This window comes from Micromonospora sp. LOL_021, from assembly GCF_048060215.1.
GTDB lineage: Bacteria > Actinomycetota > Actinomycetes > Mycobacteriales > Micromonosporaceae > Micromonospora_E.
In genome coordinates, this window is record NZ_JBHMIN010000045.1 from 1 (window position 1) to 54,075 (window position 54,075).

The 54,075-nt window shown below is 71.6% G+C and carries 50 protein-coding genes and 2 CRISPR repeat arrays; of the genes, 18 read left to right on the forward strand and 32 right to left on the reverse strand.

Going from position 1 to position 54,075, the window contains the following annotated elements; translation table 11 throughout:
• Window positions 1–130: 130 nt before the first annotated feature.
• Window positions 131–718 (reverse strand): HIT family protein, encoded by a 588-nt coding sequence (locus ACFHWT_RS23940; RefSeq protein ID WP_416596938.1) that lies wholly within the window; start codon window positions 716–718, stop codon window positions 131–133.
• A gap of 240 nt (window positions 719–958) precedes the next feature.
• Here ACFHWT_RS23940 and ACFHWT_RS23945 point away from each other — a divergent pair, with 240 nt between their 5' ends.
• The 3 genes from ACFHWT_RS23945 to ACFHWT_RS23955 all read left to right on the forward strand — a co-directional run bounded on the left by ACFHWT_RS23945 (window position 959) and on the right by ACFHWT_RS23955 (window position 3,276).
• A complete protein-coding gene (locus ACFHWT_RS23945; protein ID WP_416596939.1) occupies window positions 959–1,780 on the forward strand; it encodes a DUF5753 domain-containing protein in 822 nt (273 codons plus the stop codon).
• Window positions 1,777–1,971: a DUF397 domain-containing protein gene (locus ACFHWT_RS23950; protein WP_416596940.1), complete on the forward strand. Its 195-nt coding sequence runs from the start codon at window positions 1,777–1,779 to the stop codon at window positions 1,969–1,971. Before ACFHWT_RS23945 ends, ACFHWT_RS23950 begins: the two co-directional genes overlap by 4 nt.
• 225 nt (window positions 1,972–2,196) lie before the next feature.
• Complete coding sequence (locus ACFHWT_RS23955; RefSeq protein WP_416596941.1) at window positions 2,197–3,276, forward strand: IS110 family transposase; 1,080 nt, start codon at window positions 2,197–2,199, stop codon at window positions 3,274–3,276.
• Between the two features lie 154 nt (window positions 3,277–3,430).
• Window positions 3,431–4,557: a CRISPR direct-repeat array (repeat unit 36 nt; unit sequence GCCTCAATGAAGGGCAGCTCCCGAGAGAGCTGCGAC).
• A gap of 208 nt (window positions 4,558–4,765) precedes the next feature.
• Here ACFHWT_RS23955 and cas2 read toward each other — a convergent pair.
• The 11 genes from cas2 to ACFHWT_RS24010 all read right to left on the reverse strand — a co-directional run bounded on the left by cas2 (window position 4,766) and on the right by ACFHWT_RS24010 (window position 18,702).
• Entirely contained in the window at window positions 4,766–5,068 is a 303-nt protein-coding gene (gene cas2 / locus ACFHWT_RS23960) for a CRISPR-associated endonuclease Cas2 (protein WP_416596942.1), read from the reverse strand.
• The gene (gene cas1, locus ACFHWT_RS23965; RefSeq protein WP_416596943.1) at window positions 5,065–6,663 is read right to left on the reverse strand and encodes a CRISPR-associated endonuclease Cas1; all 1,599 of its coding nucleotides are present in this window, start codon (window positions 6,661–6,663) and stop codon (window positions 5,065–5,067) included. The genes cas2 and cas1 overlap by 4 nt, the downstream gene beginning before the upstream one ends.
• Before the next feature lie 2 nt (window positions 6,664–6,665).
• Window positions 6,666–7,727, reverse strand: coding sequence for a hypothetical protein (locus ACFHWT_RS23970; protein WP_416596944.1), 1,062 nt, complete (start codon window positions 7,725–7,727; stop codon window positions 6,666–6,668).
• Window positions 7,724–10,549, reverse strand: a complete 2,826-nt coding sequence (gene cas3u / locus ACFHWT_RS23975; RefSeq protein ID WP_416596945.1) for a type I-U CRISPR-associated helicase/endonuclease Cas3 — start codon at window positions 10,547–10,549, stop codon at window positions 7,724–7,726. The genes ACFHWT_RS23970 and cas3u overlap by 4 nt, the downstream gene beginning before the upstream one ends.
• Window positions 10,546–12,075 (reverse strand): type I-U CRISPR-associated protein Csb2, encoded by a 1,530-nt coding sequence (gene csb2, locus ACFHWT_RS23980; RefSeq protein WP_416596946.1) that lies wholly within the window; start codon window positions 12,073–12,075, stop codon window positions 10,546–10,548. The genes cas3u and csb2 overlap by 4 nt, the downstream gene beginning before the upstream one ends.
• Window positions 12,072–13,307, reverse strand: a complete 1,236-nt coding sequence (gene cas7u, locus ACFHWT_RS23985; RefSeq protein ID WP_416596947.1) for a type I-U CRISPR-associated RAMP protein Csb1/Cas7u — start codon at window positions 13,305–13,307, stop codon at window positions 12,072–12,074. The genes csb2 and cas7u overlap by 4 nt, the downstream gene beginning before the upstream one ends.
• A 96-nt stretch (window positions 13,308–13,403) precedes the next feature.
• The gene (locus tag ACFHWT_RS23990) at window positions 13,404–14,603 is read right to left on the reverse strand and encodes an ATP-binding protein (protein ID WP_416596978.1); all 1,200 of its coding nucleotides are present in this window, start codon (window positions 14,601–14,603) and stop codon (window positions 13,404–13,406) included.
• Window positions 14,534–16,588, reverse strand: coding sequence for a hypothetical protein (locus ACFHWT_RS23995; protein WP_416596948.1), 2,055 nt, complete (start codon window positions 16,586–16,588; stop codon window positions 14,534–14,536). Before ACFHWT_RS23995 ends, ACFHWT_RS23990 begins: the two co-directional genes overlap by 70 nt.
• Window positions 16,585–17,271: a hypothetical protein gene (locus ACFHWT_RS24000; RefSeq protein ID WP_416596949.1), complete on the reverse strand. Its 687-nt coding sequence runs from the start codon at window positions 17,269–17,271 to the stop codon at window positions 16,585–16,587. The genes ACFHWT_RS23995 and ACFHWT_RS24000 overlap by 4 nt, the downstream gene beginning before the upstream one ends.
• Window position 17,272: 1 nt before the next feature.
• Window positions 17,273–18,280, reverse strand: coding sequence for an endonuclease domain-containing protein (locus ACFHWT_RS24005; protein WP_416596950.1), 1,008 nt, complete (start codon window positions 18,278–18,280; stop codon window positions 17,273–17,275).
• 146 nt (window positions 18,281–18,426) lie between these two features.
• On the reverse strand, window positions 18,427–18,702 hold the full coding sequence (locus tag ACFHWT_RS24010; protein WP_416596951.1) for a hypothetical protein: 276 nt from the start codon (window positions 18,700–18,702) through the stop codon (window positions 18,427–18,429).
• Here ACFHWT_RS24010 and ACFHWT_RS24015 point away from each other — a divergent pair.
• Window positions 18,692–19,519: a DUF5753 domain-containing protein gene (locus ACFHWT_RS24015; protein ID WP_416596952.1), complete on the forward strand. Its 828-nt coding sequence runs from the start codon at window positions 18,692–18,694 to the stop codon at window positions 19,517–19,519. The two genes, ACFHWT_RS24010 and ACFHWT_RS24015, sit on opposite strands and share 11 nt — an antisense overlap.
• Complete coding sequence (locus ACFHWT_RS24020; RefSeq protein WP_416596953.1) at window positions 19,516–19,710, forward strand: DUF397 domain-containing protein; 195 nt, start codon at window positions 19,516–19,518, stop codon at window positions 19,708–19,710. Before ACFHWT_RS24015 ends, ACFHWT_RS24020 begins: the two co-directional genes overlap by 4 nt.
• A gap of 133 nt (window positions 19,711–19,843) precedes the next feature.
• Window positions 19,844–20,525: direct repeats of the CRISPR family, unit length 36 nt; unit sequence GCCTCAATGAAGGGCAGCTCCCGAGAGAGCTGCGAC.
• Between the two features lie 542 nt (window positions 20,526–21,067).
• Here ACFHWT_RS24020 and ACFHWT_RS24025 read toward each other — a convergent pair.
• From ACFHWT_RS24025 to ACFHWT_RS24040, 4 genes are all read right to left on the reverse strand, one after another.
• Window positions 21,068–22,573, reverse strand: coding sequence for a CoA-acylating methylmalonate-semialdehyde dehydrogenase (locus ACFHWT_RS24025; RefSeq protein WP_416596954.1), 1,506 nt, complete (start codon window positions 22,571–22,573; stop codon window positions 21,068–21,070).
• The gene (locus tag ACFHWT_RS24030; protein ID WP_416596955.1) at window positions 22,570–23,883 is read right to left on the reverse strand and encodes an aspartate aminotransferase family protein; all 1,314 of its coding nucleotides are present in this window, start codon (window positions 23,881–23,883) and stop codon (window positions 22,570–22,572) included. Before ACFHWT_RS24030 ends, ACFHWT_RS24025 begins: the two co-directional genes overlap by 4 nt.
• 143 nt (window positions 23,884–24,026) lie before the next feature.
• Entirely contained in the window at window positions 24,027–24,383 is a 357-nt protein-coding gene (locus ACFHWT_RS24035; protein WP_416596956.1) for a VOC family protein, read from the reverse strand.
• 63 nt (window positions 24,384–24,446) lie between these two features.
• Window positions 24,447–24,671 carry a hypothetical protein gene (locus ACFHWT_RS24040; protein ID WP_416596957.1) on the reverse strand — a complete coding sequence of 75 codons (225 nt, stop codon included), beginning with the start codon at window positions 24,669–24,671 and terminating at the stop codon, window positions 24,447–24,449.
• A gap of 401 nt (window positions 24,672–25,072) precedes the next feature.
• Here ACFHWT_RS24040 and ACFHWT_RS24045 point away from each other — a divergent pair, with 401 nt between their 5' ends.
• Both ACFHWT_RS24045 and ACFHWT_RS24050 read left to right on the forward strand, forming a co-directional pair.
• On the forward strand, window positions 25,073–26,431 hold the full coding sequence (locus ACFHWT_RS24045) for a hypothetical protein (protein ID WP_416596958.1): 1,359 nt from the start codon (window positions 25,073–25,075) through the stop codon (window positions 26,429–26,431).
• 146 nt (window positions 26,432–26,577) lie between these two features.
• A complete protein-coding gene (locus ACFHWT_RS24050) occupies window positions 26,578–26,835 on the forward strand; it encodes a DUF6289 family protein (protein WP_416596959.1) in 258 nt (85 codons plus the stop codon).
• A gap of 284 nt (window positions 26,836–27,119) precedes the next feature.
• On the opposite strand, the gene ACFHWT_RS24055 is transcribed toward ACFHWT_RS24050, so the two are convergent.
• From ACFHWT_RS24055 to ACFHWT_RS24065, 3 genes are read right to left on the reverse strand one after another with little or no spacing between them, the layout of a single operon-like run.
• Complete coding sequence (locus ACFHWT_RS24055) at window positions 27,120–28,895, reverse strand: SulP family inorganic anion transporter (RefSeq protein WP_416596960.1); 1,776 nt, start codon at window positions 28,893–28,895, stop codon at window positions 27,120–27,122.
• Complete coding sequence (locus tag ACFHWT_RS24060; RefSeq protein WP_416596961.1) at window positions 28,892–29,479, reverse strand: rhodanese-like domain-containing protein; 588 nt, start codon at window positions 29,477–29,479, stop codon at window positions 28,892–28,894. The genes ACFHWT_RS24055 and ACFHWT_RS24060 overlap by 4 nt, the downstream gene beginning before the upstream one ends.
• A 44-nt stretch (window positions 29,480–29,523) precedes the next feature.
• Window positions 29,524–30,852, reverse strand: a complete 1,329-nt coding sequence (locus tag ACFHWT_RS24065) for an MBL fold metallo-hydrolase (RefSeq protein ID WP_416596962.1) — start codon at window positions 30,850–30,852, stop codon at window positions 29,524–29,526.
• A gap of 161 nt (window positions 30,853–31,013) precedes the next feature.
• Between ACFHWT_RS24065 and ACFHWT_RS24070 the strand changes: the two genes are divergently transcribed.
• Window positions 31,014–31,283 carry a metal-sensitive transcriptional regulator gene (locus ACFHWT_RS24070; protein ID WP_416596963.1) on the forward strand — a complete coding sequence of 90 codons (270 nt, stop codon included), beginning with the start codon at window positions 31,014–31,016 and terminating at the stop codon, window positions 31,281–31,283.
• Window positions 31,284–31,323: 40 nt separating this feature from the next.
• On the opposite strand, the gene ACFHWT_RS24075 is transcribed toward ACFHWT_RS24070, so the two are convergent.
• Window positions 31,324–33,027, reverse strand: a complete 1,704-nt coding sequence (locus tag ACFHWT_RS24075; RefSeq protein ID WP_416596964.1) for a PucR family transcriptional regulator — start codon at window positions 33,025–33,027, stop codon at window positions 31,324–31,326.
• Window positions 33,028–33,066: 39 nt separating this feature from the next.
• Between ACFHWT_RS24075 and ACFHWT_RS24080 the strand changes: the two genes are divergently transcribed.
• Window positions 33,067–33,873: a TrmH family RNA methyltransferase gene (locus ACFHWT_RS24080; protein WP_416596965.1), complete on the forward strand. Its 807-nt coding sequence runs from the start codon at window positions 33,067–33,069 to the stop codon at window positions 33,871–33,873.
• Here the strand turns inward: ACFHWT_RS24080 and ACFHWT_RS24085 are convergent.
• The 3 genes from ACFHWT_RS24085 to ACFHWT_RS24095 form a co-directional block, all read right to left on the reverse strand.
• Window positions 33,870–34,616 carry a hypothetical protein gene (locus ACFHWT_RS24085; RefSeq protein ID WP_416596966.1) on the reverse strand — a complete coding sequence of 249 codons (747 nt, stop codon included), beginning with the start codon at window positions 34,614–34,616 and terminating at the stop codon, window positions 33,870–33,872. The genes ACFHWT_RS24080 and ACFHWT_RS24085 overlap by 4 nt on opposite strands.
• Before the next feature lie 164 nt (window positions 34,617–34,780).
• Window positions 34,781–35,920, reverse strand: a complete 1,140-nt coding sequence (locus tag ACFHWT_RS24090) for an SPFH domain-containing protein (protein WP_416596967.1) — start codon at window positions 35,918–35,920, stop codon at window positions 34,781–34,783.
• 47 nt (window positions 35,921–35,967) lie between these two features.
• Window positions 35,968–36,426, reverse strand: a complete 459-nt coding sequence (locus tag ACFHWT_RS24095) for an NfeD family protein (protein ID WP_416596968.1) — start codon at window positions 36,424–36,426, stop codon at window positions 35,968–35,970.
• Window positions 36,427–36,598: 172 nt separating this feature from the next.
• On the opposite strand from ACFHWT_RS24095, the gene ACFHWT_RS24100 reads away from it, so the two are divergent.
• Window positions 36,599–37,897: a serine hydrolase domain-containing protein gene (locus tag ACFHWT_RS24100; RefSeq protein ID WP_416596979.1), complete on the forward strand. Its 1,299-nt coding sequence runs from the start codon at window positions 36,599–36,601 to the stop codon at window positions 37,895–37,897.
• Window positions 37,898–37,927: 30 nt separating this feature from the next.
• On the opposite strand, the gene ACFHWT_RS24105 is transcribed toward ACFHWT_RS24100, so the two are convergent.
• Window positions 37,928–38,749 (reverse strand): DUF3097 domain-containing protein, encoded by an 822-nt coding sequence (locus tag ACFHWT_RS24105; protein ID WP_416596980.1) that lies wholly within the window; start codon window positions 38,747–38,749, stop codon window positions 37,928–37,930.
• 122 nt (window positions 38,750–38,871) lie between these two features.
• Here ACFHWT_RS24105 and ACFHWT_RS24110 point away from each other — a divergent pair, with 122 nt between their 5' ends.
• Complete coding sequence (locus ACFHWT_RS24110) at window positions 38,872–39,663, forward strand: hypothetical protein (protein WP_123602363.1); 792 nt, start codon at window positions 38,872–38,874, stop codon at window positions 39,661–39,663.
• 33 nt (window positions 39,664–39,696) lie between these two features.
• Here the strand turns inward: ACFHWT_RS24110 and ACFHWT_RS24115 are convergent, their stop codons facing one another.
• From ACFHWT_RS24115 to fabG, 4 genes are all read right to left on the reverse strand, one after another.
• The gene (locus ACFHWT_RS24115) at window positions 39,697–40,533 is read right to left on the reverse strand and encodes an HAD-IIA family hydrolase (RefSeq protein WP_416596981.1); all 837 of its coding nucleotides are present in this window, start codon (window positions 40,531–40,533) and stop codon (window positions 39,697–39,699) included.
• Entirely contained in the window at window positions 40,473–41,513 is a 1,041-nt protein-coding gene (locus ACFHWT_RS24120) for a ferrochelatase (RefSeq protein ID WP_416596969.1), read from the reverse strand. Before ACFHWT_RS24120 ends, ACFHWT_RS24115 begins: the two co-directional genes overlap by 61 nt.
• Window positions 41,514–41,565: 52 nt before the next feature.
• Window positions 41,566–42,333 carry an enoyl-ACP reductase FabI gene (fabI, locus tag ACFHWT_RS24125; protein WP_278169843.1) on the reverse strand — a complete coding sequence of 256 codons (768 nt, stop codon included), beginning with the start codon at window positions 42,331–42,333 and terminating at the stop codon, window positions 41,566–41,568.
• Window positions 42,334–42,402: 69 nt separating this feature from the next.
• A complete protein-coding gene (fabG, locus tag ACFHWT_RS24130; RefSeq protein ID WP_282231208.1) occupies window positions 42,403–43,110 on the reverse strand; it encodes a 3-oxoacyl-ACP reductase FabG in 708 nt (235 codons plus the stop codon).
• Window positions 43,111–43,236: 126 nt separating this feature from the next.
• Between fabG and ACFHWT_RS24135 the strand changes: the two genes are divergently transcribed.
• From ACFHWT_RS24135 to ACFHWT_RS24150, 4 genes are all read left to right on the forward strand, one after another.
• Window positions 43,237–44,550, forward strand: a complete 1,314-nt coding sequence (locus ACFHWT_RS24135; protein ID WP_416596970.1) for a sensor histidine kinase — start codon at window positions 43,237–43,239, stop codon at window positions 44,548–44,550.
• Window positions 44,547–45,212, forward strand: a complete 666-nt coding sequence (locus ACFHWT_RS24140) for a response regulator (protein WP_416596971.1) — start codon at window positions 44,547–44,549, stop codon at window positions 45,210–45,212. The genes ACFHWT_RS24135 and ACFHWT_RS24140 overlap by 4 nt, the downstream gene beginning before the upstream one ends.
• Window positions 45,213–45,286: 74 nt before the next feature.
• Entirely contained in the window at window positions 45,287–46,120 is an 834-nt protein-coding gene (locus ACFHWT_RS24145; protein WP_416596972.1) for an alpha/beta hydrolase, read from the forward strand.
• Entirely contained in the window at window positions 46,117–47,367 is a 1,251-nt protein-coding gene (locus tag ACFHWT_RS24150; RefSeq protein WP_416596973.1) for an acyltransferase family protein, read from the forward strand. Before ACFHWT_RS24145 ends, ACFHWT_RS24150 begins: the two co-directional genes overlap by 4 nt.
• 273 nt (window positions 47,368–47,640) lie before the next feature.
• Here the strand turns inward: ACFHWT_RS24150 and ACFHWT_RS24155 are convergent, their stop codons facing one another.
• From ACFHWT_RS24155 to ACFHWT_RS24165, 3 genes are read right to left on the reverse strand one after another with little or no spacing between them, the layout of a single operon-like run.
• Complete coding sequence (locus ACFHWT_RS24155) at window positions 47,641–48,591, reverse strand: VWA domain-containing protein (protein WP_278169849.1); 951 nt, start codon at window positions 48,589–48,591, stop codon at window positions 47,641–47,643.
• Window positions 48,588–49,571: a DUF58 domain-containing protein gene (locus tag ACFHWT_RS24160; RefSeq protein ID WP_416596982.1), complete on the reverse strand. Its 984-nt coding sequence runs from the start codon at window positions 49,569–49,571 to the stop codon at window positions 48,588–48,590. The genes ACFHWT_RS24155 and ACFHWT_RS24160 overlap by 4 nt, the downstream gene beginning before the upstream one ends.
• On the reverse strand, window positions 49,550–50,689 hold the full coding sequence (locus ACFHWT_RS24165) for an AAA family ATPase (protein WP_416596974.1): 1,140 nt from the start codon (window positions 50,687–50,689) through the stop codon (window positions 49,550–49,552). The genes ACFHWT_RS24160 and ACFHWT_RS24165 overlap by 22 nt, the downstream gene beginning before the upstream one ends.
• Before the next feature lie 254 nt (window positions 50,690–50,943).
• Here ACFHWT_RS24165 and ACFHWT_RS24170 point away from each other — a divergent pair, with 254 nt between their 5' ends.
• From ACFHWT_RS24170 to ACFHWT_RS24180, 3 genes are read left to right on the forward strand one after another with little or no spacing between them, the layout of a single operon-like run.
• On the forward strand, window positions 50,944–51,168 hold the full coding sequence (locus tag ACFHWT_RS24170) for a hypothetical protein (RefSeq protein ID WP_416596975.1): 225 nt from the start codon (window positions 50,944–50,946) through the stop codon (window positions 51,166–51,168).
• Between the two features lie 18 nt (window positions 51,169–51,186).
• Entirely contained in the window at window positions 51,187–51,708 is a 522-nt protein-coding gene (locus ACFHWT_RS24175) for a PH domain-containing protein (RefSeq protein ID WP_416596976.1), read from the forward strand.
• A gap of 35 nt (window positions 51,709–51,743) precedes the next feature.
• Entirely contained in the window at window positions 51,744–53,171 is a 1,428-nt protein-coding gene (locus ACFHWT_RS24180; protein ID WP_416596983.1) for a PH domain-containing protein, read from the forward strand.
• 33 nt (window positions 53,172–53,204) lie between these two features.
• On the opposite strand, the gene ACFHWT_RS24185 is transcribed toward ACFHWT_RS24180, so the two are convergent.
• Window positions 53,205–53,978, reverse strand: a complete 774-nt coding sequence (locus ACFHWT_RS24185) for an SIR2 family NAD-dependent protein deacylase (protein WP_416596977.1) — start codon at window positions 53,976–53,978, stop codon at window positions 53,205–53,207.
• Window positions 53,979–54,075: the final 97 nt, after the last annotated feature.

The following is a 54,075-nucleotide window of genomic DNA, read 5'->3' on the forward strand; positions in this document are numbered from 1 at the left end:
GCTTCACCGGATTCGCCCGTGTCGCACCAATCAAACCTTTTGCGTTGCTGAGATCAGCTCACTCTGCATCCTGCTCGGCGACGACGGATTGGCCCATGTCTGATCCAGACAAGGCATGCACGCGCGCCGCTCAGCGCAGCAACGGACCGGGCCGGCCGAGCGCTTCCGCCGTCGCGGCCGCCCACGTCTGCGGATCGCAGTTCGGCAATATCTGTCGGATGCCGCCGGCCGGGTCCTCGACGTCGCCGAACCTGCGCGGAATCACATGGATGTGCAGGTGGTCGATGCTGCGCCCGGCCGCGCGACCTTCGTTGACCCCGATCGTGTACCCATCCGGCCGCAGCCGCGCGGCCAGATCGTCGCGCACTACCAAGATCAGTTCGTACGCGTCCCGCACCTCCTGCGGGGTCAGGTCGAAGAACGACTCCACATGGCGCTTCGGCACGATCTCGGTGTGCCCCTTCACCGCCGGGAAGTTGTCCAGCCGGGCGAAGCAGGTCGAGTTCTCGTGCGAGATGCGGTTGACCTGCTCATCATCACGCCGGCAGAACAGGCAGTCCGCCGACAAGTCTTCATGAAGATCCATCTTGCAGCCTTCCGTTGGCCCTACACGCCAACGCCGGCCTGCTGCCGACGCCTCAATGAAGGGCAGCTCCAGGAGGAGCTGCGACTGCTGAACGCAGCCTACGTGTGCCCTCCTGGCCACGGCCTGCGACACCCGACCTGCCGCAGCACACGGCAGCCGTCTGACTCGTCCATCCCATCACGACCTCCGCCAAATTCACCATTGTCGCGGCCCACGTTTCCCTCCCGGATAAGGCAAAATCGATCGCGTACGCCGGGGTCGATCTCCACTGTGATGTGACGATCCGGCGGTCCGGCCCAGCCAGGTGTTTCATTTTGAAACATTGGCGCGGATGGTGAGTGTGTCGGATGAGAGGAAGGTGAAGCGATGCCGGTGACCGGACCGACTGTGGTGCGCCGCCAGCTGGGGCGGCGGCTGCGCCGACTACGCGAGGAGGCTTCCCGCACCGAGCAGGAGGTGGAGCGGGCGAAAGTCTGTTCGCGTACGACGTTGTGGCGCATCGAGAACGGCAAGTTCCCGGTCAAGATGAACACCGTACGCGGCCTCTGCTGGTTCTACGGAGCAGACCCGGAGACGACGGACGCGCTGACCCGGCTCGCCGCCGCGTGCGACGAGCAGGGCTGGTGGGAGTCGCACGGCGACGCCGTACCGGACTGGTTCCGCTTGTACATCGGCCTCGAAGCCGCCGCCACCGAGATCCAGCTTTATGATCCAGAGTTGATCCACGGTCTGTTGCAGACGCCGGACTACATGCGGGCGGTGTTCCGGGCCGCCGACCCGAGGGTGCCCGAGCAGCAGATCGAGCGGCTGGTGTCGCTGCGGCTGGATCGGCAAATCTCCTATTACGACCGGGCCGAGCCGGCCCGGATCGTCGCGATCCTCGGAGAGGGTGCAATGACTCGCGAGGTCGGCGGCCCGGCGGTGATGGCCGAGCAACGCGCCCACCTGGCCAGCGTGGGTCGACGGGTACGGGTGGAAGTGCGCGTCCTGCCCGGGGCCGCTGGTGCCCACGCCGCGTTCGCAGGCGCTTTCACTGTGCTGGACTTCGCCGACCCCGACGACCCGGACGTGGTCTACGTCGAGTCCCATATGGGCGCTCGCTACATGGAGCGTCCGGAGGAGTTGGCGGAGTACCGTCGAGTTTTCCGGCTGATCCGCGACCAGTCGATCCCGATCGAGGAGTACCTACGATGAAGCCCGACACCCTCTGGTTCACCTCCAGCCGCAGCGCCGGCAACGGCGGTCAGTGCGTCGAGGCCCGCCGGCACGCCGGCCGCGCTGAAGTACGCGACAGCAAGGACCGCACCGGCCCCACCCTGACCTTCAGCACCGCCCAGTGGGGCACCTTCACCACCGCCCTGCAAACCGGCGCTCTCCCCCACTGACAGAGATGATGGAGAAGAGTACCTCCCGCCGAGGTCTGACCCAACCACTGACTGACCTCGGGTCCTCATCGGGATCTGTCGACCTCGGTCGGGAGGTGCTCGCGCACGCACCGGACGTGGCGTTGTGACCTCATAGGAGCCTGGCCAGAGGCCCCATCTCTGTCTTGTCCGCGTCGCCCAGCTGGTGCGCGCCGCCCTGCCCCAGTCACGAACGACAGGACGACGATGCCCTCCATTACACCTGACCACGCCGCGATCTTCGACGTCGCCGGCGGGGTGGACACCCATCAGGACACCCACACCGCGGCCGTGATCGACCTGGTCGGACGGGTGCTGGGTACCCAGCAGTTCCCCGCCACGGCCACCGGCTACGCCGCCCTGCTGGCCTGGATGCGCGGGTTCGGACAGCTGCTGCGAGTCGGAATCGAGGGCACCGGCGCCTACGGCGCGGGCCTGACCCACCTGTTGCGCGAGGAAGGCGTCGACGTCATCGAGGTCGACCGCCCCAACCGCAAGACCCGCCGGTTTCAGGGCAAGTCCGACCCGATCGACGCCATCCAGGCCGCCAAGACGGCCCTGGCCGGTGAACGGACCGGCACCCCCAAGCACCGCGACGGCCGCGTCGAGGCACTGCGTAACCTACGCGTGGCCCGTCGCAGCGCCGTCGACCAGCGCGCCGACGTCCAGCGCCAGATCAAGGCCCTGATCGTCACCGCCCCCGACCAGCTGCGGGCCAGCCTGCGCGGCCTGGCCGTCAAGGAGCTGATCGCCGCCTGCGCCAACCTGCGACCCGACCGGGCCGACGTCGCCAGCCCAGCTACCGCCACCAGCCTCGCCCTGCAATCCCTCGCGCGCCGCCACCAGCAACTGTCGGTCGAGATCGCCGATCTCGACGAACTGCTGGAGCCGCTGGTCGCCGCGATCAACCCCGCCCTGGTCGCCGCCAACGGTGTGGGCACCGAGGTCGCCGGGCAACTGCTGGTCACCACGGGCGAGAACCACGACCGGCTGGCCTCCGAAGCGGCGATCGCCATGCTCTGCGGCGTCGCCCCGATCCCCGCCTCATCAGGCAAGACCACCCGCCACCGTCTCAACCGCGGCGGCGACCGGCACGCCAACGCCGCCCTCTGGCGGGTCGTGCTCTGCCGGCTGCGCTGGGACCCCCGCACCCGCACCCGCGCCTACGCCGACCGGCGTACCAAGGACGGCCTGTCCAAGAAAGAGATCATCCGGTGTCTCAAGCGCTACGTCGCCCGTGAGCTCTACCAGATCATCACATCAAATGATCTTGAACTGGCCGCTTGACATCGATAGGAGCATCCCAACCCCGACACCCGCGACGGTGGGGGTCACCTCGGGTACCCCGAGGTGACCCCCCGCCTGTCTGCACTTCAACGACGGACAGCTACCGCAAGCTGCGACCGCGAAGACGGCCGAGCCCGCCACGTCGGACACCAAATTCTCAATGAAGGTCAGCTCCCGAAAGAGCTGCAACACGGCTATCCCGATATGACCCGTGCGCCACGTCTCGCCTGAATGAAGGGCAGCTCCCGAAAGAGCTACGACCGAGTACGACGCGGTGGTAATGGCCAACTGGCTAGCGCCTCAATGAAGGGCAGCTCCCGAGAGAGCTGCGACACGCCGCCCGCCTCCGCGAACAGCTGTGGCAGCCAGCGTCGCCTCAATGAAGGGCAGCTCCCGAGAGAGCTGCGACCGCGAGCAACGTCTTTGGCCAGCTTGTCTCTGGTCGCATATTCGCCTCAATGAAGGGCAGCTCCCGAGAGAGCTGCGACCAGCGGAGGGTGAGCGGCGGCAGGTGCTGACGCCGGCGCCTCAATGAAGGGCAGCTCCCGAGAGAGCTGCGACTTGCTTTTGAGCAAGGTGAGTTGTCGGAAGAGCAAGCCTCAATGAAGGGCAGCTCCCGAGAGAGCTGCGACCTGAAAGCCCGCAACCGGTCCCCGCAGACCATCGCGTCGCCTCAATGAAGGGCAGCTCCCGAGAGAGCTGCGACCAGCAGGTCACCCCGCCCCCAGACATGCAGCCCAGCCTCAATGAAGGGCAGCTCCCGAGAGAGCTGCGACTACCGGCGCGGCAACCGGATCATATTCGGAGACGAGCTGCCTCAATGAAGGGCAGCTCCCGAGAGAGCTGCGACGGGGCACTGGCGGTGGATGCACGAGGCCGCGCTGAACGGGCCTCAATGAAGGGCAGCTCCCGAGAGAGCTGCGACTCTTCCATTTCACTCATGCGCCACTTCCCGCGCTCCCGCCTCAATGAAGGGCAGCTCCCGAGAGAGCTGCGACCCGGACACCGACTACCGCCGGATGTACTTGAGCGCGCCTCAATGAAGGGCAGCTCCCGAGAGAGCTGCGACCACCGCGCTGATACCGCGCCCTCCGGCTGCGGCGTGCCTCAATGAAGGGCAGCTCCCGAGAGAGCTGCGACGTGCCGTCGGTTTCCGCTGACCAGTAGCCGACCGCGCCTCAATGAAGGGCAGCTCCCGAGAGAGCTGCGACCCGAACCACCATGACCCGCACGCGGCGGCCTACCGCCTCAATGAAGGGCAGCTCCCGAGAGAGCTGCGACAGGGTCCAAATCTTACCCCTCCTGACCTGCGGCGGAACCACCGGCCCGCGAGAGGTCCGCCGACAGAGGGCTCCAGGACCACCCGAGAGGCACGATAGTCCACTATCGAACGGTCTATGAGCAGGGAAAACAGCTCCGCGAGAGGTCCGCGCTCACGGCCGTCACGACGGACCCCTCGCGGAGGGCAGCGGTAGGGCGGACGACGGGACTACAAGATCGCCGGACCATGGCCGGTGATCGGGCGGCCCTGGCCGATCACGTCGAGGGATCGGCTGGCGCGCTCTCGCAGCGTACCCAGGTCGCAGAACAGGATGGAATCCGTACCCTGGTTGATCATGTCGGTGAGCGCGGCCCGCAGCCGCAGGATCTTCGCCGGACGGGCATCCACGACGAACACGCTGTACTGGACGCGATCGCCGTACGATTCGAGCTTCTTCGCCACCCGCGTGCGGCGGACGTCGTCGGAGACGTCGTACGCGATCAAGTAGCGCCGTACGTCGTCCAGGCTCATCGGATCTTGATCCCCTCGTAGCGGGGCTGCGTCCCGTCGATCACGCCGAGCACCAGACGCGCCTGGATCTCCATCGCGCGCCGCCAGCTCACCTCGTAGCCGAAGATCGGATGCCGGAAGGTACTGGTGACTCGGCGTTCGTAGCCGGCGATGAGCGCCTTGCGGCCACGGTCGCTGATCCGGGTGGTGCCGAGCACGGTGGTGAAGTCGCGGGCGCGGATCTCGCCGTTGTTGAACGCGGTGATGACGACCGAGTCGGCGACCACCGCCCGGAACTCCTCGACCAGATCGAGGGCGAGCGCTGGCTTGTTGCGGCCGGAGCTGTGCAGGAACCCGGCGTGCGGGTCGAGCCCGCAGGCGACGACGGCCCGTAGCGCGTCGGCGGTCAACAGCCCGTAGCAGAGGTTCAACGCGGCGTTGATCGGGTCGCGGGCCGGGCGTCGGGTCCGTACGGAGAAGGTCAGCCCTTCGATGTCGACGACCTTCGGTCGGAACATGGTCAGGAACTGGGCGAAGTAACCGGCGGCGGCCTCGCCTTCGATGCCGAACAGGTCCGTCAACGACGGTGCGTCGAGGGCTTGCCGTTGCAGCTCACGCAGCCGGGTCACCGTGTCCGGGGTGTCGCCGAGCCGGCGCAGCAGGGTCGCCTGGTTGGCGATCTTCGCGGTGACGAACTGTCGGGCCAGGTCGATGCGCCCGTTGTGGGATGCGACGTGCTGCAACAGTCGCGGACCGCCGTTGGGTCCCTGTGCCGGCCTGGCCCAGCCGGTGACCCGGCCGGTGCTGGTGCACCACACCACCGACAGGCTGCGCCACAGCACCTCCCGGATCAGGCCACTGGACAGGTCGACGTTGCCGTGCACCACCAGGCCCTGCACGCGTTCGATCGGAAACGACCCAAGCTTTTCACCGCTCTTGCTGACCTCGATCCGGCCACGCTCGACGTAGGCCCGCGACCCCGGCGTGGTCAGGTGCAGCACCTGGGTGTCCGGGTCGGCGACGACGATCCGGCGGGTCACCGGCGCGAGCGGTCGTTCGTCGGGCAGGCAGACGCTGATGTGTGAGCAGCGGGAGCAGCGCCGGTCGTTCTCCAGCGGTGGCGGGGCCTGCTCGGCGTCGAGCGTACGCACGGTTGCCGCCACCATCTCCCGGGCGGCCGCGACATCCGCTGGCGACAGGGTGATGTCGACCCGTACCCGGTGGTTGGTGAAGTAGACCGCCTGCCCGGCGACCGGGTAGCCCATGTCGGCCAGCGCCCGAGCCTGGAGGGCGACCTGGATCCGCATCGGTTCGGTGACTTCCGGCCGGCGGCGCACCGGGGTGGCCTTGTGTTCGACGACGGTCATCGCCGCGTCGTCGTCGAGTTCGACGGTGTCGCAGCGCCCGTACACGCCGAGGTCGTGGCTGACCACGTCGACGGCCCGGTAGCGCCGGGACCGCGACTCGGTCGGGTCGTCGGCCGGGGTGTGGGCCTGGACGCCGACCTGCACCTGCTGGGTGTCGGTCGACTCGCCGGCTGCTTCCAGCCAGGCCCGGCGTGGGCAGAAGGCCTGGTGCGCCACCAGGCTGATCGGAAGCAGTTCCGGCGTCGTCATCGTCATCGTCTCGCGACGAGTGGCTTGTCGGTCTTGAGCAGCTCGCCGCGCATGGCACGGCGTTCGGGGGCGCTGTCGCTGCCGAACCGCTGCACCGGGAAGCGGATGACGGCGGTGACGCCCCGGGCTACCAACCATTGTCGGGCGGGCTCACCGTCGACCGGTTCGCTGTCCGACGGCTTCCCGAGTGCTTTGGGCACCAGTCCGGCGGCCGCGAACCGGGCCAGCTGCCCGCTGGCGAGGATCGTCCGGTGCCGGGCCGTGCGCCACCGCCCGGTCCACACGGGTACGCAGTACCAGCCGCCGGTGGCCCGGCCGAGGTGGCCGGTGGTGGTGGCGGTGGCGTTGACCCGCTGGGCGATCGGGAACTGCGAGATGCCCCAGAGCGCGCACCAGGCGAGTGCGTTGTCAGTCGGGCCGGGGGCGGCGAAGCCGGTCGGCGTACGGCTGTCGGGTTTGTCCTTGGCGATCTCGTCGCGGGCCCGGCGGCCGACCAGTCCGTCGGCGACCTCTTCGGCGGTACGGGCGGCGACGGCCGCCGCGAGGGGCCGCAGCCGGTTGCCGACGAACTCGGACCCCTGGTTGCGGGGCTGCATCTCCAGCCGACTCGCGCCGTCGTCCTGGAGTCGGTCGCCTTTGCCGTTGCGGCTCCAGTAGGCCGGTTCGCCGAGTGCGGCGATCAGCCGCAGGTCGAGCAGCGCCCGCGCCTGCGTGAGCTGGTCGAGCACAGCGTGCCGCCGGTCCTGCAGTGATCGCCAGCCGTCGCCGGTGGTGATGACGCTGATCCGAGGGCTCATCAGCGCCCGATGCTCGCCGTCGCGCAGCTGCCGGCTGGGCCAGGCGTCCGGGTCGTCGTGGCGGGCGGCGTGCCGGCGGACGATCTCGCCGATCGTCTCCGGGGTGGCCTGTGGGGCGCTGAGCACCGGGCGGCGGTTCATGCCGGGTGTCCAGGAGAGTCGGACATCGTCGAGCCCGGCTTCTTCGACGATGGCGGCGAGCCCGTAGAGCGTCATGTGCGACAGCATCGTGTACGGGTCGGCGTGCGGTAGCACGAAGTCGGTCATGAGCCCTCCGCGGAAACCTGCCCGTCGGCGGCGCGGAGCAGCGCTTCCAGGTAGGCGCAGCCCCACACCCCCCACCGGCGATGGGTGCGTTCGATCAGTTCGTCCCACCGGCCTTCGTCGAACAGGTCGACGGCGGTGTCGTCGACAGCGCCGACGAGCTGCCCAGCGGTGTGCGGGAAGCCGTGCCGGCCGTGCCCGTGGCTGGTGCCGACCAGCCGGACGATCAGCTCCCGATGGTCATCGTCCTGGACGGTGGAGTCCTGGGTGGACAGCGTCGACCAGGCCAGGCGTGCCGACAGCTGCTCGTGGCGCCACCCGGTCGGCAGCCCGGACTTCTGCCGCAGCCGCCGGATCGTCCGCGCGTCCCGTACTCCACTCTTGGCCAGTGGATCGGGCGGTGGATCCCCGTCGCACAGCGACTGCTGGAACCGTTTGTCGGTCTTGCCGTCATCATGGTGCAGGCCGGCGAGGCGCAGCACCTGCACCAGCTCGACGGGAAGGCCGAGCCGGACGGCGACCGTTTCGGCGCGGCCGGCCACCGCGTCGGCGTGCTGGCGAAGCGGCACCCGGCGGCGGCGCGGAGTCCAGGTCTGGCGCAACTCGTCGTCGACGGTCGCCTTCCGCAGGTCGACGACGATCAGCCGGGCGAGTTGCGGCTTGCCGTCGTCGGATTCCTGCCAGTGCGGGATCACCTCGGCTCCGGCCCGATCCTCGGTCGGCCGGTCGAGCAGGGCGGCCGCCGCGACCACCATCGGACGCGGCGTCAGCTCGTCGCGGTGCACCCGGAGCAGCTGGGCGACCTCCGCCGGATCCGGTCCGGCGACACCCGGGGCCTCCTGGTCGTGCTGGTCGACGATGGTGGCGGCGACGGCGTCGAGGAACCGGCAGTGCGCGGCGGTGTCTCGTTCGATCCGGAGCACCACCTCGCCGGGTTTCGGGTCGGCGATGCCGTCGAGCACGTCGTCGACCTGTTCGGTGCCGTCGGGGTCGACGACTTTGGAGGTGAACAGCGGGGTGGTGTCGTCGAGGACGAGCATGTCACCGGGGCGGATCCGGTCGTCGGTGGTCAGCGGGCGCGGCGGTGACTCACCCGGCCGGACCAGTATCGGCGTGGGCGGCGGGTCCAGGCGTGCCTTGACAGCTGCCGTCGCAAGGTCGTCGAGCCGCTTACGGATCTCCGTCGACTTCCGGATCGACACCGGGAAGACCTCGTGCGGGCGGGGCGGCAGGGCTTCGATCAGCCGTACGGCGTCGGCGGTGTCGGCTGGCAGCGCCCGCCGCACGACGATGCCGAACTCGTGGTCGGCTGCGTCAAGGTCGTCGGAGAGCCACAGGTCGAGGTCGTCCTGCGCGGCGGCGAGGTCGTCGCTGGTCCGGGCCAGCTGCCAGGCCTGGGCCAGCTCCAGCCGTTGCAGCAGGTCGCGCCGCAGCGCCGGGGCCGGCGGCCGGGGGTCGCGCAGCGCCCACGGGGCCAGGCCGGCTGGATCGACGGCCCGACCGGCCAGCCAGGTGAGGGCCGCCGCAAGGTCGTCCCGGCGGTACGGCCCGGACTGGGCCGCGTCGGGCAGCTCGTCGGCCGGCACCAGCACGCTGACCTGCGTAGCTGAACGGAGGCCGAGCCGGTTGACCCGGCCCGCCCGCTGGGCGAGCGCCCCACCGGGTGCCAGCTCCGTCACCACCGCAGATAGATCTAAATCGACCCCGACTTCGAGGCTCTGCGTACTGACCAGGACATCGACCGTCGGATCGCCGCCGAGGCTCAGCAGCGTCGACGCCGGCGGCCGCAACCGGTCCACGTCGTACGGCCGCAGCCGCCCACAGATCAACTCGACGTTGAGGTCACGCGCGCGCAGCTCCCCGGCGACGGCGGCGGCCACCGCGACACTGTTGACGAAACAGCCGACCGTCGCGCGGTGCGCCTCATGCAGCCGTACGGCCTCGTCGGCGAGCGCCGCGACGCCCGCCTTGAAGGCCGGGCCGCTGCGCGGGATCGGCCAGGTCGGGACCGGCAGCAGGGCGACCGGTTTCGGTGCGGTCAGCCGCTGCCGCAGCGGCGCGTCCACGGCCAGGTCGTCGGGTTCGACGCCGACGGCCACCCCGGCGTCGGCGTGCGGTGTGGCGGTGGTCTCGACGACCTGCAGCACCGGTACGCCGAGCGGCTCGTCGGCGACGACGGCCAGCTCGGCGACCCGCCGGGCCGTCGTCACCAGCTGCCGGGACAGGTGCGCCTCGTCGACGACGGCAACGGTGTCGTAGGCGAGCAGCCCGGCTTCGCGCGGCCGGGCCTGTACCCGCGACCCGTAGCCGGCGAGCAGCAGCCGCGACCCCCACATGTCCGGGGTGGCGCAGAGCACCGCCGCGCCGGTCGGCTCGTCCAGCCAGGACCGCGACGGTGGCGCACCGCCGCGCAGCAACGCCACCGACAGCGGACTCGCGGTCGGATCGACCTGCCCGGTCCGCAGCGAGTCAAGCGCGGCGGCGACCCGGGCCAGCACGGTCCGGCTGTCGCCACGGGCGGCCGCCAGCAGCCCGGCGATCGCCGTCGCGTGTGCGTGCTGGTCGTCGACGAGTGCCCGGCGGTCGACGACGAGGGCGAGCCGGCGCGGTACCCGTACGGGGTGGCCGGCGGCCATCAGCGCCACCGCGAACACGTGCACGTCGATGACGCTGGTCTTGCCCGCCCCGGTCGGTGCTACCAACTGGTCCGGCCAGCGGCCGGTACGTAGGAGGTGGTCGAGGAGCCGCTCCTGCCAGCGGAACGGCTGCTGCCCGCCTCGGACGGCGGCGAAGAAGGCGCCGAAGTCGGCGCGGTCGACGCTCACCGGGCCAGCCGGCGGGCGATGGCTTCCGGCAGGTCCCGGGGCACGAGCAGGCCGCCGCCGAGGTGCCGGCTCTGCCCGATCGCGGCGATCGTCCGAGGGCCGGTCAGGTCGCCGAGGTGCAGCACTGCCCGGTACGGCTGGATGATCGTGTCACTGTGGACCTTGTGGACGTACCGGCTGACGTCGCCGTCCATCACCCGTACCGCTGATTCGACCCGGACCCCGCGCGCGGACGCCGCCCGCGCCAACGCCTGGTAGCGGGCCTCGCCCCGCTCCGGCACCTTCTCGAACTCGTCGCGCCACACCAAAGCGACCGACAACGCCGCTGCGTCGGCGAGGGACCACTCGCGGACGCGGACGCGCGGAGGCCGGCTGTCGGGTACGGCGACCGGGTCGGTCTGCCACCACCGCTGGGTGCCGGCGGCCGGCTCCGGCCAGAACTCGTCGGCCGCGACCTCGACCGGCGGCTTGACGGCGAACGGGCCGGTGCCGACCTTGACGAGCCGCAGGTGGTGCGCGGCCATCCGGATCAGGGTCAGATCGATGTCGTCGGCGTCGCGGGGCAGCAGCAACGCCAGCGCGCTGCCGCCGACGTGCGGCGCGTCCGGGCCGACGAACTGGATCGCGCACCGGTTCGCCGGCCGCTGCAGCGCGTCGTCGGGGTACACGCCGGTGAGGATCGCGGGCGCGCCGTCGCCGACGAGCGAGATCAACGCCCGGTGTACGGCGACCGCGTACCGCACCCGCAGCTGCGGCGGGACCGGCCGTTCGATGCCGAACAGCAGCACCGACGTCCACGGCGCCTCCGGTGGCGGCGGCTCCGGCCGGGTGTACCGGCCGAGTTCGACGCCGGCGGTCACGATCGGCGGGGCGACGGTCTTCTCGCTGGAGCGGTGCGCATCGGATTTCAGCGGTGGCACGGCGTTCGTCTCCCGGTGCGCCGCTTCGAGGGCGTCGGACCGGCCGGCGACGGCTACCGCGAGGTCGAGCCCGTCGCCGGTGAACAGGTCGGCGTCGGGGTCGAGGCGGTGCGTCGGTTCGGCCTCGGCGACGACGAGGCGTACCGGCGACTCGGTCGTGCCGAGGTAGGGCACCTCGGGGCAGAGCGCGGCGAGCGCGGCGGCCACCGGCTCCGGCGGCGGCTGCTCCCACGTCCACGCGTACCGTCCGGTCGCCGCGACACCGGTTACCGCCGGCTTGCCGACCAGCTTGTCCGCCAGCGGACCGCGGCCTTCCTTGACGATCAGGCCCTCCTGCCGGTACGCCGTCGCGGCGCCGCCGTTGGGCAGCGTCTGCGGCACGGCGATGCCATCCGGCGGGTTTGCTTCGAGCCAGCGCAGCGCCTCCCGGTCGGTGTCGCAAGGCTGCAGGCTGTCGCCGTCGGGGACCGCCCGCACCCCTTGGGCGGCCGCGCAGAGCAGGGCGGCGTGCAGCCGGGCCGGCGACGGCAGCGGGTCGAGTTCGCCGCTGCCGACGTGCCCCTTGTAGACGCCGAGGACCGGCTCGGCGACGATCGCGAAGCTCACTCGCCGTCACCCGTTTCGAGCGCGCCGGAGACGATGTCCGGGTTGCCGGTGACCCGCATCGCCAGGCCCGACCAGGTCACGTCGGCGACCTTCTCGGCGTGTGCGAGGGCTTCGCCGAGCAGCAGGTCGGCCGCGTCGATGCTCAGCGGCTCAACATCGGTGAACGACCCGCCGCGCTGGTCGAGCCGGACCTTCGGCTGCTCGGCTTCGACCAGGTCGCAGTTGGCCCGCAGGCACAACTCGGCGTCGGACCGGGCGAGGGCGTTGAGCGCCAACGCGGCCAGCAGCGCCCGGCAGGCGGCGTCGCCGTCGACGCCGGCCCCGAAGCGCATCTGCCGCAGCGTCGCGAAGGACAACACGTGCGTACGGATGATGGTGTCGCAGGCGACGCCGGCCAGCTGGTCCAACGTCGGCGGGATGCCGCCGAGGCCGAGCGCGGACGCCGACTCCCCGGTGCCGGCCTTGATCGCACCAGCTGCCTTGAGGATCTTGCTATGCGTGACTGGGCTCAACTCGGCCTGCTGCCGGTTCGCTGTCTCGGTCATCGTCTTCTTGTCGAGGTTGATCTGCATGCCGACCGGGTCGACCCGCGCCCCGCCCCGCCGACCGGGCTTGGGTTCCATCAGGGCGCCGGTCACGTCCCGGCTCGCCGCGACGAAGCCGACGATCTCCCCGACCAGGGCGCTGCGCCAGCGGCCCTGCCTGCTCCGTCGGCTCGAATCCCAGCCGCCGAAGACCAGCGTCACCGGGCTGGTCTCCAGCAGCGCCCGCGCGTTCGCCGGACTCGCGTCCCGCACCGCCCGGTACTCGGGAGTCTGCGTGGTCGGCACCCCGTCGATGGTGCCGGCGCGGATGTGACCGTCGAAGACCCGGTGCGGCAGCGTCAGGTCGTAGTAGCGCTCGACCGCGCCGTCCCGCTCGTAGGTGACCTGCACGTGCGGCACCCGCGACAGCAGCGGGCGTCTGTCCTCGATGGCCTGAGCGAGGGCCTGCTCGGCCCGGTTGAGCTGAGATTGTTTGCTGTCGATAATCGCCGCGTAGCGGCTCTCGTCGCCAAGGAACCGCTGCTCGTACGCGTACACCGACCCCTTTCCACGCTCGGGGGCGAACTTGGCCGGCGCGACCGACGTGTGCCGGCCACCAGCCGGCTCCAACGTGGTCGTCGACGTCAGACAGCTCGACCCACCGGGCGACCCGGCGGCCAGCAACACATCAAGATCCAACGAACGCACTCAGAATTCCTTTCGCATTTGCTTCGGCGCGGGGCAGCACTTACCGAGGACGGATGTGCTGAAGCGCCGATAGGGGATTACTCGGCGGGCGTCACCCTATCGTCCGATGGCGACATTTCGCGGCTGGGCGCGGGTGAGGACGTCTTCGGCGGTGAGTGGGCTGGCCGGGTGGTGGGTGAGGCAGAGCGGCGTACGGGCCTTGCGGAACGGTTGGCCTTCAACCGCGACGTAGAACTGTCCGCTGGTCAGCCGGGAGATGTCCGGCACGTCGCCGCCCTTGAACCGGGCCATCTCGCGGGCCGCCTCGATGTGCACCGGCGCGTTGAGCAGCCCGAAGAACTGCGTCGCCGCGTTACCGGGGATCTGACTGTGCAGACCCTTCGGCGCCTGGGTGGCGAAGACCAGGCCGAGCCCGTACTTGCGGGCCTGGGAGGCGAGCATCAGCGTACTGCGGGTGCAGGGCGTGATCGGGCCGGACGGTGCAAGGGTCTGCGCCTCGTCCATCACCAGCAGCCCGCCCAGCGGCCGGTCCCCGGCCGGGTTGCGCTTGATCCAACCGAAGAGGGCCAGCTGAAGCTGGTTGACGAAGCCCTGCCGTTTCTCCTCCCCCGGTAGTCCGACGAAGCTGATCACCGAGACGCGGGCGCGTTTACCTGGTGCCGGGGTCAGCAGCGTGCCCGGGTCGGCGGACTCGCCCGTACCGCCGAACATCGGGTCGTTGATCCGCGCCGCTTCCAGGTTTTCGGCCAGGTCGGCGGCGATCGATGCCGCTCCGGTCAGCTCGCTCACCCCGTCGGGCAGGTCCCGGAGCAGGGCGATCAGGCCGGCCAGGGTCGCCGTGTCGCTGTGCCGGCCGTAGTGGCGCAACGCCTGCCGCAGGACGGCCTGCCCGCGCATCGCCTTGGCGGTGGTGGCGGCCACCTTGGCGCGTGGGGCCAACGCATCGACGGCGCTGTCCACCGCCTGGGTGAACTCGTCGGGATCATCGCGTACGCCGGAAAAGTCGGGCAGCGGCTGGAACGTCAACGGCCGGCCGCCCTCCCGACCTGGCGTCCACACCACGACATCGGTCGCATCCAGGTAGTCGGCGGCGGCCCGCGCGTCGCCGTCACCCCACGCGGCCGGCGGCTCCGGCCACGGGTCGCCGAGGCGGGCGAGGTCGTTGTTGGGGTCGAGGACGATCGCGGACACGCCGAGCAGCGCGCACTCCTCGACCAGTCGTCTGATCAGGACGGTCTTGCCGGATCCGGAGCCGGCGAAGATGGCGACGTGCTTGCGCAACGCGGCCAGTTCCACCCGTACCGGATCGCCGTTGTCGAACTCGGTGCCGACCCGCAGGTACGGGCCGGGGCCGTCGACGGCGGCCGACTCGCGGCCGGGTCCGTCGGGTGCGGCCGGATCGCGGGCGGCGTCGGCGAGCGCGGTCGACAACAACGCGGTACGCGAGGCGGGACGCCGGTCGGCCAGCCAGGCCTGCAGTCCGTCCGGTTCCTCGGCGAGCAACGCGTGCAGCGCGACCAGGCTCCGCAGGTCGGCGTCGGTGACCGGCAGCGTCCGCCCACCGGCGGCGACGAAATCGTCCGCCGCCTTGCGCACGGCAGGAGTTTGCGGCCACTCGTCGTTGCGCAGGATGAACAGTCGCCGATCGGCGACACCGTGGGACAGCCCGGCGGCCACGCAGGCGTTGCGCAGCCGGGCCAGCTCGGCGTTGTAGTGCTGCGCGGCGATGGCCCGGAACGCCCAGTGCGCCTCGTCGCCGGTCGTGTCGTCGAGGGTGCGGCGCAGCCGGGCGTGCAGGGCTGGCCGGCGGGCCGGGATCGTGTCCTGGTCGAAGTCCGTGTCCGCGCTTTCCAGGTCCACGCGCGCAGCCCGGCGGCGAGCAGCTGCGGCACCTGGGTGTCCTCGTTGGCCGGGTCGAGCAGCCCGGCTACCTGGGCCGCAGCGCGCAGTTCGGCGTACCGCTGATCAAGCGTGCCCAACGACGAGCCGTCAGCGGCCGGTGTCCGGGTCCGTGTCGTCGACGTCGGCGTCGGCGTCGCCTCGGCGGTCGGCTTCTCGGCGGCGGCCGTGGTGAGCGTGGTGAGCGTGGTCATCTCGGTGACCTGGCCGTCGCGGACGCAGGCGCGGATGTGCCGTTCGACGTTGATCAGCAGCTGGCGCGGGGTGAAGTCGGCGGCGTCGGCGAACGCTTCTGGCCGCACCGGCCAGCTCGGGTACGGCGGCACGAACCCGACTTCGGCGTAGTGCGCCGCGAGCCGACGCTCGACCAGGGTCCGGCCGAGGTCGGCATCGGGGATCGATTCGAGCGGGGCGGTTTCCCGGAACCGGTCCTGCGCGGTGTCGACCGCGTTGCTCTTGATCAACGCCCAGGAGACAGGCAGCAGCGACAGTACGGTCAGCGTCCGTTGGGTCAGCTCCCGCAGCTCCATCAGGCCGCTGGCGACCTGGTCGATCGAGACCGCCGCCCGCCAGCCGTCCTCCTCCGCCCCGGTGCTGGGCTGCTCGGAGACGTGGCTACGGTTGGCTACCTGCGCGATCAGGCCGTCGACCTGGTCGACCCCGATGACCGACGGTCCGGTCAGCGCCAGCAGGCGCGACATGTCGGAGACGATCTCCTGCGGCAGCCGCCGGGCCGGCCGGATGCCCCAGGCGAGGCGTTCACCGGGCTCGGCCTCGTCGCTGGCGAGCAGCCACGAGTTGGCGACGTCCTGCGCGCGGGGGTCGATGCCGGCGAGCAGGGCCAACGCGCGGGCGGTGTCCCGGCAGCCGATCCCGATCCGGCGGTTCGACCAGCTCAGGGCGGCGACGAACTCGTTCAGCCGGTCCACGGTCATCGGGGCCCGGCCGGTCACCGCCATCCGGGTCACCACGGACAGTTCGAGGCCGACGACGAGCCGGTGCAGGAACATCTGCAACTGGGTGGTGCCGTCGTCGTCCACCGGCTGGTGCAGGCCGTCGACCATGGACACGGCGACGCTGTGCCAGAAGGCGTTGGCGTCGAGCAGGTTGATCAGGAAGAAGTATCCGCCGTCGAGCTGGGTCAACTCGCGGACCCGGCTGAGCAGATGCGTCTTGCCCGCGCCGCGTTGGCCCTGCACGGCGACGCCGATGGGGCTGGTGTCCGGGTTCTTCTTCGCCAGTGCCAGGCCGTCGAGGATGGTCCGGAGCACGTCGGTGTGCAGCCCGTCGACGTGGGACGCCGCCCGCCGCCAGACGTCGTTCATGGTCGGCGTGTAGCTGAACTGCAGATGGGTGAGTGCTTTCAGCGCCGCTTCGGTCATGACGCCGCCATGGTGATCATGTGCTTGGGCTGGTCGCCGACCACGACGGCGGCCGCGTGGGTCCGTGGGTCGAGGGCCTTCTGGTTGGCTTCCGGCACGAGGGTGATGCCGGGTCGGCGGTGCAGCCGGCGCAGGGCCGCGTCGACGTCGGCCCGGTCGAGGTCGTCGACCAGGTCGCGCAGGTCGGCAAGGTCGACCAGGTCGCCGGCCTGGCGGGCGAGTTTGTGGTACGCCGCCCGCACCCGCTCCTCGACGGCCGCCTCATCCGCCGCCGGCTCGGCGGCTGTCGGCGCGTCGGGCACGGCCGGTAGGTCGTTGGCGACGGGCGCGTTCGAGGCGGTCACGAAGTCGCCGAGGCTGAGCCGCTGCGCGGTCAGGAAACGGTCCAATCGCCGGAGTACGGCGTAGAGCGCGCCGCCGATGGCACCCGATCCGGGTGGCGGCGATCCGGCGGCAAGCTCGGTGTGGCAGCGCCGCCAACCCGCTTCGCTCAACGTCAGGATGAGCCGGCGCGGCGTACCGCCGACTTCGATCAGTTTCAGCCGTTCCAGCTTTTCCCGGGAGGGTTTCTTCAACTCGCAGCGATGATCATTGGTGAGGCTGGCGTTGGGCACCGGGCCTGCCTCGGCCAGGAGGATCAGCAACGCCGACGTCTCGACCATGGTCAACTTCTCGTCCGACATGTCAGGGGCCTTTCGCGGGTCGTCGACGGTTGGCGAGGAACTGTTGCAGGAGTACGAGCACGTTGTCGATGTCGTCGAGCACCTGCGTATTGGTGAAGCGGAGTACGGCGTACCCGTTGAGCTGAAGCATCACGTCGCGGTGCCGGTCCTCGGTGAACTTGGCCGGCGTACGATGGTCGTCTCCGTCAATCTCGACGACGCACCGTTCCCGTTTCCACAGCAGGTCGACCCGGACGGGGTTGACCAGCGGTCCGGGCCGAACGGTGTGGTTCCAGGCGCGGCCGGCGGCCCAGGTCCGGCGGGCCAGGGCGGCTTCGAGCACCACTTCGGCGCGGCTGGTCGGATGCGGCTTGCCGATGACACTCGGCGTCCGTCGCGCGCTGCCGCGCGGCTCACGACGTGGGCGGACCACCGGCGGAGGCTCCGTCGCTCGCGGCGGCTGCGTCGCACGCGGCCGGCTCTCGATGCCGTACGGCGAATCGCTGTCGATCCACACGGTCAGCCGGCCGTGGTCGACCAGCCACTGTGCTGCCTGGGCCAGCGCCAGCGTTGCCGCCTCGTCGAGGTGATCGGGCGGCCGCAGCACCACCGCGCACGCCGGTCGGCCGAAGCTGGCCGCGATGACCCGGGCCAGCCCGCGCGCCCGCACCTCGGGCGGATGCCGGCGGGTGTGTGCCGTCGACCCGGTCAGGGCGGCGGCCGCCAGGTCGGCGAGGAACGGGCCGGACTGGCCGGTGGCGGCGGCGTGGGCGACGGCGAGCCTGCGTACGGCGACCGGCGCGGCACCGGCCACCGTTGTGATCCCTTCGGCCCCGGGCAGCCAGGTGGGGAACAGCTGGCCAGCGGTCGTCTCCATCTCGTCGAGGACGGCGGCGACCGTCGCCTGCTGGCTCGACGACCCGGCGGTACGGTAAACGACGACCGCCGGAGCATCCGCCGATGCCAATATTCGCTGTTCCCAGTCGCTCACGCGGAGGTGCTTGATCCACACCACCTGACCAGTCGGCATCTGCGAGAGCGAAAAGACCAACGACCCGCCTAACGTGAGAAGTCGGCACCCATCGTGGCGAAGCGGTGATCGCATCGGCAATCATCCGAACGTCGGTGTATCGCCGCCGCCCGGCACCGGCCGGAAGCTGATCAACGGGTGTCACGTCAGCTCACCGGCAGACTCAGTTGAGCGGTGCGGATGATCGGCCGCCTCGGCGACTGCCGCTCAACGTTGATCAACTTTCTTTGCGAACCCGTGTCGATTTCCTCCTGGTGGCGGACCACATTTTCCGCCCACGTACGGCAGACTCGATCGTGGACGCCGATCAGCCACGGCTCTGACGTGCGATTTCGGCGATCGACCCGGCCCGGTGTTTCATTTTGAAACACCGGCATGGGTGGTGGTGTCGAATGAGAGGAAGGTGAAGCGATGCCGGTCACCGGACCGACTGTGGTGCGCCGTCAGCTGGGGCGGCGACTGCGCCGGCTGCGGGAGGAGGCAGCCCGCACCGAGCAGGAGGTGGAGCGGGCCAAGGTCTGCTCGCGTACGACGTTGTGGCGGATCGAGAACGGCAAGTTTCCGGTCAAGATGAACACGGTGCGGGGGCTGTGCTGGTTCTACGGAGCGGACCCGGAGATGACGGACGCGTTGACCCGGCTCGCCGGGGCCAGCGACGAGCACGGCTGGTGGGAGTCACACGGCGACGCCGTACCGGACTGGTTTCAGCTGTACGTTGGGCTCGAAGCCGCCGCCACCGAGATCCACAACTACAACCCGGAGTTGGTCCACGGTCTCTTGCAGACCCCGGACTACATGCGGGCGGTGTTCCGCGCCGCCGATCCACAGGCGTCCGAGCAGCAGATCGAGCGGCTGGTGTCGCTGCGGCTGGATCGGCAGATCTCCTACTACGACCGAGCCGAGCCGGCCCGGATCGTCGCTGTCCTCGGTGAGGGCGCCCTCGCCCGTGAGGTCGGCGGGCCGGCGGTGATGGCCGAGCAACGCGCCCACCTGGCCAACGTCGGTCGACGGGTCCGGGTGGAGATCCGAGTCCTCCCCTGGTCCGCCGGTGCCCACGCCGCGTTCGCTGGTGCTTTCACCGTCCTGGACTTCGCCGAGCCCGACGACCCAGACGTGGTCTACGTCGAATCCCAAATGGGCGCTCGTTACCTGGAGCGTCCCGAAGAGCTGGCGGAGTACCGTCGAGTCTTCCGACTGGTTCGCGAGCAGTCGGTCCCGATCGAGGAGCACCTGCGATGAAGCCCGACACCCCCTGGTTCACGTCCAGCCGTAGCGCCGGCAACGGCGGCGAGTGCGTCGAAGCCCGCCGGCACGACGGCCGCGCCGAGGTACGCGACAGCAAGGACCGCACCGGTCCCACCCTGACGTTCAGCACTGCCCAGTGGGGCACCTTCACCACCGCCCTACAAACCGGCACTCTCTCCCACTGACCCAACCAACCACGGTGTCGCCCGGCTCCCTACGGGAGCCGGGCGACACCGTCCTGCTTGCACCTCAACGAAGAACAGCTCCCTACAGCTGCGACTGGAGGCGACGGGAGTAGCGCACAGCCGCGCGCACCTGGCCTCAATGAAGGGCAGCTCCCGAGAGAGCTGCGACGAAGCCCGACTCGACTCAGATGGAACCGACAACTGACCACGCCTCAACGAAGGGCAGCTCGCGAGAGAGCTGCGACCCATAGCGCGCCATCATCGGGCGTTTCAGTCACTGTGCCTCAATGAAGGGCAGCTCCCGAGAGAGCTGCGACTGAGCTGTCGTCGCCGGTTGAACGTCTCGCGGGCGAACAGCCTCAATGAAGGGCAGCTCCCGAGAGAGCTGCGACGCGCCGCGACCCGCCACGGCAGCGACGACGGTAGGCCTCAATGAAGGACAGCTCCCGAGAGAGCTGCGACGATCACCGGTGGCCAGCCCAGCTGAGCCGGACATGCCTCAATGAAGGGCAGCTCCCGAGAGAGCTGCGACTTCTGCGCTCGACCAGCTCGTTGACCCTCCCAGCGCCTCAATGAAGGGCAGCTCCCGAGAGAGCTGCGACCGATAGGTACGGTACATGAGGGGCGTCTCTCTTTGCCTCAATGAAGGGCAGCTCCCGAGAGAGCTGCGACCGATTCAATCCGTCGGTGCAGCGATTTCCGATGACGCCTCAATGAAGGGCAGCTCCCGAGAGAGCTGCGACTGGACATCATGTCCCGGTGACCCCCGGGGCCTTACCGCCTCAATGAAGGGCAGCTCCCGAGAGAGCTGCGACAGGGTCCAAATCCTACCCCTGCTGACCTGCGGCGGAACCACCGGTCCGCGAAAGGTCCGCCAACAGCGGGCTCCACGACCGCCCAAAAACCGCGATAGTCCACAGTCGAACAGCATCTGAACAGTGAAAACAGCTCCGCGAGAGGTCCACGCTCACGGCCGTCACGACGAACCCCTCGCGGCGAGCGCCAACGTGGCCGCGCCATCGCCGGTCCGTGGTCGGCGATCGGCCGACCCGGCCAGATCACGTCGAGCGAGCGGCTGGCGCGCTCTCGGTGCGTACCCAAACCGAAGAACGGGACAAGTCCGTACCCCGCCCCGATTGTCACCGCGGTGAGCCCGGCCCGCAACTGCATGGTCGTGGCCGGGCTGGCGCCCTCACGCAGCGGCTGCTCGCGCAGTCAAAAGCCTGACAAGGCGGTTGTGTCGCTTGGAGGCGCGCGGACTCACCTGGACCATCCCATCCACGATCTCGATACCCGCGCACTGCTCTTCTGTCCACGTCACGAACTGCTCGGCCGTGACCTGCATCAGTCTCGCCGGTCAGGTCTGGGTGGGGAAGCCGAGGTTGACACCACCGTGGCGGGGGTCGAGCCAGCGGCTGGTCACCACCTTGCCCCGGGTGAAGAAGTGCACCCCGTCGCGGCCGTGGGCGTGGCTGTCGCCGAACAGCGACGCTTTCCAGCCGCCGAACGAGTAGTACGCCATCGGCACCGGGATCGGCACGTTGATGCCGACCATGCCGACCTCCACCTCGTGCTGGAAGCGCCGGGCGGCACCGCCATCGTTGGTGAAGATCGCCGTACCGTTGCCGTAGGGGTTGGCGTTGACCAGCTCCAACGCGGCGTCGTACGAGTCGACCCGCAGCACCGACAGCACCGGGCCGAAGATCTCGTCGGTGTAGACCGACATCTGCGGCGTCACCTGGTCCAGCAGGGTCGGGCCGAGCCAGAACCCGGCGGCGTCGCCGTCGACCGGCACGCCCCGGCCGTCAACGACGATCTTCGCGCCGTCGGCGGCACCGGCGGCCACGTAGCCGGCGACCCGGTCGCGGTGCGCGGCGGTGATCAGCGGCCCCATGTCGCAACCGGGCCGGCGGCCGTCGCCGGTGCGGATCTTGCCGAGCCGTTCGACGATCCGGGCCACCAGGTCGTCGCCGACCGGTTCCACCGCCACCAGGGCGGAGATCGCCATGCACCGCTCCCCCGCCGAGCCGAAGCCGGCGTTGACCGCCGCGTCGGCGGCTAGGTCGAGGTCGGCGTCGGGCAGCACCACCATGTGGTTCTTCGCCCCGCCGAGGGCCTGGACCCGTTTGCCGGCGGCGGTGCCCCGCTGGTAGACGTGCCGGGCCACCGGGGTCGAGCCGACGAACGACACCGCCCGTACGCCCGGATGGTCCAGCAGCGCGTCGACGGCCTCGCGGTCGCCATGCACCACGTTGCAGACGCCGGGCGGCAGGCCGGCCTCGGTGAACCACTGCGCGAGCAGCACCGCCGCCGACGGGTCCTTCTCGGACGGTTTGACCACGACGGCGTTGCCGCAGGCGACGGCGATCGGCACGAACCACAGCGGCACCATCGCCGGGAAGTTGAACGGCGAGATCACCGTGACCACGCCGAGCGGCTGACGCAGACTGTACGAGTCGACCTCGGTGGAGACGTTCTCGCTGAAGCCGCCGGTCAGCAGCGAGGGGATGCCGCAGGCGTACTCGACGACCTCCAGGCCGCGTTGCACCTCGCCGGCGGCGTCGGCGAGGACCTTGCCGTGCTCGGCGGTGATCACGGCGGCGAGTTCGTCGCGCCGGGCGTTGATGATCTCCCGGAAGGCGAACAGCACGCTGGCCCGCCGCGACAGCGACACGTCCCGCCAGTCGCGGGCGGCCCGCGCCGCGACCTGCACGACGGCGTCGACCTGCGCGGCCGAGGCGAAGCCGACGGTCGCGGCGACCTGCCCGGTCGCCGGGTCGAACACCTCACCGTGGCGACCGTCGCCGCCGGCTTCGATCACAGTGGTACGGGCACCGTCGACGAAGTGCGGAATCCGGTTCACGCCGCACCTGCCACGACAGTCGCCGAGACCGACGCGATCGCGTCGACCAGGATGGCCAGCCCTTCCCGGGCCTCATCGTCGGTGAGCGTCAACGGTGGCCCCATCCGCAGCACGTTGCCGTACAACCCGCCCTTGCCGACCAGCAGCCCGCCGGCGCGGCAGGCCTCGAACACGGCGGTGGTCGCGGCCGGGTCCGGGTCGCGGGTGCCGGGGCGGACGAACTCGACGGCCAGCATCAGGCCCTTGCCGCGCACCTCGCCGACGATCGGGTGCCGCGCCGCCGCCTCGACCAGCCCGGTGCGTAGCAGCTCGCCGGTGCGGGCGGCGTTGGCCTGCAGATCATGGTCACGCAGGTAGTCGAGGACGGCGACGCCGGCCGCGGTGCTGACCGGGTTGCCGCCGAAGGTGGAGAACGAGATCGCCGGTACGCAGTTGAGCACGTCGGCGCGGCCGACGACACCGGCCAGGGCGAAGCCGTTGCCGATGCCCTTGGCGAAGGTGAGCAGGTCCGGCACGACGCCGTGCGCCTGGTAGCCCCAGAAGTGTTCGCCGGTGCGGCCCCAGCCGGTCTGCACCTCGTCGGAGATCAGCAGGATGCCGGACTCGTCGAGGACCTTCTTCCATTCGCCGAGCAGCCCGTCGGGGCCGTGCACGAAGCCGCCGACGCCCTGGATCGGTTCGGCGATCAGGCAGGCGACGTCGCCGGCGGTCTGGGTGGCGAGGACTTCGCGCAGGTCCTCGACAGCGGCGTCGAGCTGGGCGTCGGGGCCGAGCCGGGCCAGCAGGCCGCGCAGCCGGTCACCGGAGTGCAGCCAGCTCACCTGCAGCGGGTTGAGGGCGCTGGCCGACCAGCTGCGGTGCCCGGTGATGCCCATCGTGGCGTACGACCGGCCGTGGTAGCTGTTGCGCACCGCGAGGATCTGGTGCGACCGGCGGTAGTTGGTGGCGGCCAGCAGCGCGGCCTCGTTGGCTTCGGTGCCGGAGTTGGTGAAGAAGACCCGGGCGTCGGCGATGCCGGACAGCGCGGCGATCCGTTCGGCCAGCTCGACCTGGTGGCGGATCAGGTAGAGGGTGGAGGTGTGCACGACGCCGGTGGCGAGTTGGCGCTGCACCGCGTCGCGGATCTCCGGGATGTCGTAGCCGATCATGTTGGTCAGTACGCCGCCGAAGAAGTCCAGGTAGCTGCGGCCATCGGCGCCGGTGACCCGGCGGCCGGAGCCGGCGACGATCTCCAGGGGTTCGGCGTAGTAGAGCGGCATCCAGGCGGGCATCACGGCCCGGTGCCGGGTGAGCAGGTCGTCGGCGGTCATCTGCGGCACCACGCTCCCTGGGTCGTCGATGGGTGCACCATCCCACCGGGACCGGATGAGGAGCAACTGCCATGGTGTAGCGGCTGACCCGGCTCGACCTGACACTGCGTCGCCCACTCAGCCCTGTGGCGCCGGGCCGGTGCTCAGCGGGTTTCGGTCCAGACGGCGAGCCGGTTGCCGGCCGGGTCGGTGAACTCGAACCGCCGGCCGCCCGGAAAGTCGTACGGACCAGCGGTCACGGTGCCCCCGGCAATGCCGACGGCCGCAGCCGTGGCCGCCAGGTCGTCGCTGTACAGGATCACCAGCGGCCCGCCAGTGGCTGGCTCGGCCTGCGGGTTCAGCCCGCCGACTTCAGCTTCACCCGGCCCGCCCTGAATTCCGACGTACGAGTCACCGTAGTCGGTGAACTGCCAGCCGAAGGCCTCGCCGTAGAACGCCTTCGCGACGGCCAGGTCGGGGGCAGGAAACTCGATGTAGTCGATCCGGTGGTGTCGGCTCATGCCGAGAACCTAACCGGAGACCCTGACAACGTGGCGGAACCGCCGCCTCCCGCCCGGACCGACTCAGTCGCCCGAGCCGCTCGCCCCCGTGTCTGACTCCGCCTCCGCGTCCGTGCCGCCGGCGCGTCCCCGCGACGAGCGTACCCACAGCCACACACCGGTCAGGCCGCTCGTCACGGCTGCGACGGCGACCACCGCCTCCACCGCCAACGAGAGGTCGCTGAACGGGGACATCCGCTGCATCACCAGCCCGGCGAAGGCGACGGCGAACAACAGACAGGCGATCATCCGGTCACGAATCATGCCGTCCTATATAGCACCCGACGCGAAATTGAGCCGGTCCGACCCGGCTGTCGCCGGGTGTACGGCCGGCTGACGTTCAGCCGCTGCGGGCTGCGGCGGACAGGAGCTCGGCCACCGCCCCGTCGGTCAGGTCGCCGCGCAGCAGTTCGTCGGCCAGCGCGGGACCGATGGTGAACGACGGCGCCCGGCCGCTGCCAACCGCACAAGGTCGGCGGCACCGACCTGCTGCACGCCCCCGACCCGGCGGCCTGGCTGACAGCCGTGCCGGCCCTCGACCGCCGGCCCACCGGGGTGACCGCAGCGCCGGCCAACCACGGGCCGGCACCGGACCAACGGCTCGGGCTGGGACTAGTATGTCTGGTCGGTGAGCTGTGGAGGAGGTACGGGTGGAAAGCGACGAATTGCGACGTTACACTGCGTTCACCTTCCCTACGCTGGAGTTCGACCCGGTGACCGGGGTGGCCGAGCTGGGCTACGCGCTCACCGGCGACGACGGCGCGGAGCTGACCTTCGTAGAGCGGATCGCCTTCCCGATGCCCGAGGGCGGCGCACCGCCGCCGAGCGGGTCGGGGTCACCGTTCCGCCGGGTCCTGGAGCTGCTGCACCTGGTCGCCGGGGTCAGCTACTACAAGACGACGGCCCCGCCGATGCTCGTCGCGCCGGCGCCACTGGGGTCCGAGGCGATCGCGCTGGTCACCGCCGTCTACACCAAGGGCCTGGCCGAGTACGCGTACCGCAACGACCTGCCGCACGTGCTCGACCTCGCCCCGGCCGTGCCGGACGGGAAACTGGCACCGCCGGAGCCGGTGGACACCGCCGACCGGCGGCCGTTGTCGGCGGTCGGCGGCGGCAAGGACTCGATCGTCACCCTGGAGGCGCTGCGCCGGGCCGGCTTCGACCCGGTGCCGTTCTCGGTCAACCCGAATCCAGTCATCGTCGCGGTCAACGCCGCGTCCGGGCTGCCCGCGCTGGCCGCCCGCCGGGCGTTGGACCCGCGGCTCTTCGAGCTCAACGCGGCCGGCGCGTACAACGGGCACATCCCGGTCACCGCGATCAACTCGCTGATCGCGGTCGGTACGACGGTGCTGCACGGCCTCGGCCCGGTGGTGATGTCCAACGAACGCTCGGCCTCGGATCCGAACCTGATCTGGAACGGTCACGAGATCAACCACCAGTGGTCCAAGGGTGTCGAGGCCGAAGGGATGCTGCGGGCCGCGCTGCACGGCCACGCCGGGCTGACCGAGCCGTACTTCTCGCTGCTGCGCACCCTGTCCGAGCTGCACATCGCCAAGCTGTACGCCCGCTCGACCGGCTACGACCCGATGGTGACCAGCTGCAACGCGGCGTTCAAGCTGCGCGACCGCAGTGAACGCTGGTGCGGGGCGTGCCCGAAGTGCCGGTTCGTGTTCCTGGCGTTCGCACCGTTCATGGAGCGGGACCGGCTGGTCGGCATCTTCGGCGTCGACCTGCTCGCCGACCCGGCCCAGCTGGCCGGCTACCGGGAACTGCTCGGCGTCGACGGGCACAAGCCGTTCGAGTGTGTCGGTGAGGTCGAGGAGTCCCTGGTGGCGTTGCGGATGCTCGCCGGGTCGCCGCAGTGGCGCGCCGCGCCGCTGGTACGGGAGCTGATGGCGGCGGTGCCGGAACAGGCCTGGCCGGCGGTCGAGGCCTCCGACGTACTGCTGCCCGGCGGTCCGCACCACGTGCCGGCGGCGTACGCGAAGGTCCTCACCGCGTTGGCCTGAGACCCGGTTCGCGGCGGAGCCGGACGTGCGATGGACAACCGCTCCCGGAACATAAAAGGATGTCGCATTTCGCGGACGGCTGCCGATCCACGCTCTTCTTCTTTATCCTCAACGACAGCCGAGCATTGCTCCAGAAGGGACCGGGCATGATCAGGTTCATCCGGAACGCTGTTGTCGTCATGGTGCTGGCCGTCTCCACCAGTCTCGTCGCCGCCGCACCGGCGCAGGCCTACATCCCGGCCCCGCCGATCGGCTCGCTCATCGATCTCACGTACTACTCGGACTTCGGCCGCACCAATGAGGTCGGTCGGTGGCTCTACGGAGTTTGTGACGGCACCCCCACGGATGAGCTCTGGGGCCAACGGACCACGTACTACAGCTGGCGAGAGCGTCCCTGCCGCTGATCACGCTTGCCAACGGCCTACGGACACGCGTACCGGCTGAATACGCCCTACGGAGCGGGCGCTGAAGGCCGATCGCATCGTTTGCCGGCGGTACCCCCTACATGTGGCGGTCGGCGGCCCGACGCAGCTAATCGTGGTGCTCGGCCTCGCTGGCCGGGTTGCCGGCGCAGTCTGCGTGCCCGGCAGGTCGAGGTGGTCGACGCCGAGCCGGTCGCGGACCCACGGCCCGACCGGTCCGTGAATCCGACCGTCGGTGCAGGTCACCACGGCGAAGGTCTGGCAGGTCAGTACACCTCCTGCGGCAGGCGGGGCGTTGAGCCAGTGTCCGCGGTCCCGTCGCCGCCGGTCGCCCCACCTTCGCCGGTGGCGGCGTCGACCGCGCCGGCCACCTCCGGATGCAGTTGGGCGGCTTCCCGCATCGTCGGCCACAGGCCGGAACGGGTGAGCAGGTCGCGCACCGGTCCTCGGACCGTGGCCAGGTGCAGTGCGACTCCCCGGCTGGCCAGCCGATCCCTGGCCTGGGCCAGGGCGTGCGCGCCGTCGGCGTCGGCGTCGCCGATCGCGCTGGCGTCGACCACCACCGCCCGTAGCGCTTCGCGGGCCTCGGCCAGGGTCAGCAGCCGGTCGGCGAGGTACTGCGCGTTGGCGAAGTACAGCGGCCCGTCGATGCGTAGCACCACCACCTGCGGATCGGTGACCAGGCCCTGGTAACGGGCCACGTTGCGGAAGGTGGCGGTGCCGGGCACCCGGCCCAGTTCGGCGGTGTGCGGACGGGCGGACCGGCGCAGGAACACCGCGAGGCTGAACACCACCCCGGCGGCCAGGCCCGGCTCCACCCCGGCGACCAGGGTGACCGCGAAGGTCAGCGCCAGAGTCAGCCCGTCGACCCGACGAAGACGCCAGGCCGTCCAGGCGCCCCGGTAGTCGACCAGGCCGAGTACGGCGACCACGACGATCGCCCCGAGTACCGCCTTGGGCAGATGGTGGAAGGCCGGGGTGAGCAGCAGCGCGGTCAGCCCCACCACGACGGCGGTGACCACCGACGCGACCGGGGTACGGGCTCCAGCGGAGAAGTTGACCGCGCTGCGGGAGAACCCGCCAGCGACCGGGAAGGCGTGGAAGGCGCCCGCGGCGGCGTTCGCCGCCCCGACCGCGACCAGTTCGGCGTTCGGGTCGACGTGCTGGCGGGACCGGGCGGCCAGCGACTTGGCCACCGCGATGCCCTCCATGTAGGCGACCAGGGCTATGGCGATCGCGGCCGGCAGCAGGGACCGCAGGTCGGCCAGGGCGAGCGCCGGCAGGTCCGGGGTGGGCAGCCCGCTCGGCACGTCCCGCAGGATGGGTACGCCCCGGTTGCCGAGGGCCAGCACGGCGCTGACCGTGGTGACGGCGGCGACGACCAGCAGCGCCGCCGGCACCTTCGGGGCGTACCGGCGCAGCAGGACCAGCCCGGCGATGCTGGCCGCGGCGACCGCCACGGTCAGCGGATGGATCGTGGCGACGCCCTGCCACAGGCTGGCCAGGATGCCGGGCAGGTTCTCGGCCCGCTCGACGCGCATCCCGAGCAGGTCCTTGACCTGGCTGGCGGCGATGACGAGCGCGGCGGCCGAGGTGAACCCGGACAGCACCGAGTGGGACAGGAAGTTCACCAGAGCGCCGAGGCGCAGCACCCCCATCAGGATCTGGATGGCACCGACCAGTCCGGCGAGCAGGCCGGCGAGGGCGGCGTACCGACCGGGGTCGCCGGCGGCGAGGGGGGCGAGCGCGGTGGCGGTCATCAGCGCGGTGATCGCCACCGGGCCGACGGCGAGCGAGCCGGAGGTGCCGAGCAGGGCGTACACCAGCACCGGCACGATCGCTGCGTACAGGCCGGTGACCGGTGGCATGCCGGCGAGGGCGGCGTACGCCATGCTCTGCGGCACCAGCATCACCGCGACGGTGAGGCCGGCGATCAGGTCGTGGCGCAGCACTTGCCGGTCGTAGCCGCGCCGCCAACCGAGGATGGGCAGGACCCGCGCCGGGCCGGTGCGCTCCTGGCGGGGGTACGCGGTGGTGCTCATCTCGCCGCGCCGGCCCGGCTGATCCGGGTCAGCGAGGCGTCGACGTCACACCCGGCCCCTTGGTTGTACGGCAGCCGGGCCAGCAGCATGCCCATGGCGCAGGTGTTGGTGAGCGCCGCGAAGGTCAGCCCGGCTCCGATAACGCCGGCGACGTACCGGGCCGGCGGGTACCAGATGCTGGCCAGCACCGAGACCAGCACGATCGCGCCGGCGACCAGCCGCACCTGACGTTCCAGGCTCCAGCGTTGCCGGCCCCGGTTTACCGGGGCGCCGGCGGAGATCCAGGCGTTCATCCCGCCGTCGAGTACGGTCGCGCCGGTCAGGCCGGCGCCGGCGAGTTTCGCGCAGGCCTGGTTGGCCCGGTTGCCGGACTGGCAGATCAGCAGGATCCGCCCACCGGCGTCGGCGACGATCCGGTTGAGGTGCGCGTCGACCTGGTCCAGCGGCAGGTTGATCGCCCCGTCGATGTGGGCGGTCTCGAACTCGGCCGGGGTGCGCACGTCGACGACCAGGGTGTCGGGGTTGTCGGCCAGCAGGGCGCGGGCGGCGGGCACCTGGATGCTCGGGTCGGTGGTGGGGGGCATGTCGTTCCTCCGTGCGATGGTGGTCAGGGGTCGTGCGGTGGTGGTCAGGATCTGGTGGCCAGGTCGGCGACGCCGGCCCCGCTGAGCACGGCAGGCCGGTGGCCGGCGCGGACCAGCAGGCTGGCGGCGATGGCAGCCCGCCGGCCGCTGCCGCAGGCGACCAGGACCGGCCGCTGCGGGTCGAGTGCAGCGGGGATGCCGTCGGTGACCAGGTCGGCGAGGAAGCGTTCAACCGCGCCCGGCCAGCTGACCTGTGCCCGCTCGCTCGGCATCCGTACGTCGAGCAGCTGCGCGTCGGGCTGGGCCAGCCGCTGCCGGAAGCTGTCCAGGTCGAGCAGTTCGTAGCCGGGGCCGAGCTGGTCGGTGGGGGCCGGTCGGTGGACGCCCTGGACGGTGTCGAGCCCGATGCGGGCCAGCTGGACGACGGCTTCGGTGACGTCCTGGCCGGGTTCGGCGATCAGCACGACGGGTGCGCCGTACGGCAGCAGCCAGCCGGCCCAGCTGCCGAAGTCGTCGGTGAGCTCGATGCCGACGGAGCCGGGCAGCAGGCCGGCGGCCTGGGCGGGCTGGGGCCGGATGTCCAGCAGCTGGGTGTCGTCGGTGGTCGGCAGGTCGCCGGCGGTGATCTCCGGGATCTCGACGGCCGGCATCGGCTCGCCGCCACGCAGATTGGTCGGGCCCATGTACTGGTAGAAGGCCGGGATCGGCATCGGCTCGGCGAGCAGCCGGTCGGCGAACGTCTCCGGGTCGCCGATGCCGAGCAGCGGGTTGGTGTCGACCTCGTCGCCGATGGTGGAGGTGAACCGGCCGGCGCCGGTGGCGGTGCAGAACGAGCCTTCACCGTGGGTCGGGTAGAGCTCGACGGCCCGGGGCAGACCGGCGAGGCGGTGCAGCGAGCCGTGCTGCAGCCGGGCCAGGGTGCGGGCCCGGTCGGGGCCGAGCAGGTCGGGTCGGCCAGCGGAGGCGACGAGCAGGCTGCCGCCGGAGAAGACGGCGACCGGCTCACCGTCGATCAGCACCAGGTAGCTGGTGTGTTCCGGGGTGTGACCGGGGGTGTGGACGGGGCGCAGGGTGAGGTTGTCGGCCTTGATGTCCTCGAGGTGGAAGGCGGGGGTGTGCCGGTAGGTCGGTGCCGCGCCGGCCGGCAGGACCAGCTCGGCGCCGGTCCGTCGGGCGAGCTGCGGCCCGCCGGAGACGTAGTCGTTGTGCAGGTGGGTCTCCAGGACGAACCGCAGGTCGACGTCGCGTTCGGCGGCGGCGTCGAGGAACCGGTCGATGTCGCGCTGCGGGTCGACGAGCACCCCCTTGCCCTCGTGGACCAGCAGGTAGGACTGGTCGCCGAGGCCGGGGGTACGGAATGAGATGAGTTCCACGGGTGCTCCTCCGCTCTCGCGTATACCCCTGGGGGTATTTACGGACCCAGTATGTTCGAATGAACGGACATCTGCAAGTGATACCCCCGGGTGTATCGTGTAAACCCAGCTGGGCAGGCCCGAAGCGCCAGCGGGAGACCCCGGACCAGGAGGAACTCGCCATGCAGGTCGAGGAGAACACCACGGCGGACGTGGTCAAGCGGCTACGGCGGGCCGAAGGCCAGATCCGCGGCATCATCGCGATGCTGGAGTCCGGCCGGGACTGCGCCGAGGTGGTCACCCAGCTCGCTGCCGTCTCCCGGGCACTCGACCGGGCCGGCTTCAAGGTCATCGCCAGCGGGCTCGAACAGTGCATGGGCCCCGACGCCGACGCCACCGAGCGCAAGGCCAACCTGGAGCAGATGGAGAAGCTGTTCCTCTCCCTGGCCTGACACGGCGCCGTCGACGTCTGGATCAGAGTCGACGTCTGGATCAGGCGGGTGGGCGGGCCCGTACCTCGTCCAGCGCCAGCACCGCGACGTGCAGCGACAGGCACGCCTGCACCGAGTCCAGGTCGACGCCGAGAATCCGCCCCAGCCGGGTCAGCCGCTCGTAGAACGCCGGCCGGGACAGGTGCACCGCCGCGGCCGCCGCCGACTTGTTGCGGCCGTGCTCCAGGTACGCCCGCAGCGTGGCCAGCATCCGCTCCCGGGGATGACGGGCCTCGTACGTCAGCAGCGCGCCCAGCTCACGCTCGACGAACACCTGCAACCGGGGTTCCTCCCGCAGCAGGTGCAGCAGCCCGGCCAGCCCGACGTCCGGCAGCCGCAGCACCTGATCGGCGCGGCGGTCCCGACGGCCGGCCTCGGCCACCTGGCGCGCCTCAACCAGCGTCCGCCGGGCCTCCCGGACGCTGTCCACCCCGCTGCCGGCGGCGACCACCACCGGCACCGGCTCGGACCGGCGCAACCGGTGCAGCGCGGCCAGCAGATCGTCCAGCGCCGGGTCCGCCGCCGAGGCGTCGCGGACCGCCAGCAGTACGCCGACCGCGTACTCGTCCAACGGGCTGGCCAGGCCGGTCAGCCCGGCTTCCCGCAACGCAAGCCCGACCGTCTCGGCGAGGTCGCGCAGCCGGGCCTGGACCGCCTCGGCGCTGTCCGCCGCCGGCACCGCGACAGCCGACCCGGCCCCGCCGGCCGCACCGGACTCGGTGTCGGAACCAGCGTCGCGGAACCGGACCGCCACGCCGACCAGATGTCGACGGTCCAGACCGACACCGAGCGCCCGGGCCCGCATCGCCACCTCGTCGACCGGCTGCGACCCGTCCAGCAGCGCGGTCAGCAGCGTCCGGTGGATCTGGCGCTCCAGCCCTTCGGCGTCGCGGCGGATCAGCCGGCCCAACGCCAGGGTCGACGCGGCCCGTTCGAGCAGGATCGACCACCGCAACGGCGGACCGCCTGACCCGCTGAGACCGGCAGCCGGGCAGCGCAGCAGCAGCCGACCCCAGTCCTGGCCGCGGGCGCCGACCATGGTCACCAGCCAACCGGTGTCCGCGTGGTACGCGGTACGCCCGGTCGGCTGGATCCGGCGCGAATGCTGCTCCCAGCCGTCCAGCAGCAGCCGGGGGTTCTCCCCGACGGTGTGGTACGCCAGCACCCGACGGGACAGGTTTTCCAGCACCACCGGGGCGCCGGCCAGCTCGGCCGCCTGGCGTACCACCTCGGTGGTCTCCGCGCCCTCCACGGACAGCTCGGTGAACCGCTGGTGGATCTCCTCGGTCGCCCGCAGCTCGGCCAGCTGGGCGTCCACGATCAGGGCGTGCACCGCCTCGGTGATCAGCACGAACGGGGTTTCCCGGCGCAGCTCCACCAGCGGCAGCCCGCGCCGGTGCGCGGCCGCGGCCATCACCTTCGGCACCCCGCCGTGGTAGCGGCGGCCGAGCTCCACCACCAGGCCGGAGACGCCGACCTCGGCCAGGTCGGCGATGAAGGCCCGCACGCCGGCGTCGTCGGCGGGCAGCCCGATCCCGGTGGTCAGCACCAGCTCACCGCCGCGCAGCAGGCTGGCGATGTCCGGCACCTCGGTGACATGCACCCAGCGGACCGGCCGGTCCAGGCCCTCCTCGGCGGCGACCACCCGGGGTCCGCCGTGCCGCACCGGGTCGAGCGCCAGCACCTCACGGACGGTCGGGAACACCCGCAGAACGTTACCGGGGCGACCGGCACAATGCCCGGTGTGCCAACAACGGAGATCATGGACCCGGACGACGAGCGGATCGCCGACTACCGGGCGCTGACCGATGTCGAGCTGCGGACCCGGTGGGAGCCACCGAACGGCCTGTTCATCGCCGAGGGCGAGCTGGTCATCGGGCGGGCCCTGCGGGCCGGCTACCGGCTACGGTCGGTGCTGGTCGACGCCAAACGGGTCGACCAGCTCGCCGACCTGCCGCCGGACGCGACGGTCTACGCGGCGACCCCGGCGGTGCTGGAGTCGATCACCGGATTCCACGTGCACCGAGGGGTGCTCGCCTCGTTCCACCGCCGGGCCCTGCCGACCCTGGACGAGGTGCTCGACCGGGCCCGCCGGCTGGTCGTCTGCGAAGGGATCAACACACACACCAATGTGGGTGCCCTGTTCCGCAGCGCGGCGGCGCTCGGCATGGACGCCGTGGTCCTCTCCCCCACCTGCGCGGATCCGCTGTACCGGCGGTCGGTGCGGGTCAGCATGGGCGAGGTTTTCGCGGTGCCGTACGCCCGGGCGGCGGCCTGGCCGGCGGCGTTGGCCACCGTCCGTACCGCCGGGTTCCGGCTGCTCGCGATGACCCCGGCCCCGGACGCGGTGCCGGTGCAGCGGCTGGACACCACCGCCCGGGCCCGGCCGGCGCTGCTGCTCGGCGCCGAAGGGCCGGGGCTGAGCACCGCAGCGGTCCAGGCCGCCGACGTACGGGTGGCGGTGCCGATGCGGCGTGGCGTCGACTCGCTCAACGTAGCGACGGCGGCGGCGGTCGCCTTCTGGGAGCTGTGCCGCGACGACCCGGCCTAGTGGCCGCTCGACGGCCCGTGCACGCTGGGCACCATCCGGCCGGCGGACCAGGCCAGACCGATCCCGGCGGTCAGGGTGAGAACCGCGCCGACGGTCTGCAGCGGACCGGAGAGCAGCCCGACGAGACCGAGCAGCGGGGACGCGACGATCAGCAGCCAGCCGTCGAGCCGGTTGAACAGCTCCGAACGCAGTACCGCGGCACCGGCGAGCAGCCAGCCGAAGCTGTACAGTGCGGCGCCGACCAGGGCGATCGACCGGGCCGACGTACCGTAGATGGTCGTGCCGTCGGGCAGCCCGACGAACGGCACCGTCAGCGCCGTACCGGCCAGGCCGACCAGCAGCGCCGAAACGGCGGTGCCCCGGCTGCGGGCGGCGGCGTGGATCCCGGCGACCGCCACCAGCGCGACCAGCCCCAGCCAGCTGGCGATCACCCAGGAGACCAGGTACGCCGGCCGGCCGTCGACCAGGTCGGGTGCCGGGCCGCCGCCGCGCAGCCCGCTCAGGCTGCCGATCCCGAAGGCGATCGCGTACAGCGGCAACGTCCAGATGGCGACCCGGCTGAATCGGCGGATCGACCACGCCCAGGCGGCGTTGGTGGCCGGGCCGGCCGGGGTGTTCTCCGGTGCGGCGGCGGCCACCACGGCGACCCCGGCGTCGCTGCGGGAGACCACCCGTACCGGGCCGGACCGGCCGGCGTTGGACGCGGTGGTCCGGGGCCGGGTGTTCCTGACGGCACGCGTCACGGTGTCGCCTCCCCGCGCTGCGGGGCCGCACCGGGCCCCGTCGGCTGTGCTCACTGACCGACCGATCGTGACAGCCGACGGCGGCGGTACGCGCGGGTTCCTCGGATTTCCACCGGTCGGGTCAGCTGATCCACGGCCGGGACCGGTTCGGTGCCGGCCGTGGATCAGCTGCGTTCGGCCTGCGGGCGTTGCTGCTCGGAGTTCAGCTCGCCGAGCAGCTCGGAGGCGGGCACCGGCTCGGGTGCGGGCAGCCCGGCCGGCCGGGCCTTGGCGCCACCGGTCGCCGTACCGCCGCTGGTGACCTGCTCGGCGGCCCGCACCTCGTCGTTGACCCGCTGCGCCTCGGCGGCGGCGGCCTCGGCCGCCTCGGCCGCCTCCCGCTCCACGGCGCTGGAGTCGACCTGCTGCGACGGCGCGTCGCCGACCATCTGGCTGAGCCCGCCGAGCGCCCCGCCCAGACCTTCGAGGGCCTTGGTCATCTCGGCCGGGACGATCCACATCTTGTTGGACTGGCCGTTGGCGATCTGCGGCAGCGCCTGCAGGTACTGGTAGGCGAGCACCTTCTGGCTCGGGTTGGCCTGGTGGATTGCGTCGAAGACGGTCCGGATGGCCTTCGCCTGGCCTTCGGCCTGCAGGATCCGAGCCTGCCGGTCACCGTCGGCGCGCAGCACCGCAGCCTGCTTCTCGCCCTCGGCGCCGAGGATCTGCGACTGCTTGTGCCCCTCGGCGGTGAGGATCGCGGCGCGGCGGTCCCGCTCGGCGCGCATCTGCTTCTCCATCGAGTCGCGGATGCTCGGCGGCGGCTCGATCGCCTTGATCTCCACCCGGGTCACCTTGATGCCCCACCGGCCGGTGGTCTCGTCCAGCACGCCGGACAGGTGCTGGTTGATCTCCTCACGGCTGGTCAGCGCGCGCTCCAGGTCGAGCGAGCCGATGACGTTGCGCAGCGTGGTGACGGTGAGCTGCTCGATCGCCTGCAGGAAGTTGGCGATCTCGTAGGTGGCGGCCCGGGGGTCGACGACCTTGAAGTAGAGGACGGTGTCGATCGACACCACCAGGTTGTCCGAGGTGATCACCGGTTGGGGCGGAAAGCTGACCACCTGTTCCCGCATGTCGACCTTGGCCCGTACGGTGTCGACGAACGGGACGAGCAGGTTGAGACCGGGAGTCAGGGTGCGCTGGTACCGGCCGAGCCGTTCGACCAGGTCCATCCGCTGCTGCGGAACGATTCGCACCGCCCGAATGAGGGTTATCACCGTGATCAGGGCGACCGCCCCGACCAGCACCGCGATCACTAAGTCCATCGTCGTTCACCTTCTCGGCTCGGGATGTTGATACCGGCTCGGGGTGTTCATGCCGGTCCGCCGCCGGTGAGGTCGTCCCGCCAGACCAGCGCGGTGACGCCCTTGACCTGGATCACCTGTACCCGTTCGCCGGGGGCGAAGACCTGGGTGCCGTCGTATGAGCGGGCGCTCCACAACTCGCCATCGATCTTGACCTGGCCACCGTCGGCGTCCACCCGCTCCAGCACCAGCGCCGACGCGCCCTCGATCGCCTGTACACCGAACGGCTCTTCGCCCGCGCTGAGCGCGGACTGCCGGTGCCGCTGAATGACCGGCCGGACGGCGACCACGGTCAGTGCCGAGACGGCGGCGAAGACCAGTGCCTGGGCGGCGACCGGGGCGCCGAGGGCGGCGGCGATCGCCGCGGCGAACGCGCCGGCGGCGAACATGACGAGGAACAGCGTCGCGGTGAACAATTCCGCGACCGCCAGCACGACGCCCAATACGATCCACAGGACGGGTTCCACACACCGATCGTGACACGTAGGCGCACCACCGGCGACCCGGGGACCGACAAATCGGGCAGCTATCGCCGCACCGAGCCCAACCCATCCACCCTGAGTCACCATCCTGCCCACCTGAGTCACGAGCAAGGAGCATGTACGCGTGTCCGCACCCCTGTCCCCCGACACCATCAGCATGATCGACACCACGGTCGCCGAGACCCAGTCGTACGGCCGGGTGCCCTCCGTCGTCCTCGGCGTGCTCCGGGACCGTCGGCTGGAGCACGTCGCGTCCGCCGGTGACCACCCGACACCCCACCCCGACCTGCAGTACCGGATCGGCTCGATCACCAAGACCTTCACCGCCACCCTGGTACTGCGGCTGCGCGACGCCGGCCGGCTCGACCTCGACGACCGGCTTCGCGACCACCTGCCCGACGTCCCGTTCGAGCGGACCACCCTGCGTCAGCTCCTCGGCCACGCCGCCGGGCTGCAACGCGAACCGGACAGCGACGGCTGGTGGGAACGTATGACCGGCACCGACGTCGCCACCCTGCTGGCCGGGCTCAAACCGGAGAAGGTGGCCTTCCCGCCGCACCGCACGTACCACTACTCGAACCTGGCGTACGGGCTGCTCGGCGCCGCCCTGCAGCGGATCACCGGCACGCCGTGGGCCGAACTGGTCGCCACCGACCTCCTCGGCCCGCTCGGCATGACCCGCACCACCTACCACCCCACCGCCCCGTACGCCGCCGGCTACGTGGTGCACCCGTGGCACGGCACGTTGCGGGAGGAGCCGCGTACCGACACCGGAGCGATGGCCCCCGCCGGGCAGCTCTGGTCCACCGTCGCCGACCTGAGCCGGTGGGCGGCGTTCCTCGCCGACCCGGACCCGGCGGTGCTGGACCCCGACACGATGGCGGAGATGTGCCTACCGGTGGCGATCAACGACCCGCAGCGGTGGACCGGCGGCCACGGGCTCGGCCCCGAGCTGTACCGGGTCGGGGAGCGGGTCTTCGCCGGGCACGGCGGTTCGATGCCCGGCTACGTCGCGCTGCTCGCCGTACACCGCGCCACCGGCACCGGCGTGGTCACTTTCGCCAACTCGTACGGCTTCGCCCGGGGCACCATCCGTGAGCTGGGGTTGCGGGTGCTGGCCGGGGTGCTCGACCGGGAACCGGCCGCGCCGCGTCCGTGGCGGCCGGGCACCCTGCCGCCGCCGGAGATCGACGCCATCTGCGGGCGGTGGTGGTGGATGGGACGGGAGATGCAGGTCTCCTGGGACGCCGACGCCGCCGAGCTGGTCCTCACCCTGCTCGGGCCGGTGCGGCCGGTGACGTCGCGGTTCGTCGCGGCGGGTGCGGACCGCTGGCGGGGCCGCAGCGGCGCCCAGCAGGGCGAGATCCTCACCGTACGGCGTGGACCGAGCGGCATCCCGACGGCGCTGGACCTGGCCACCTTCGTCCTCACCCGTGACCCGGACGACCTCGGCTGACCGGACGACCTCGGCTGCGCGGCCGCCGGCTCACTGCGACGGTACGGTGACGAAGTCGATCAGCCGCTCCATCGCGTTGATCAGCGGCGTCTCCACGTCCTGGTAACTGTGCACACTGGACAGGATACGACGCCACAGCTGTGCCGGATCGGCCACGCCGACCGCCGCGCAGACGCCTTCCTTCCACGGCTGTCCGGGCGGGATCCGGGGCCACTGCCGCAACCCGATCCGGTCCGGTCTGACCGCCTGCCACACGTCCACATACGGATGTCCGGTGACCAGCACGTACGGCGAGGTGATCCCGGCGACGACCCGGCTCTCCTTGGACCCGGGGACCAGGTGGTCGACCAGCACGCCGAGCCGGCGTTGCGGGCCGGGCGCGAAACCGGCCACCGCGGCGGCCAGGTCGTCGATGCCGTCCAACGGTTCGACGACGACGCCCTCGACCCGCAGGTCGTCGCCCCAGATTCGCTCGATGAGCGCGGCGTCGTGCACCCCCTCCACCCAGATCCGGCTGGCCTGGGCGACCCGGGCCGGCCGGTGGTCGACCGCGACCGAACCGGAGGCGGTGCGCTGCCGCTGCTGCGGCGCCGGTAGCCGGGGCGGCCGGCGCAGCGTCACCGGCTGGCCGTCGAGCAGGAAACCGGCCGGGACCAGCGGGAAGTGCCGCCGGCGGCCGTGCCGGTCCTCCAGCGTCACCGCGCCGGACTCGAAGCCGACGACCGCGCCGCAGAAACCGGAGTCGGCGTCCTCCACCACGAGGTCCGGCTCGGCGTCGACCTCCGGCACCACCCGACGGCGGCGCCAGTTGCCCGCCAACACGTCGTCGCCGTACCGCCGGTCACCGCCCACGTCGCGCAGGCTAACCGCACCGGCCGGCGGTGGCCCGCCGACGCGCCGACCGGACACCCCCCGACGGTGACCTGCCGCCTGGTGTCGAGACAACCGGCAGCGCGGCACGTACCCTAGCGTGCATGTCCCCCGCAGCAGGCGCGGCGACCCTCGCGACGCGCCGCTCCAGCCGGTTCGTGGCCTGGGTGCGCGCGTGGCGCGCCGGCCTGGTGCCGTACGACGAGATAGCCGACGAGATAGCCGGCGACGAGGAGCATCTGGTCGCCGACGCACCCGGTGCCTGGACCGACCTGCCGTTACGCGACGCGCTGTCCTGCTTCGCGAAGCTGCCGCCGGACGAGATCCGGCTGGCGTTGCCGGCCCCCGGCGACCCGCGTGGCCTGCCCGGTCCGGGTGAGTTCACCGGTGCCGCGCTGCTGGCCGGCGAGGCGGTGGTGGCGCGCGGGCTGGGCGTCATCCCCGAAGTACGCTCGCACACGTCCGGGTCCGGGGTCACCTTCGAGACGGTGCTGTGGCGGATCTACCCGCTGCCGCAGGAGCTGCCCGCCGCCGGGCACGCCGGGCCGAGCGCCGCCGAAGCCGAGGCCGAGTTGTCCACCGCGCTGGCCGAGACGACCACGGCGCTGACCCGTCTGGACGTCGCTCACTGGCGGCCGGAGCTGGCCGGGGCGTTGGCCGCGCTGCGCCGCCCGGACGGCGGGATGGACCTGCCGCCCGGTTTCGATCCGCGGGCCCGCCGGCTGTTCGCCCGGGCCAGTGTGCTGGACCAGGTGCTGGCGCTCGCCGAGCACGTCGCCCCCGGCGGCGCCGTCAACGGCTACGAGGCCCAGCAGCGCGACGCCGCGCTGCGGCCGCTGACCACCGCCTGCCGACGGGCGCTGGTCGCCGCCTGCAACGCCCCGCTGCGGCCCTGACTCCCGTTCGCAGTCCTTGACGGTGCGGTGGCGTCAGATCTCGTCGATCAGGTCGGCCACCGACGGGACCACCCGCGACGGCCGGTACGGGTAGCGGTCGATGTCGGTACGGCTGCTGATCCCGGTGAGCACCAGGATCGTCTGCAGCCCCGCCTCCAGTCCGCAGAGCACGTCGGTGTCCATCCGGTCACCGATCATCGCGGTGCTCTCCGAATGCGCGTCGATCGTGTTCAACGCCGAACGCATCATCATCGGGTTCGGCTTGCCGACGAAGTACGGCTCCACCCCGGTCGCCTTCGAGATCATCGCCGCGACCGAGCCGGCCGCCGGCAGCGCGCCCTCGGTCGACGGCCCGGTCGGGTCCGGGTTGGTGCAGATGAACCGGGCACCGCCGTTGATCAGCCGGACCGCCTTGGTGATCGCCTCGAAGCTGTAGGTGCGGGTCTCCCCCAGCACCACGTAGTCCGGGGCGTAGTCGGACAGGATGTAGCCGACCGCGTGCATCGCCGTGGTCAGCCCGGCCTCACCGATGACGTACGCGGTGCCGCCCGGCCGCTGGTCGGCGAGAAACTGCGCGGTGGCCAGCGCCGCCGTCCAGATTGCCTGCTCCGGCACGTCGAAACCCATCCGGGTGAGCCGGGCCTGCAGGTCGCGGGGGGTGTAGATGGAGTTGTTGGTCAGCACCAGGAAGGGTTTGCCGGAGGAGCGCAGCCGGTTGATGAACTCCGGCGCCCCGGGGACCGGTTGGCCCTCGTGCACCAGCACACCGTCCATGTCGGTCAGCCAACTCTCGACGGGCTTACGGTCGGTCACGGGGATCTCCGGGGGGTGGAAGAGGCAATGCAGCAGTTCACCGGGCAGGTGTCCCAGACCGGCAGCGTACCGAGCCGCGCCCGGGTGAGGGCGCCGTCCGGGCGCAGCCGCTCCGACACCAGGTCCCGGACCATCGACACGAAGGCCGGGTGGGTGCCGGGGCTGGCCGCCCGGGCGTACGCCAGACCAAGCTCCTTGGCGGTCGCCGCCGCCTCGGTGTCCAGGTCCCAGACCACTTCGAGGTGGTCGGAGACGAAGCCGATCGGGCTGACCACCACCGCGTCGACCCCCTGACCGGCGAGTTCACGCAGGTGGTCGTTGACGTCCGGCTCCAGCCAGGGCACCTGCGGCGGCCCGGACCGGCTCTGCCAGACCAGGTCGTACGGCAGCTCCGGGGCGGCGTCGGCGGCGACCAGCCGGGCGGTCTCGGCCAGCTGGGCCTGGTAACGCCCGCCCTCCGGGCCGGCGGCGGCCGCCGCGCTGGTCGGGACCGAATGGGCGGTGAACACCAGCCGGGTACGCCGACGCAGCGCCGGGTCGATGGTGCCCAGCGCGGCCCGGACCGCTTCGACGTGCGGGCCGACGAATCCGGGATGGTCGTGGAACTGCCGCAGCTTGTCGATCACCGGGGCGTCGGGGCCGACCGCGGCCCGCGCCGCCGCGATGTCCTCCTGGTACTGCCGGCACGACGAGTAGCCGCCGTAGGCGCTGGTGGCGAAGGCGAGGGCGCGGCGGACCCCGTCGTCGCGCATCCGGGCCACCGTGTCGGCCAGCATCGGATGCCAGTTGCGGTTGCCCCAGTAGACCGGCAGGTCGAGCCCGTGGGCGGCGAAGTCGGCGCGGATCGCGGCCAGCAACTCCCGGCACTGCTGGTTGATCGGCGACACGCCGCCGAAGTGCTGGTAATGCTCGGCGACCTCGGCCAGCCGTTCCGGCGGCACGTTGCGGCCCCGGGTCACGTTGCGCAGGAAGGGCAGCACGTCCTGCGGACCTTCCGGGCCGCCGAACGACAGCAGAACCAGTGCGTCGTACGCCATGGGCCCTATTGTTCCTGGTCGGGCCGGACCCAGCGGCGGCGCATCCCGAAGATCAGGCGCCGATGGCGTGGAAGCCGCCGTCGACGTGCACGATCTCACCGGTGGTCGCCGGGAACCAGTCCGACAGCAGCGCCAGGCAGGCCCGCGCCGCCGGCTCCTGATCGGTCAACTGCCAGCCCAGCGGCGCCCGCTCGGTCCAGGCCTGCTCGAAGGCCTCGAAGCCGGGGATCGACTTGGCCGCCATGGTACGCAGCGGGCCGGCGGAGACCAGGTTGCTGCGGATGCCCTTCGGTCCCAGGTGCAGCGCCAGGTAGCGGGACGCGGACTCCAGACCGGCCTTGGCGACCCCCATCCAGTCGTAGACCGGCCAGGCCAAAGTGGCGTCGAAGGTCAGCCCGACGACCGCGCCGCCGGGACGCATCAGCGGCAGCGCCGCCATCGCCAGCGACTTGTACGAGAAGGTGGAGATGTGCAGCGCGGTGGCCACGTCGTCCCAGGGTGCGTCGAGGAACCCGCCACCGAGGCAGCTCTGCGGGGCGAACCCGATCGAGTGCACCACCCCGTCGAGGCCGTCGACGTGTCCGCCGACCTTGTCGGCCAGGCCGGCCAGGTGCTCCGGGTTGGTCACGTCGAGCTCGATCACCGGCGCCTCGGCCGGCAGCCGCTTGGCGATCCGCTCCACCAGCGACATCCGGCCGAACCCGGTGAGCACCACGGTGGCGCCGTTCTCCTGGGCGAGCTTCGCCACCGAGAAAGCGATCGACTGGTCGGTGATGACGCCGGTGACGAGCAGCCGCTTACCGGCCAGCAGTGCGGACACAGGTTTCTCCGTTCGGTGTTCGGTAGCCAGGTCGGGTCGGTGCGGTATCGCGGTCGGTACGGCGCGAGGTCAGTGCCCCATGCCGAGGCCGCCGTCGACGGGAATGACCGCCCCGCAGATGTAACCGGCGGAGTCGCCGGCGAGCCACGTCACCGCGGCGGCCACTTCGTCGGCGGTGGCGAACCGGCCCGCCGGGATGGCCTTGCGGTACTCAGCCTTGCGCTCCTCGGGCAGCGCCGCCGTCATGTCGGTCTCCACGTAGCCGGGGGCGACGACGTTGGCGGTGATGTTGCGTCCGCCGAGTTCGCGGGTGATCGACCGGGCCATGCCGACCAGGCCGGCCTTGCTCGCCGCGTAGTTGACCTGACCGGGCGAGCCGAGCAGGCCGACCACCGACGAGATGAAGATCAGCCGGCCCCAGCGGGCCCGCAGCATCTTCGTCGAAGCGCGCTTGGCGCAGCGGTACGCACCGGTCAGGTTGGTGTCCAGCACCGAGGTGAACTGCTCCTCGGACATTCGCAGCAGCAGCGTGTCGTCGGTGACGCCGGCGTTGGCGACCAGCACCTCGACCGGCCCGAGCTCGGCTTCGACCGCGCCGAAGGCCTGGTCGACCGAGTCGGCGTCGGTGACGTCGCAGCGTACGCCGAACAGGCCGGCCTGCTCGTCGAAGCCGGACCGGTAGGTGACCGCGACTCGGTCGCCCTGCTTCGCGAACGTCTGCGCGATCGCCAGGCCGATGCCCCGGTTACCGCCGGTGACCAGTACGGTGCGGGCCACGTTCCCCCCTCGTCGTCGATGATCCGGCCTTGGAGACTAGGTGCTACCGCCGGGTAAGCAGTAACCCGGGGGTACTACCCCTGTGGTGTCATGACACCAGGTCGGTCCGGTCGTAGCCTCACAGTGGTGAACGGCGGGACGGTCCAGCAGGTGCGGCAGGCGCTGCGGCACCTGGTCGTCGGGCCGGACTTCCCGCCGCCACCGGCCCTGCCGACGGACAGCCGCAGGCGTGCCGTCGGCTGGTGGCTGGCGTTCGCCCTGTTCCTCGTCGTCAGCGTCGTCGCCGCCTTCGACCAGCAGGGCACCGGCCTGCTGCCCGCGCCGGTCGGGCTGATCCTCGGCTTCGTCACCGTCGCACCGGCGGCACTCGCCTATCACCGGCCACTGTGGGCCTGGCGGATCTCGATCCTCCTGCTGTTCTTCGGCGCCGTCTGGCACCTCTACCCCGGCCCGGAACCGTGGAGCCTGTTCCAGGTCCTGGCGCTGCTGTTCGTGCTGGCGATGCTCGCCGGCCGGGCCGAGCTAGCCGTCTCGGCGGCGGCGGGAGCCGTCACGGCAGTGCCCGTGCTGGTGTTCGTCGCCCCGAACCCCGGCCTCTGGCTGCTCGCCGTCCTGGCGGTGGTCGTCGCGGCGATGGACCAGGTGCGCCGGCGACGCGTCAGCCAGCATGCCCTCGCCAGCCAGACCGTCGTCACCCAGCAGGAGCAGCAGCGGCGGGCTGTGCTGGAGGAACGCGCCCGGATCGCCCGCGAGATGCACGACGTCGTCGCCCACCACATGTCGATGATCGCCGTCCAGGCGGAGACCGCGCCGTACCGGCTGACCGCAATGACCGAGCCGACCCGTGACGAGTTCACCGCGATCGCCGGTGCCGCCCGCTCGGCGCTGGGCGACATGCGCCGGCTGCTCGGGGTGCTGCGCAGTGAGACCGAACAGGCGCACCGCGCACCGCAACCCGGGCTGGGTGACATCGCCACGATGGTGGAGGCAACCCGCCGGGCCGGCCTCGACGCCGAGCTGGTGGCGGACCCGCGACTCGACCGGGTCGCGGTGGCCGGACCGGTCGGGCTGGCGGCGTTCCGGATCGTGCAGGAGGCGCTGGCCAACGCCGGCCGGCACGCACCGGGCGCGGCGGTACGGGTGGAGCTACGCGCCGGAGCCGACCAGCTGATGATCCGGGTCGGCAACGGGCCGGCCACGCTGGCCGCCGGTGCGGAACGGTCCATCGGCGGCCACGGCGTCGTCGGCATGCGGGAACGGGCCGAGCTACTCGGCGGAAGCTTCGCGGCCGGCCCGGACGGCAGGTCCGGTTTCGTGGTCACCGCCGGGTTGCCGTACCGGACGACCGACACCGACGCCCGCACCGACGCGGCCCGCGACGCCGGCCCGGACATCGGCCGGCCGGGTAGCGTGCCCGACGACGACCGAAGGACAAAATGATCAAAGTGCTGATCGCCGACGACCAGGCGATGGTCCGGCAGGGTTTCGGTGCGCTGCTCGGCGCCCAACCGGACCTGGTGGTGGTCGGTGACGCCGCCAACGGTGCCGACGCGGTCAGCGCGGCCCGCCGGCTCGACCCCGACGTGGTGCTGATGGACGTACGGATGCCGGTGCTGGACGGGCTCGCCGCCACCCGGCAACTGCTCGACGGACGGTCCCGCGACGAACCGCCCCGGGTGCTCATCCTCACCACGTTCGACCTCGACGACTACGTCTACGAGGCGCTGCGCGCCGGGGCCAGCGGGTTCCTGCTCAAGGACGCGCCGGCGGCCGACCTGGTCAACGCGGTACGGGTGGTGGCCGCCGGGGACGGACTGTTGTCACCGTCGGTCACCCGCCGGCTGATCGCCGAGTTCGCGACCCGCCCCGGGCAGCACCGTCCCCGACCGGTGTCGCTGACCTCACTGACCGACCGGGAGACCGAGGTGCTGCGGTTGATCGCCCGGGGCCGGTCCAACGGCGAGATCGCCGCCGACCTGGTCGTGGCCGAGCAGACCGTCAAGACCCACGTCGGACGGATCCTCAGCAAACTCGCAGTCCGCGACCGGGCACAGGCGGTGGTCGTCGCGTACGAGTCCGGTCTGGTCACCGCCGGCGAATAGCTCCCCGGTAGCACGCCGGTTCTGGCTCTACGGCACGACGCGGCGCGACCCGTCGCCACCGCAGGCTCACCGGTATGCGTATCCGACTGATCGTCCTCGCGACGTTGTGCGGCGTCACCCTGGGCACCGCGCCGACCGGGCCCGACGAACCGTGGCCGGACACCACTGGCCGGCGGTTCCTGGCCTTCGACACCAGCGGCGACGGCACCGCCGTCGAAGTGGTTGGCGACCTGGCGACCAGCCGCCGGATCGCGGTGCTGGTGCCCGGTACGGACAACACGCTGGCCACCTTCGACCGTGGCCTCGACGGGGTCACCCACCGCGCCCCGGCGGTGCAGGCCCGGGTGCTGTACGGGGCGGCGCACCGCCGCGAACCGCGTACCGCCGTGGTGGCCTGGCTCGGCTACGACCCGCCGGAGGGGTTCGGACCGGCCGCGCTGCGCTGGGACCGGGCCGAGGACGGCGCGGCCGCGCTGGTCGATTTCGTCGCCGACCTGTGCCGGCGGCGCCCGGCCGCCTCCGTCGTGGTCGTCGGGCACAGCTACGGCGCGCTCGTCGCCGGGCTGGCCGCGGCGCGGCTCGACGGCTGCGTCACCGACCTGGTCGCGCTCGGCGCGCCCGGGATGGGTGCGCCGCACGTCGACGATCTGGGCACCTCGGCCCGGGTCTGGCAGGCCACCGCCGCCGACGACTGGATCCGGCGGGTGCCGGCGGTACGGCTGGCCGGGTTCGGCCACGGCACGGCACCGGCGACGCCGTCGTTCGGCGCCCGGCCGCTGCCCACCGACGGCGTCGCCGGACACGACGGCTACCTGCTGCCGGGCAGCGGCACCCTGGACGCGCTCGCCGACCTGGTCGCCGGTGGCCCGGCTGGTTCCGTCACGCAGGCGATGGCGGTGGCCCGGTGAACGGGCCGCAGACCACGGTGAACGGGCCGCAGACGGAGCCGGCGGCGACGTCACAGCGGGAGCCGGTCGTCGACCTGATCCGGGCGCTCGCCGTCGTCGGCGTCGTCGCCGGCCACTGGTGGGTCACCGCCGTGGTACTGACCGACGACGGGGTGCTGCAGACCGCCAGCCCGCTGACCGATATGTCGTGGCTGAGCCCGCTGACCTGGCTGGCGCAGACCCTCGGCCTGCTGTTCTTCGCCGCCGGGTTCGCCGCCGCGCGCAGCAGCAGCAACCCGGCCGGCCGGGCCGGGGCCCGCCCTGGTGGGCTCCGGACGCCCGGTGGCATCCGAGGGCTTCGCGGACCGCTGACCGGCCTGGCCGGGGGTCTGACGGTGGCGCTGGCGGTCGGCTACCTCGCCGGTGCGCCGACCGGCAGCCTGGTGACCGTCGCGACGCTCACGGTCAGTCCGTTGTGGTTCCTCGTGGTGCTGCTGGTCCTGCGGGCGGTCAGCGGACCGCTGCTGCGCGGTCTCCGGCAGGGTCCGGAACGGACGCTGGTGATCGTGACGCCGCTGGTGACGGCGACACTCACCGTGGTCACCGCCGCCGACGTCGGGCACCTGCCGCCGGTGCTCGCCGTGTTCGCCGCCTGGCTGATGCCGTTCCTCGCCGGGCTGCTGATAACCGAGTACGGTCCACCGCCGGCACGCTGCGCGGTGGGTCTGCTGGTCGGCGGCGTGGCGGTGCTGACCGTGCTGACCGTCGTCGGTGGGTATCCGGCCAGCGCGGTCGGCGTACCGGGGCAGATCCGGTCGAACCTGAACCCGCCGTCGCTGGCGACGCTGGCGTTGGTGGCCGCGCAGGTCGGTGCGGCCGCACTGGCGGTCCGGTGGCTGCGAGGGCGGATCGACACCACCGTCCGGTGGTGGTCGGTGGTCGCGGCGGTGAACCGGCACGCGCTCGGCGTCTACCTGTGGCACCAGCCGGTACTCGTCGGGCTGACGGTCGCCGCGCTGTGGCTTGCCGGCGGTACCGCGGTCGCCGGGGTACACACCGCGCCGGAGCATCCCGGGTGGCTGGTCGACCGGGCCGTCTACCTGCCGGTTCTCGCCGTCGCGCTGATCACGTTGCTGCGGATTGTGCCGACCCGCCGGCCCGGGTGTACGCTCTTGCCCGGTTTAACGGCCGGACGACCTGTGGAGGTGATCGCTGTGCGAGATAGCGATCCTCCTAGTCGTCGCCGGGCCACCGGTCGAGCGCGCTGAGGTCGGCGCGGCTCCCGGTGCGCCCGTGCGATCTGCCCGTGTCGCCCGTCAGCCCGCCCGCCGGTCACCCTCATCCACAGGTGGCCGGCCCGTCGCCGGAGTCCACCCTCGATGAACCGTTACGTCGCACCGCTGGGGTTCACCCTGGCCGCCGTCTGGATCGCCGTCATCTTCGTGCTGGCCAGCGGCGCACGGTGACGGGTCCCGGCCGACGGCGGGTGTCCGTCGCCCGCCGGGCCGGGCCCTGTCACCTGCTGGTCCGGTCGGGCCGTCTCACGGCAGCCGCGAGGTCCACAGCAGACTGAGTACCGCCGCGCCCAACGCCAGCAGCAACGCCAAGGCCGCGTACCACTGGGTTATCTCCCGGGGCACGGTCCGCTGCCCGATCGACGAGCCCATGTCCTCGTACACCTGGTTGAGCTCGCCGACCGACGCCGCCTCGTAGAAGAAGCCGTTGGTCGCCTCGGCCAGCTCGGCCAACGCGAACCGGTCCACCGGCACCCGCTGCACCTGGTTACCGATCTGCACCTGGCCGTCGTCGGTGCCGAACGCGATCGTCGACACCGGTACGTTGGCCGCCGACGCCGCCGCGGCGGCCTCCTCGACCGACCGGCCCGAGGTGCGGTAGCCGTCCGACAACAGCACGATCCGGGCCGGCGGCGGGCCCTGCGCACCGTCGGTCGGCACCAGCCGGATCGCCTCCAACGAGGTGAACACCGCCTCGCCGGTGGCGGTGGCCTCGGCCAGCACCAGACCGTCGATCGCCTGGGACACCGCGGCCCGGTCCTTGGTCGGCGAGACCAGCACGTTCGCCGACTTGGCGAACGCGACCAGCCCGATGTTGTAGCCCTCCGGCAGCTCCGCGACGAACTCCTTCGCCGCCTGCTGGGCCGCCTCGATCCGGCTGGGGGTCACGTCGTCGGCCTCCATCGACAGCGACACGTCGATGGCGAGCATGACGGTGGCCCGCTCCAGCGACTCCTCGGTGTCGATCGACGGCCGGGCCAGCGCCGACGCCAACACCAGCAGACTCAGCAGGAAGGCCCCGGCGGCCAGGTGACGGCGCCAGCCGAGGCCGCGCGGGGCCAGCGTGCGCAGCAGGTCCACGTTGGTGAACCGGACCGCGTACGCCTTGCGGCGGAACTGACGCCACACGTACATCCCGGCGATCGCCAGGACCGGCAGCAGGGCGAGCAGCCACCAGGGCTGCAGGAAACGGATCATCGAGCTTCGCTTTCCGGGCGCGGGGTGGGGGCCGGGCGGGCGATGCCACGGGTACGGGCGTGCCGCTGCCCGGCGACGAACCGGACGATGTCCAACAGCCAGTCCGAGTCGGTCCGCAGCCGCAGGTGGGCCGCGCCGGCACCGCGCAGGGTCTGCGCGATCGCCGCCCGCTGGGCCCCGGCCGCCTCGGCGTACCGCCGGCGCAGCCGTGGATCGGCGGTCTGCACCTCGTGCAGCGTGCCGGTCTCCGGGTCGGCCACGGTCAGCACGCCGGCGTCGGGCAGCTCCAGTTCACGCGGATCGACCACCTCGACGGCGAGGACGTCATGGCGGACCGCGAGTTTGCGGACCGGCCGGCCCCACTGCTGCGGCGGGGCCAGGAAGTCGGAAATCACCACGGCGACGCCACGGCGACGCGGCGGCCGGTTCAGCATGTCGATCAGGGCGCCGAGGTCACTGCGGCCGGGTCGGGACTGGGTGCCGGCGATCGCCCGCAGCAGCCCGTGCGCCTCCTTGCGGCCGGTCCGCGCCGGCAGCCGGGTGAGGACGCCGCCGAGCGCCGGATCACCGGTGCCGATCACCGCGCCGACCCGGTTGCCGCCCCGCGCGGTCAGGTGCACCATCGCCGCCGCCGCCGAGACGGCCAGGTCCCGCTTGAGACACCGGGCGGTACCGAAGTCCAGGCTGGCCGACAGGTCCACCGCCACCCAGGCTTCCAGCTCCCGGTCGGCGACGGTACGCCGTACATGCGGCACGGTGGTCCGGGCCGTCACCGGCCAGTCCATCCGGCGTACGTCGTCGCCGGGCCGGTACTCGGTCGACTCACCGGCCTCGCTGCCCGGACCGGGCAGCAGCCCCACGTAGTCGCCCTGCAGCAGGCCGTCGAGCTTGCGGGTGACGGTCAGGTAGAGCCGGGACAGCACCGCCTCCGCCCGGCCCGAGCTCGGCGCCGCAGCGGTCACTGCGACTGCCCGGGCCAGCCGGCACCACCGGGCGGGCCGGGCACCGCGGCGGCCGGCGCGGCCTGTCCCGTCGGTCCCGCCGGCTGCGGCGTCGCGTTCTGCCGGGGGGCGACCGACGGCAGCGGCACCATCTGCATGATCCGCCCGACGACGTGGTCGGCGGGTACGTCGTCGGCGAGCGCGTCGTAGCTGAGCACCAGCCGGTGGCGCAGGATGTCCGGCGCGATGTCCTGCACGTCCTGCGGCAACGCGTAGTCGCGCCCGCGCAGCAGCGCCAACGCCCGGGTGGCCCGCACGATGCCCAGCGAGGCACGCGGGCTGGCCCCGTACTGGATCAGCTGCGCGACGTCCGGCATGCCGTGCTCGGCCGGCGCCCGGGTGGCCAGCACCAGGCGGACGGTGTAGTCGACCAGCGCGTTGTGCACGAACACCTTGTCCGCCTTGCGCTGCAGGTCGACCAGGTCGGTGGGTTTGAAGATGACGCTCGGCTGCGGTGCCTCCACCCCCATTCGGTAGACGATCTCCCGCTCCTCCGCGTCGGTCGGATAGCCCACCACGATCTTCATCAGGAACCGGTCGCGCTGGGCCTCCGGCAGCGGGTAGACGCCCTCCTGCTCGATCGGGTTCTGGGTGGCCATCACCAGGAACGGATCTGGTACGGGATGCGTCTGCCCGCCCAGCGACACCTGCCGCTCGCTCATCACCTCGAGCAGCGCCGACTGCACCTTGGCCGGCGCGCGGTTGATCTCGTCGGCGAGCAGGAAGTTGACGAACACCGGCCCGAGCTCGATGTCGAACTTCTCGCTGGACTGCCGGTAGATCCGGGTGCCGACCAGGTCGGCGGGGACCAGGTCGGGGGTGAACTGGATCCGGGCGAACGAACCACCGACGACGGTGGCCAGGGTCTCCACGGCGAGCGTCTTCGCCACCCCCGGGACGCCTTCCAGCAGGCAGTGCCCCCGGGCGAGCAGCGCGACGAACATCCGCTCGACCATCCGGTCCTGACCGACGATGACCCGTTTGACCTCGAACATCGCCCGCTCCAGCAGGGTCGCGTCGGTGGCCGGTGTCGCCTCGGGGGGCGACGGCGGCGCAGCGGTCGGTGTCGACGATTCGGGCGTGGTCGGCTGGGCCACCGGTCCTCCACAGCGTGTTCTGGCGTCGTCAGGGTTCTGGCGTCGTCGGTCGAAAAGGTCGTGCCGCACTAAGCGTCGCACGCCGGTCCGAACCGGCGGGCAGGGGCCGAGAAAGCACCGCCCGGTGGGTAGACACGAGGGGGATCGGCGTGTGTACGATTCAGCCGTCGCCGGGCGGCTTCCCCCGTGGCCGCCCGGCGCTCACACCCCAGGCTCGTGCCACCCCTGATCTGGTCCCGACCTAGACTCGTGTTGTGGCCGCGTCCCCCGATCCCGCCGACACCGCACCCGGTGAGCAGTTGATCTGCTCCGCCAAGGGCTGCCGTGCCCCGGCGATCTGGGCGCTCAACTGGAACAATCCCCGGCTGCACCAGCCCGAACGTCGCAAGACCTGGCTGGCCTGCGCCGACCACCGGCACCGGCTCGGCGACTTCCTGCACATACGCGGATTCCTCCGCGACGTGGCACCGCTTGGCTGATCGCCTACGCTCGTAAGGGTGACCGAACAGTCCGCCGCACCGGCAGCCCCGATCAGCCCGTTGGAGCCCTGGCCGGAGACGGTGCAATGGCAGCCCGTCTCCCGCGACCTGGTCTGGGTGGAGCTGATCCGGCTCGCCATCGGGATGAGTTTCCTGCTCGTCGGGCTCGGCGTCGGCTGGGCGATCACCGGCTTCTGGTTCATCGGCGTCGGCTTCGGCGCCGCCGTGCTGCTCACCGTGCTACGGGTGGTGGCGACGGTACGGGCCGTCTATGCCTGGGGGTACGCCGAACGCGACGACGACCTGCTGGTGCGGCACGGGCTGCTGGTCCGTCGGCTGTCGATCGTCCCGTACGCCCGGATGCAGTTCGTCGACGTCTCCGCCGGCCCGCTGGAGCGGGTCTTCGACCTGGCGACCGTGCAGCTGCACACGGCTGCGGCGGCCAGTGACGCCCGGGTTCCCGGGCTGCGGCCCGCCGAGGCGTCCCGGCTACGGGACCGGCTCACCACGCTCGGCGAGATCCGGGCGGAGGGTCTGTGAGCCAGCCGCACGATCCGGTCCCGCCGCCGTACCCGCTGCCCGGACAGGCCTACCCGCTACCGGGCCAGCCGTACCCGCCGCACGGTCCGGTCGAGGAGCCCCGCCAGCGGCTGCATCCGCTGAGCCCGATCCTCAAGGGCAGCAGAGCCCTCGTGGTGATCATCGCCGGCCTGTCCTGGCAGACGCTCGGCCGGGTCGGTTTCGGTCGCTTCGCACTGCTGGTCGTGCTGTGCCTGCTCGGCTACCTGGCGGTGGCGGTGATCAGCTGGTACAACACCGGCTACCACGTGGTCGGCCGTGAGCTGCGAATTCACGAAGGTCTGCTGTGGCGGCGGACCCGTGCCATCCCGCTGGAGCGGCTGCAGGCGGTCGAGGTTGTCCGGCCGCTGCTCGCCCAGCTGACCGGTCTGGCCGAACTGCGGCTCGAAGTGGTCGGCGGTGGCCAGACCGAGGCGCCGCTGGCATATCTGACCGTCGCCGACGCCGCCACGCTGCGGGCCCGGCTGCTGGCGCTCGCCGGCCGCGCCAAGCCGGCCCCGGACGCGGCAGCTCCCGACGGGACGGCACCGCTGCCGGACGGCACCCCGGCCGGCCTGCCCGACCCGTCCGCGCCGCCACCCGGCCGGCTGCTACACACCGTGGTCAACCGGGACCTGCTGATCAGCCAACTGCTCACCCCGCAGACCATGTTCCTACCGTTCGGTGTCGCGTTCGTTATCACCCAGTTCGCGATGGACGCCACCTGGTCATTCGTGGCGGTCGCCAGCACCCTGACCGCCACCGCCGGGGTGATCCTGCAGCCGATCCGGCGGGTGCTCAGCGACTGGAACTTTCGGCTGGCCCGCGACGAGGTGGGTCTGCGGGTCCGGCACGGGCTGACCGAGACCCGGTCGCAGACCGTACCGCTGCACCGGATCCAGGCGGTCGGTGCGACCTGGCCGCTGCTGTGGCGGGGGAAGAAGTGGCTGCGGATGCGGTTGCACGTCGCCGGCTACGCCGCACCGGACGGGCAGGGCGGTGGCACCCAGTCCGATCAGTTGCTGCCGGTCGGCGTACTGCCCACCGCGAACCACATCCTCGCGGACGTGCTGCCCGGCATCGCGCTCGACGCGCTGCCGATGACGCCGCCGCCGCGCCGGGCCCGCTGGCTCAACCCGCTGGTGCAGCCGAAGCTCGGTGCCGGGCTTGCCAACGACGTGTTCAGTGTCCGCAGCGGGTTGCTGACCCGGCAGATGCTGGTCGTGCCGTACGCGCGGATGCAGAGCGTACGGGTGGTGCGCGGGCCGTTGCAGCGACTGCTCGGGTTGGCCACCGTGTACGCCGACACCGCCGGTGGGCCGAGCGCCGCCGCCAAGGACCGGGACGTGGCCGAGGCGTGGTGGCTGGCGGCGGAGCTCAGCGACCGGGCCCGCGCCGCCCGCAGCACACCGGCTGATCCGCCCTCGCCGCAGCCGTCGATCTAGAAGAGTCGTGGTCGATATACCGGCCAGATCCTTCTAGATCAACTGATGGACGAGGGCGGGCAGCACCGTACCGATGGGTTCGCGCAGCACCGCGTCGGCGATCGGGTCGTACGGCGTCGCCGCCGCGTTGACGATCACCACCCGGGCACCGGCTTCGGCAGCGACCTCCACCAGGCCGGCGGCGGGCTGCACGGTCAGCGACGTCCCGACGGCGAGCAGCAGGTCGCAACGTTCGGCGGCACGCACCGCCCGGCGCAGGGTAGGCCCGTGCAGCGACTGGCCGAACGAGATCGTCGCCGCCTTCAGGAGGCCGCCGCACAAGCGGCAGTCCGGGTCGTCCTCACCGGCGGCCACCCGGGCCAGCGCCTCGTCCATGCCGGTCCGGTCGTCGCAGCTCAGGCACTCGACCTCGGACATAGTGCCGTGGATCTCGATCACCTTGTCCGGACTGTTGCCGGCGCGTTGGTGCAGGCCGTCGATGTTCTGGGTGACGATCGCGGCGAGCCGGCCGGACCGCTCCAACTCCACCAGACTCGCGTGGCCGCCGTTCGGCTGCGCGGACCAGGCCGGATGCTCCCGCCGGCCGATCCAGGACCGCCGCCGCACCGCCGGGTCGGCGACGTACGCGTCGAGGGTGAACAGCTTGGCCGCCTCCGGGTCCCGGGTCCAGACGCCGTTGGGGCCCCGGAAGTCGGGAATCCCGGAGTCAGTGGAAATGCCGGCCCCGGTCAACGCCAGGACCCCTCGGGCTGCGGCCAGCCACTGCGCCACCTCGTCGACAGGTGCCACACTCGATCGGTCGGACATGTCCCCGACGGTAACCGCCGTTCGCGGCGTCGGCCGTGTCGGCGGCCAGTGAATACTCCCCGTAGGCGGTCATTTATCGCCCCGTTGGTGGCCAGGG

What these genes read in the sequence shown, in the direction of transcription:
- ACFHWT_RS24055 (WP_416596960.1), bottom strand. Translation starts at nt 28,895, where the DNA reads ATGAGCACCACCGCGTACCCCCGCCAGGAGCGCACCGGCCCGGCGCGG.
- ACFHWT_RS24005 (WP_416596950.1), bottom strand. Translation starts at nt 18,280, where the DNA reads ATGCCGACTGGTCAGGTGGTGTGGATCAAGCACCTCCGCGTGAGCGAC.
- ACFHWT_RS24030 (WP_416596955.1), bottom strand. Translation starts at nt 23,883, where the DNA reads ATGACCGCCGACGACCTGCTCACCCGGCACCGGGCCGTGATGCCCGCC.
- ACFHWT_RS24140 (WP_416596971.1), top strand. Translation starts at nt 44,547, where the DNA reads ATGATCAAAGTGCTGATCGCCGACGACCAGGCGATGGTCCGGCAGGGT.
- ACFHWT_RS24145 (WP_416596972.1), top strand. Translation starts at nt 45,287, where the DNA reads ATGCGTATCCGACTGATCGTCCTCGCGACGTTGTGCGGCGTCACCCTG.
- ACFHWT_RS23970 (WP_416596944.1), bottom strand. Translation starts at nt 7,727, where the DNA reads ATGACCGACTTCGTGCTACCGCACGCCGACCCGTACACGATGCTGTCG.
- ACFHWT_RS24100 (WP_416596979.1), top strand. Translation starts at nt 36,599, where the DNA reads ATGATCGACACCACGGTCGCCGAGACCCAGTCGTACGGCCGGGTGCCC.
- ACFHWT_RS24040 (WP_416596957.1), bottom strand. Translation starts at nt 24,671, where the DNA reads ATGATCGCCTGTCTGTTGTTCGCCGTCGCCTTCGCCGGGCTGGTGATG.
- ACFHWT_RS24015 (WP_416596952.1), top strand. Translation starts at nt 18,692, where the DNA reads ATGCCGGTCACCGGACCGACTGTGGTGCGCCGTCAGCTGGGGCGGCGA.
- ACFHWT_RS24120 (WP_416596969.1), bottom strand. Translation starts at nt 41,513, where the DNA reads ATGGCGTACGACGCACTGGTTCTGCTGTCGTTCGGCGGCCCGGAAGGT.
- cas1 (WP_416596943.1), bottom strand. Translation starts at nt 6,663, where the DNA reads ATGACGACGCCGGAACTGCTTCCGATCAGCCTGGTGGCGCACCAGGCC.
- ACFHWT_RS24035 (WP_416596956.1), bottom strand. Translation starts at nt 24,383, where the DNA reads ATGAGCCGACACCACCGGATCGACTACATCGAGTTTCCTGCCCCCGAC.
- ACFHWT_RS24110 (WP_123602363.1), top strand. Translation starts at nt 38,872, where the DNA reads ATGTCCCCCGCAGCAGGCGCGGCGACCCTCGCGACGCGCCGCTCCAGC.
- ACFHWT_RS24060 (WP_416596961.1), bottom strand. Translation starts at nt 29,479, where the DNA reads ATGCCCCCCACCACCGACCCGAGCATCCAGGTGCCCGCCGCCCGCGCC.
- ACFHWT_RS24000 (WP_416596949.1), bottom strand. Translation starts at nt 17,271, where the DNA reads ATGTCGGACGAGAAGTTGACCATGGTCGAGACGTCGGCGTTGCTGATC.
- ACFHWT_RS24020 (WP_416596953.1), top strand. Translation starts at nt 19,516, where the DNA reads ATGAAGCCCGACACCCCCTGGTTCACGTCCAGCCGTAGCGCCGGCAAC.
- ACFHWT_RS24090 (WP_416596967.1), bottom strand. Translation starts at nt 35,920, where the DNA reads ATGGACTTAGTGATCGCGGTGCTGGTCGGGGCGGTCGCCCTGATCACG.
- ACFHWT_RS24070 (WP_416596963.1), top strand. Translation starts at nt 31,014, where the DNA reads ATGCAGGTCGAGGAGAACACCACGGCGGACGTGGTCAAGCGGCTACGG.
- ACFHWT_RS24050 (WP_416596959.1), top strand. Translation starts at nt 26,578, where the DNA reads ATGATCAGGTTCATCCGGAACGCTGTTGTCGTCATGGTGCTGGCCGTC.
- ACFHWT_RS23955 (WP_416596941.1), top strand. Translation starts at nt 2,197, where the DNA reads ATGCCCTCCATTACACCTGACCACGCCGCGATCTTCGACGTCGCCGGC.
- cas2 (WP_416596942.1), bottom strand. Translation starts at nt 5,068, where the DNA reads ATGAGCCTGGACGACGTACGGCGCTACTTGATCGCGTACGACGTCTCC.
- ACFHWT_RS24155 (WP_278169849.1), bottom strand. Translation starts at nt 48,591, where the DNA reads ATGATCCGTTTCCTGCAGCCCTGGTGGCTGCTCGCCCTGCTGCCGGTC.
- ACFHWT_RS24185 (WP_416596977.1), bottom strand. Translation starts at nt 53,978, where the DNA reads ATGTCCGACCGATCGAGTGTGGCACCTGTCGACGAGGTGGCGCAGTGG.
- ACFHWT_RS23950 (WP_416596940.1), top strand. Translation starts at nt 1,777, where the DNA reads ATGAAGCCCGACACCCTCTGGTTCACCTCCAGCCGCAGCGCCGGCAAC.
- ACFHWT_RS23995 (WP_416596948.1), bottom strand. Translation starts at nt 16,588, where the DNA reads ATGACCGAAGCGGCGCTGAAAGCACTCACCCATCTGCAGTTCAGCTAC.